The organism is Vicinamibacterales bacterium (assembly GCA_035699745.1).
GTDB lineage: Bacteria > Acidobacteriota > Vicinamibacteria > Vicinamibacterales > 2-12-FULL-66-21 > JAICSD01.
Map to the genome: position 1 here is coordinate 1 of DASSPH010000060.1, position 57,671 is coordinate 57,671.

A 57,671-nucleotide genomic window follows, 5' to 3' on the forward strand; every position below is an offset into this window, starting at 1 on the left:
TTGAGGCGTGCGTCACCGACAGTCGCGCCGCCTGAGCGGCCGTCCGCTCCGCATCGGCTGCGGGGCCGGCTACTCGAACGACCGCGTCGAGCCCGCCGTCGAACTGGTCGAACGCGGCGACCTCGACTACCTCGTCTTCGAGTGCCTCGCCGAGCGCACGATCGCCCTGGCGCAGCAGGCGAAGGCGCGCGATCCGCAGGCCGGCTTCGATCCCCTTCTGCGCCAGCGCATGGAGGCCGTGCTCGCGGGGTGCCACGGGCGCGGCGTGACGCTCGTCACCAACATGGGAGCGGCGAATCCGCAGGCCGCCGCCGGCTGCGTGCGTGACGTGGCCAGACGAGCCGGTCTGACGGATCTGACCATCGCCGTCGTGACCGGCGACGACGTCACGGCGATGGTGGCCAACGGGCCATATCGCTCCATCGAGTTGGACGAACCATTCGATCCCGGTTCCGTGGTGTCGGCGAATGCGTATCTTGGAGCCGATCCCATCGTCGAAGCACTCCATCGAGGCGCCGACGTCGTCATCACCGGGCGGGTGGCCGATCCGTCGTTGTTCGTGGCACCGATTCTCACGGCGTTGGGGTGGGCCGGCGACGATTGGCCGCGCGTCGGGCTCGCAACGCTTGCCGGCCACCTGCTCGAATGCGCAGGGCAGGTGACCGGCGGCTACTTCGCCGACCCCGGAGTGAAGGACGTCCCGCACCTCGAACGCCTCGGGTTCCCGCTGGCCGAGATCACCGCGGAGGGCGGCATCGTCGTGACCAAGGTGTCCGGATCCGGCGGGCTGGTGAACACCGCCACGTGCACCGAGCAGCTGCTCTACGAGGTCCACGACCCGGCCGCGTATGTGACGCCTGACGTCGTGGCCGACTTCAGTGGCGTGACCGTGGAGGCGGACGGCGTGGACCGGGTTCGCGTGTCCGGCGCGGATGGACGCCCGAGGCCCGAGATGCTGAAGGTCTCCGTCGGGCAGCACGACGGGTGGATCGGCGAGGGGCAGATATCGTACGGCGGGCCGGGTGCCGTCGCACGCGCACGCCTGGCAGCGGAGATCGTCGCCGGACGCCTCGCCCTGGTGGGCCCGGTACCGATCGACGTTCGCTACGATCTGATTGGAGTCGACGCGCTTCACGGTGGCGTGAGCCGGCCGGTGGGCGAGCCGTACGAGGTCAGGCTTCGCGTCGCGGCCCGTGTTTCGACCGAGGCGGAGGCGTGGCGCGTGGCGCGTGAAGTCGAGTCGCTCTATACCAACGGACCCTTCGGCGGTGGCGGCGCGTCGACAACCGTGAAGCCGGTGCTGGCGATGCGCTCCACGCTCCTGCCGAGATCCGCAGTGGCGTGGCGGGTCGACTACGAGACGGTTTGATGAAGCTGAGAGACATCGCACACGGACGCGCCGGCGACAAGGGGGACACCTGCAACATTTCGGTGATCGCGTACGACCGGCGCGACTACCCCCGCCTGCAGCGCGAGGTCACCGCGGCGCGGGTTCGAGAGTGCTTCGACGGCATCGTCCTTGGAGAGATCGTGCGCTACGAACTGCCGCAGCTCGGCGCCCTGAACTTCGTCATGACGCGGGCGCTCGGTGGCGGGGTCACCCGGTCACTGGCGCTGGACGCGCATGGCAAGTCGCTGAGTTCCGCGCTGATGAACCTGGAGATCCCGGATCCTCCTGCTGATCCGGCGCCGTGAACCAGCATCCGATTGTGATTGGGTGCCCTGTCCGCTTCTTCTCGTCATGGCCGCGGTTTCATGGACGTGATTGTCCATCGAGTGCGGCGCGCACGGGCTCGAACTCGAGCAGGGGCTCCTGCACGACTTGACGCCAGCGCGCGCGATGATCGGTTCGCCTCAAGCGGAAATACAGGACCTCCCGCCGTACCTCACTGATGTTGCCGCCGATGTTGTGTCCGAGAAGGTAATGCGCGAACAGCACGTCGCCGGGCCGTGCTGTCACCTGCCTCGGTTGCCCGAGCTCGACTGGCGGATATGGCACGCACGACAGGAGCGCATCCGGCCCCTGATGCCGCAGGTAATCTGCAGCCGCCAGATGCGATCCAGGCCAGACCCACAGATTTCCTGCGTTCTCGCGGCTCTGGTCCGTCAGGAAGATACCAGCCAACATGGTGAATGTTCCCGGACGTCCATCCGGCTCTGGTGGCGTGAGACCGTCGATGTGGGGGCCGCCCGGCTCATGCGGCCACGGAGGAATATTCAGTGAGACCTGGACGTGATCGGGCCTCTCGAACGACGCCGGTGCGATCAATGACTCGGCGAGTGCCAGTGTGGCGCAGTCGAACAGCGGCCCCGCCAGATCGCGGGGCAGCTCGCCGACGACAAAGTCGAACAGAGGTCCACGATGGCCTGCGCGCGGCGGATCGTGCGCGGCACGATCGGCGATGGCCCGCCGGGCCGCGTCAATCAGGCCGGATGATACGACCTGAGATACGACGATGTAACCGTCTCGTGCGAACGCGCGGAGCTGTTGGGGGCTGATGTCGGGGATGACAGGCTCGGGCATGACAGACACTCCTGCTGAGCGCGTTGGAATCGTTCTTCACCGATCCACAAACTCCGAGCGCTTGACATTGCCCACGTCGGAACAATGCGATTCGGATCTTCGCGCCACGACGGCGCGATAGAACGAATATCCCTTCATCGCGCGCGCGGCATCGCCGAAATAGCGCGCTCGATACTCGTCGGCCGACAAGTCCTCGACCAAGGTGAAGCCACGTGCCAGGAGATATGCCGGCATCTCGGAGGGGTCGAACCCGCACGTCCACGGCTCACCGGCTTGCCGCACGCGCTCCAGAATTTCGGCCGCGCCGTCGCACTGCAAAGACCCATCAAGGATCCCGTGATGAACGTAGGTGAAAAACAGTTCGCTCTCTGCTGGCACCAACGCGGCAATCGCGCGCAGCGTGGCATTGACAGCGGCTTCCGTCAGGTAGTTTGTGACACCCTCCCATAGTACGAACGACCGAACGTTGATATCGAAGTCCGATCCTCGAAGCACATCGTCGACCGTCTGGCTGGTGAAATCGATTGGCGCGTGAGTAACCGCTCCCGACTGAACGTTCGCGCGGCTGATCAGGCGAATCTTGAGCGCCTGAGTCAGTGGATGATCAACCTCGAAGACATGAGCCGTGGCGATTCCAGGTATACGGTAGGCGCGGGCATCAAATCCGGCGCCGAGGATGAGTACTTGATGCACCCCGTTATTCAGCGCGTCGCGCAGCAGATCGTCGACCAATCGGGTGCGCGCAACGGCTGACGTCCGTGCTCCGGGCCATTTGCGATCGATGACGCGAACGATGTGACGATGGATCGGCTTCAGTCGGGCCAGTAGCAGCAGGAGACGTCCGGCCGGCCGAAGAAAGCGTTCGGCGTACGGATCAGCGAACAGCGGATCGCGCGACGACTCGAGCGTTTCGAGCGCCCGAAACAACGCCATGACTTCAGCCGTCTGGCTGCCGCGTCCCGTCATCTCGTGGATGGTAGACGACGCCGTTGTCGTGGCGCCGGACCTTCAGCACGACGTGCAGGCAGCAGAGCGACATCCGAGGAGTGCCGGGCCATGCTGAGGATTGTCCTCTCCATCCGCGTCACCGGCCGCCCTCGTCGAGCGGCCGGTGCCGCAGCGCCTGCGCGGCAGGAATATTGCGCCTGTCGCTGTTCTCGTCCTAACGAACCGTGCAGATCGTGCCGTGAACAGCGGTCAGGATGTGGCCGCTGCGGTTGAAACCACTCACGAACAGGAACCCCGTCGCTCCTTCGAATTCGCCGGTGCCGCTCACGATCCGCTGATACGCGTTGACGGGGCCGCCGTCGGGAGTCGAGACCGCCGATGGTTCCGAGAGGCCCATCTCGCGCATCGTGAGTGTGCCGGTCGCGGTGGTGTACTCGAAGTTGCCCACGTAGCTCCTGAAGGTGGGCGCGCCGCTCGGGAACAGGGCGCTCGCCTCTCCTTTGAAATACGTCGTGCCGCGCAAACCGTGATTGCCGTCCACCTCGCCGAGGAAGCAGGGCGCAGTGTCGCCTGGCTTGCAGATCTCCGATCGATTCTCGACGAGATCTGCGTGGACTGTCTTGCACTTTTGATCCGTGGGTTCCTGCGCCCTGGCGGTGACCGCCAGTCCGACGGCCGCCGCCAGCGCCAGGCAAAAATTCGTGCGTCGCATGTGTATCCTCCCCAACAAAGCCGCGGACGGGCCGCGGCGGAAACAGGCAGGAAACAAGCAGAACACGACCGCGGGATGCGGGCGATGATCGCTGCCTGACTTCTTCCTGACTTTTCGTGCGTGATGTCTTTGCACGAGAGGAAATGCCCCGCGGTCAGTACAATCGGCCCGATGCAGGAGCCCGATCCGCCGCGGACGCTGGCGTTTCATCCCAACACACGATCGGTCGTCTATTTCGGGCCGTTCCGGCTCGACCTTTCTGACGGTCTGTTGACGCAGGAGGGCGCCGACGTTCGGCTGCCGCCGCGCGCGTTGGCGATCCTGCAGCATCTCGTCGAGCGGTCCGGCCGCATCGTCTCCAAACAGTCGCTGATGGACGTCGCGTGGAAGGACGCGCACGTCAGCGAGACGTCGCTCACCGAGGCGATCGGCCTCATCCGCCAGGCGCTCGGCGACGATCCGCAGAAGCCCACCTTCATCCAGACGGTTCACCGGCGCGGATACCGCTTCGTCGCCACCATCGCCACCGAGCCGCCGCCGCCATCATCACTGCAACCGGAAGTTCTGCGCCCGCGCACCCCGATCGACGCCGCACAGGAATCGGTCCCGGCGACGATGGCGAGCGGCGCACGATCGCGCTGGATGATCGTCTCGAGTATTGGGACAGTAGCCGTACTGGTGGCGTTCACAGGTGTGTGGTCCTGGACCGCACGCCGGCCCTCTCAGCCCGGCCAGGCGATCCGCGTCAATGTCGCATTCCCTCTCGACCAAGCTCCCATTCCCAGCCTCAACGCGCATCCCATCGTCGCGCTCTCGCCTGACGGGCAGCGCCTGGTCTATGTGGGCGGCGGGTCGGCGAAGACTCGATTGTTCCTGCGAGAGATGAACCGGTTCGACGCCGTCCCGCTCCCCGGCACCGAGGGCGCGCATGGTCCGTTCTTCTCACCGGATGGCGCGTGGGTCGCGTTTTTCGCCGATGGCCAGCTCAAGAAAGTGAGGACCAGCGCCAGCGAGCGTGCCGCTCCACAGGTCTTGTGCGCGACGGAGCCAGGCGTCGGAGGGGCGTGGGTGTCGGCCGACGAGATCGTGTTCGTGCCGAATTGGCGAGGGCCGCTGATGCGCGTTCCCGCATCGGGCGGGCAACCGCTTGCCGTGACGCGCCCGGGCGTCACGTATCGCTGGCCCGATCGACTCGACAACGAAACGATCCTCGCCACCCGGTGGCGGTCGTCGACCGACGATGCGGCGGTCGTGGCGGTCTCGCTGGCCTCCGGCGCCGAACGCGTCGTCGCCGAGCCGGCGACGTTCGGGCGCTACGCACCGGATGGACACGTTCTCTTCGTACGTGACGGCGACCTGTATGCCGTGAGCATCGATGCTTCCGCAGCGCGGGCGATGGCAACGCCCACGCGTCTGATCCCAGCGGTGATGACGGGTACGACCGGCGCCGCGCAATTCACGATGTCGCCCAGCGGATCGCTGCTGTACATCGACGACATCCCAGAGCGCGGGCAACGGACGCTCGCGCGTCTCGACAGCCGTGGCGTCGCGACAGATCTTCCCGTTCCAGCGCATGATTTCCGCTATGTCTCCGCGTGCGGCAATCGACTGGCCGCCACGCTCTTTGCTCGAGGCCAGACCGAATTGTGGTGGGGCTCTCTCGATCGCGCGGCGATGACCCAGATCACCCGCGAGGGGGCCGCGTCCGAACCCGTGTGGTCCCCCGACTGCCGCACGATTGCGTTCTCGTGGAACCGCACCGGCGTGGCAACTATCTACATGGTGGCGGTCGAGTCGGGCGACGCGGCACGCGTCCTTTTCGAGAGTCCGCTGTCGAGCGCGCCTGGCTCGTGGTCGGCCGACGGACGCTGGCTCGCGTACACCGAACAGCATCCGGCAACGTCTGCCGATATCTGGCTGTGGGATCGATCGACCGGGCACCGCCGCCCCATCATCGCGACAGCCGGGCCGGATCTGCTTCCGGCCTTGTCACCGGACGGCAACTACGTCGCGTATGAATCCCGCGCGACCGGAGCGTTCGAGATCGAGGTCGCCAACGTCCAGACAGGGGCACGCACGCAGGTGTCGGTCGCGGGCGGGACCTGGCCGTCCTGGTCTGCGGACGGCCGCGAGTTGTTCTTCCTGGGCGGCACCACAATCAAGCGGGTCGCGGTTCAGCGGCAGAACGCTCACCTGGTCGTTAGTGATGCCGCGTCGTTCTTCACGAATCCCGACATCGTCTCGTTCAGGGGGAACGCCGACCAGTTCGTGTGGCTGAGGCGCACGGCCGGGATCGTCCCCGTCACGCGCTCGAACCTCGTGCTCAACTGGACGTCAGAGCTCAGTCGGAGCGTCCGCTGAGAATTTGCGGAAACCTGAGGGTTTCCGCTGGAAGTCTTGAGGACTCCAGACCCGCCTTGAGGGCATCCTGAGCGCACGCCGTGGAATCGGCCGCTGGCGTGGGAGACGTAATGGGATGGCGCTCTATCGGTTCGGATATCGATCCGACTTGTTGGAGTTCGACGCTTCGACTGGCGAAGTGGTCAGGGATGGGTTTTGCGTGCGACTGCGTCCGCAGCCCGCCCGGGCACTCGAACACCTGATGCTGCGACGCGGCTGTCTGGTCAGCCGCGCGGAGCTTCAGCAGGCTATCTGGACCGAGGACACGTTCGTCCACTTCGAATACGGCCTGAACTCCTGCATGAAGCAGATCAGGGCCGCCATCGGCGATCAGCGAGCGGCGCCGCGCTATATCGAGACTCTTGTGAAGCGCGGGTTCCGCTTCATCGCGCCGGTGACGACGGTGTCGCCGGACTGAAGTGACTGACGCCGCGGGCCACTGAACGAGTTGTCGGGAGCCGGGAGGTCGCCGCTGACCGGAGTACGATTCCCCGCGGCGAGTGAGCATGGCTGTGCGCGAAGAGCAGGAGGATCAGTGGGACCGACGAAAAGCAACAACATGACGACCGTGATCGCGGCCTACCAACGTCTTCTCGACGCGTGGAACAGGCGGCGCGCCGACGAATTCGCGGCACTCTTCGCGGCGGATGGCAACGCCGTCGGCTTCGATGGCTCGCCCATGAATGGACGGGCGGAGATTTCCTCCACGCTCGCGTCGATCTTCGCGCACCATCAAACGGCCTCGTATGTGGCGAAGGTGCGCGAGGTTCGGCTGCTTCGGCCGGACGTCGCGCTGCTCCGGTCCGTTGTCGGGATGGTGCCGTCCGGGCAGTCAGCGCTCAATCCGGCGGTGAACGCGATCCAGAGCGTCCTCTTCGTCGACAAGGACGGCACATGGCAGGTCGTTCTGCTGCACAACACGCCAGCGGCGTATCACGGCCGTCCAGAGATGGTCGAACAGCTCACCGCAGAGTTGACGGAGGTGGTCCGAAGCGGTCGGGTGGTGTGGAATGACTGACGTCTCTGATCTTGGGTTTCAGGACCAGCTCGGTGTCACTTCGGGATGAGCTGGTGTGTGGTGACGTTGCGCGATCGTTGAAATGGACGGCGCTGACCTGTCGTCAGCGTTCACTGCGACGCCGCGCGCCGCGGGAGCCGTTCGGGCCGGTCCGCGTGCTCGACGGAGGCCCGTTCGCGGAGCGCGATATCGTCTCGAAACATTCGCACGAGAACCTCCGAAGCTTCTTGGAATTGCGAATCGTCAGCACGCCGCGTCGATAGTCGATCGTGCCGTTCTTCCGAAGGGTTGCCGCGGACTCACTCACGACCGGTCTCGGTGCCCCCACCATCTGTGCGACGAACTCGTGCGTCAGCTCGAATCGATTCGTGTCCGCTCGTTCAGCCGTCAAGAGAAGCCAGCGCGCCAAACGCTGGACGGACGTATGGAACCGATTGCACAGTGCGGACTGCGCCAGCTGGTGCATCATGCGTTGGGAGTAGTCCATCAGCAGGTCGTGCAGCGCACTGCACGAGAAGATGTGCTCGCGAATCAGGTCGTTCGAAGCGCGGTAGGCCAACCCCGGCAGCTGGACGACGAGACCGTACGGCAGCGGCTGGTTGCCAAGCGCATCGGCGATACCCGCGACACCCTCCTTGCCGATGAGTGCGACCTCGACGGAGTTCCCGTTGCGAGCGGCCGCGACCAGCGACACGATCCCGGATTCGACGAAGTACACCGACTCGGACGCGACGCGTGGACCGCCCAGCACCGCGCCACGCTGCAGCGCGAACGGTTCCATCTGCTCGAGAAGCTGGCCAAGAACGATACGGTCGGCCCTCGCCAGTTCCATCAGTACCCGGTTTGTCGCACGCGTGGTCGTCAACGCGCCTCCGTCTGGTGGCCTCTGCAAGATCGGTCGCATCGAGGCACAGCCGTAACGACCCAGTCTGTCCAGCTTCCACAGAACGTGTAGTTTTCATACAGATCGTCCGTATCTAACTGCCCCGCTGGGATTTGCGAGCCGCGTGCTACTCTCCGGTCGTCGTAGTGGCGCGAGGTCGCGCGCGGGTTTCGGAGGTTCTCGTGCTGGTGCGTCTCACACGGAAACTCGCAGAATGGATCAGCAGAATGGATCAACGGAATTGATCTGCGGAATCGCGCGGTCGGCGACGTCGTGGATCTCCCCGATCGCGACGCGCTCGGCCTCATCGCCGAAGGGTGGGCAGGGTCGGTCGAACATGCGACCGCAGCTGGCGATGTGGTGCCGGCAGACGTAGTCCCACCGTCCGACGGTCGTCGCCGCATTCCATCCCCCAGGGATACCCCTATGCCTCACGCGTTTGACATGTCAGGGTTGGCAGATCTGATCGCCGGGCTGGGAAAGCTTGCGGAGCACGCGCGGGAGCACGAGCAGCGATTGACGGAGTTGATCAGCGCCGCCGAAGCCGCGGTCCTGAGTCAGATTGCTGTTGCATCCCCGGATCCTGTTGCCGATGGAACAACTGCAGCGAATGCCGCGGCGGCGGCGGGGATCGCGCCCGCCGGCCCGGTCCTCACGGTCCATGCCCTGTGCGCGGCGGCGCGGGAGCATCGACGGATGCTGCACCAGTTGATCGCGAAATTCGACGGCAGTACCGAGGGTAACGGAACGCCAGATGCCACGCACCGCGTGCTTGTGGTCGACGACTCCGACGACAGTCGCGAACTCGCGGCGGCAATTCTCGATGCCTATGGCCTCCGCGTGAGGACAGCCAACAACGGACTCGAGGCCATCATCGCGGCACACTGCACCTCGCCTTCGGCGATTGTGATGGACATCAACATGCCGGTCCTGAACGGCATTGAGGCCGCCCGATTGCTCAAGGCGAGTCCGGTGACACGGACGATCGAAGTGTTCGCGTACACGGCGAATGCCGGGTTCTACGATGGGCCACTCAGCGAGCTCTTCACCGATGTGCTGACCAAGCCTGTGAGGCCCGACGAGATCGCACACCTGGTCCTTCAAGCGGTCAGCCGCCGGTCCGGCGATCCGCAGGGCCCAGCCTGACGCCCCCGGTCCCCGAAGACGACCTTTTCGTCACGGTCTGACCCTGGGCGGCGCTGCCCCGTCGCCGTCATCGTGCGTCGCGCCATTCCGTCAGATTTTCACTAACTGTGTGGCCGTCCTACAGATATAGCGGTTGACCGCGTTCGCGCATTTGATGGCCCTCCGTGTCGGCGAACCTCATGCGGGCATACGGTTTGCTCGCCGGCACTCAGAGACCACACTTTCCCGGGGGGCGTCCGCGATGTCAGATGAGGCGATGCACGGTAGCGAAGAGATGGTGGGACCGGCGTCCGTAGTGACCGAGACGTCGGGCGGCGCCCCCCGATTCGTCGTCGGGATCGGCGCGTCCGCTGGCGGCCTCGATCCGCTCGTCCGCTTCTTCGACAACCTGCCGAAAGCGACAGGGATGGCGTTCGTCATCGTTCAGCACCTGTCCCCTGACTTCAAAAGTCTGATGGACGAACTGCTGGCCCGGCACACGTTGCTGCCGATCCACCTCGTGGAGGACGGCATGCGTGTGGAGGCTGACCACGTCTATCTGATCCCCGCGAAGAAGGAGATGATCATCTCCGGTGGTCGCCTGCTCCTGAGCGAGCGGGATCGGCAGCAGGAGCTGACGCTGCCGATCGACATGTTCTTCCGATCGCTCGCGCAGGACCGCGGGTCGGAGGCCGTCGCGATCGTGTTCTCCGGTGGCGGCAGCGACGGCTCGCGCGGTGTGCGCCACGTCCGCGAAGCGGGCGGACTGGTCATCGCGCAGGATCTCGAGAGCGCGCAATTCGACGGCATGCCCCGATCGACCATTGACACGGGGGTGGTCCACCATACGCTGCCGCCGGAGGACATGCCGCGGGTGCTGCTCGATCATGCGCGGCAGCATTCCGCGGCCGTGCCGGAGGTTCCCGAGCAGGAGCCGCCGCCGCCGCGCGGCGTCGACGGATTGTATCGGGTCCTCGAAACCGAGTTCGGCATCGACTTCAATCACTACAAGCCGAGCACGGTCACCAGACGGATCGAGCGGCGGCTGGCGCTCGCGCACTCGCAGAACATCGACGAATACCTGGCGCGTCTGCGTTCGGAGCGCGACGAACTCGACGCGCTGTACCGGGATCTACTGATCGGTGTGACCCGGTTCTTTCGCGATCCGGACGCGTTCGATCTCCTGGAACAGCGGATCCTTCCGGATCTCTTGACGCGAGAGCCCCGCACGACGCCCGTGCGTCTGTGGGTCGCCGGGTGTGCCACCGGCGAAGAAGCCTATTCGCTCGCCATCGTGCTGCAGGACCTGATGGCCATCCACGGCGAACGGCCGGTCAAGATCTTCGCCACCGACGTGCACCGGGGCTCGCTCGAGCGGGCGGCGATCGCCGCGTACGAGGAGGACGCCGTCTCGAACGTCTCGCCGGAGCGGCTGTCCCGCTATTTCATTCAGAGCGGCAATACCTACCAGGTGGTGCCCGAGCTGCGCCAGATGATCGTCTTCGCGCAGCACAACGTCATCAGCGACGCGCCGTTTACGAGGCTCGATCTCGTCACCTGCCGGAACCTGCTCATCTACCTGCAGCCGTCCGTGCAGCAGCGCATCCTCTCGCTGTTCCACTTCGCACTGACTCAGGGCGGCGTGCTCGTGCTCGGTCCGTCGGAAACCCTCGGACCGGTGGCCGACGGGTTCGACATCGTCGACAAACACTGGCAGGTGTACCGGAAGGCCGGGGAAGTGCGAACGCCGGTCGATATACGGAAGCGACCGACCATGTCGATGGACAGTCGCTCGGTTGTGCCCGTTCTGCCGGCCGCCAGGCACTCGCTCGGACAGTTGCTCTCGGTGTACGACGCGCTGCTGGAAGAAACGATGCCGCCGAGCCTGATCGTCAGCGATCGCGGCGAGCTGGTGCACGTCCTGGGCGGCGCGGCACGGTTTCTTCGGGTGCGCGACGGGCGGCAGAGTCTCGACGTCCAGGATCTGGTCGAGGCCGACCTGAAGATGATCCTGGCCGGCGGGATCAAACGCGCCTTGGCAGAGCGCGCCCCCGTCATCTTCAACGGCGTCCGCGCCCATGCCGACGACGAGATCTATCGCGTCACCATCCGGCCGATTGCGGCGCGTTCGACGAGCATGCGCCACCTCGTCGTCTCGTTCGAATCGTACGAGCCGATGGCTCGGCCCGCCCCTGCGGCTCCGATTCAAATCGACGTCGAGCACGTCTCACAGCAGCAGCTCGCGGCACTCGAAGCCGAACTCGGGACGACGAAGGAAAGCCTGCAGGCGGCGATCGAACAGCACGAGGCGGCCAACGAGGAGCTGCAGGCGTCGAACGAAGAGCTGCAGTCCGCGAACGAAGAGCTTCAGAGCACGAACGAGGAGCTCCAAAGCGTGAACGAGGAGCTCTACACGGTCAACGCCGAGTACCAGAAGAAGATCGCCGAGCTGACCGAGGTGACCAACGACCTCGACAACCTCCTGGCCAGCACTGAGATCGGAACCATCTTTCTCGACGGCCAGCTGCGCATTCGGAAGTTCACGCCCCAGGTCGCGGAAACGTTCGGCCTGCTCCCGCATGACATCGGCCGTTCCATCGAGACGTTCGCGCACAAGATGCACTACCCCGACCTGGTGACGGATCTCAGGCGCGTGGTCACGACCGCACGGCCGATCGAGCGCGATCTCTTCGATCCCCACGGCAAGTCCTTCTTCCTGCGCCTGCTGCCGTACCGGGCGAAGGGCGTCGCCGACGGGGTGGTGCTCACGCTGATCGATGTGAGCGGGCTCAAGGCCGCCGAGGACGCGCTGTTCCACGAGCGCTACCTGCTGAACAGCCTGCTGCGCAGCGTCCCCGACGCGATCTACTTCAAGGACGTCCGCGGGCGCTTCATCCGGTTCAACCACGCCATGGCGACCCGTCTCGGCGTCGCCAATCCGGCAGATGCCATCGGCAAGACGGCCTTCGACCTCACCGATCAGCAGACGGCGATGGCACTGCACCGCGAGGACGAGGCCGTGCTCCGGTCCGGCGACCCCCTGCACTACCGGCTCGAAGCGCGGACGACCGCCGACGGCAGCGAAGCCTGGGACATGGTCTCACGGCTTCCGCTGGTCGATCGCGACAACGCAATTGTCGGCGTGATTGCCATCTTCCGTGACGTCACGGAACAAGTGCGGGCACGAGTCAAGATCGACGAGGAAGTGCGCCGCCGCGACCAGTTCCTGGCGATGCTGTCGCACGAGCTCCGCAACCCGCTCGGGGCAGTCGTCACCGCCACCTCGATGCTCAAGAGTGCCGCGCCCGAGAGCGGCGTCCAGCAGAAGACGGTCAGCGTGCTGGAGCGGCAGTCGCGTCAGATGGCACGTCTGCTCGACGATCTGCTGGAGGTGAGCCGCGTCACACAGAACAAGATCGAGCTGCGCCGGCGCGTCGTCGATCTGCGCCTGATCGCGGCGGAAGCGGCCGACGCCGTTCGGCCGCACATGGAGGACAAAGGCGTGCACTTCACCGTGGATCTCGATCCCGAGCCGGTGTGGGTCCATGGCGACGCCGCCCGTCTGCAACAGATTCAGATGAACTTGCTCAACAACTCCGCAAAATACACACCCCGCGGCGGCGACGTCTCGCTGAAGGTGCGACGTGAGATGAGCGGCGCCGTGATCCGGGTGAAGGACAACGGCGTCGGGATCTCGCGTCAGATGCTCGACTCCATATTCGACCTCTTTGTCCAGGCGCGACACACGCTGGATCGTTCGAACGGCGGACTGGGCGTGGGCCTCACGCTCGTGCGGGCGCTCGTCGAGATGCACGGTGGGACCGTCGCGGCTCACAGCGATGGCGACGGCACCGGCAGTGAGTTTACCGTGCGGCTGCCGTTGAGCACTCTGTCCGAGCCCGCACGGCCCCAGGACCCCGTGTCCTCATCGGCCGTCCCGGCAGGGATCACCGTGCTCGTCGTTGAGGACAGTGCCGACAGCCGCGAGATGCTCTGCGCCATGTTGACGCAGGAAGGCTTCGCCTGCCATGGTGCGGCGGATGGCTTGGGGGCTCTGCGGCTGATCGACCAGGTGTCCCCGGATGTCGTGCTCCTCGACGTGGGCCTTCCGGGCATCGACGGGCTCGAAGTCGCCCGGCGCATTCGAGCGAATTCGCGGCATGCCGGTGTCCCTCTCGTCGCGCTCACCGGATACGGCCAAACCGGCGATCGCGCCGCCACCAGCGAAGCGGGATTCGATCACCACCTGGTCAAACCCGTGCAACCCGAGGAGCTCGTCACGCTGCTGACGAGCCTCGTCGCGACAGGCGCCCGCAATCGGACACCCGGCGCGAGCGTCGAAGCAGTGGCGCCGGAGACTGCGGCGTCTCCTGATGCAGGCATCGCGTAGCACGTCGTCCTCGCGGATGCCCCATGCGCAGGATCGCGCAACCTGCGGCCCGCGGAGGCGTGCCGGACCTGGTTACTCTTGTCGTCCTGACGAAGCAGCCTTCAACGCGCGAGCGATGGCCGCGCCGATACGGGCCGTCTTGTAGTCGACGATCTGCTTGCCGACGTCAGCCGACGCCTTGTCGAATGGAAACCCGCCGCTACCGCTCGGGTTCCTGGCTCGGTCGCCGGAGGACAAGACCTCGAGAAAGCGCGACGACGGGGATTGGGGGAATCGCTCGTAGCCGGGTCGGACGACGTGGGGATAGAAGTACAAGGTCCAACTCGTCTCCGCGCCGTCGGCGTGCGTGGTTCGCGGCAGCTCGCTTCCCTGGCCGAGCAGCCGCGCCAGCATCTCGAAGTTGCGGCCCTTCTCAACCGACAGGATGTGTGCGCTCGGCGCCAGCTTCATGCGCTCCAGCATCTCGCTGTCGATCGTCGCGTACACGATCATCCCGTCGATCCGGCGGTTCCCCTCTTCGACAATCTGCACGACAGCTTCGACGTGTCGAGTGCCGAGGTGGCCGACATACAGAAAGGCGCGGCGCAGGCCATTGTCGCGGAGCGAACGCAGCACGTCCACGTACAGAGCGACGAACGTGCTCTTGCCGATGGTCAGGCTTCCGGGATAGGCGTACGTGCCGTCGCGCGCCCAGTCGCCGGCCTCGTTCGTGATCCCGATGTTCAACGGCGGGCCAATGATCGTTTCCACTCCGGCGGTACGTAAGTACTGCTGTACGTGGAAGACCTGCGCGGTGGCGTTCATCGCATCGGTGCCAAGAGGCAGGTGTGAGCTGTGTTCTTCGATGGCACCGATCGGCACGAGCACGATATCGGTGGTCTTGGCCGCCGCTTCGAACTCCGGAAAGGTCATGTCGAGCATCGTCCGATACCTGACGGTGCCGGGCGGCACGACGTCCTGGGTCAACTGGGCGCGCATCAGAGCTTGCGCGGCTGAATAGCCAACGAGCAAGGTCGTCGCCAGCACACTCACGGTGACGAGGGCAGGTTTCATATCAAGAGCCGCCTCTCAGGTGACGCAACATTATCATCGTCGAACCGGGGCCACGCTCCGTGTCAGTGTTCCCATCGAGGCGGCGCGGCGCGCCAGCGGGAGCATCAGCCGTCGAGACGCATGCTGCGCAACAGCGCCGCAAAACGAGGATCGGACCGAATCGGATCGAAGAACGAATACCCCTTGATCGGCATCATGAACTGATCGCGGCCCTCGACCGCGCGATCGAGCCATTCGAAGGCGCTGTCGATCTCACCCAGACCGAGATGGATCCACGCCAGGCTCGTCGGCGGCACGTACGACTGTGCCGCCCGTTCGGCCAGCTGGTCGAGCATCGTGCGCGCCTCGCTGGTGTGCCCCGCAAGGGCAAGACACAGGCCGAGCCATCCCATCATGGATGACGCGCCGCCGGACAGCTCGAGTGCCGTCCGGTAGGCGGCGATTGCTTCGTCGAACAGCCCCTGATCCCGCAGACAGCCTCCGAGCAAGGCATGCCCCCAATACGCCTGGGGCTCGATATCGAGGATGCCTCGCGCCTCGTCCACGGCGCGCTGATAGTGGCGTCCCAGCGCCAGCACCACCGTGAGCTGACTGCGGATCGCGACGGACTGCGGGTCCCAGGCGAGCGCCAGCTCGAGCTCCGCCGCCGCTTCTTCGTGGCGCGCGTGCGGCATGAGGAAGTTGAACGCGTAGCGCTCCCTGACCACCGGCGACGTGGGACTCAACTCCAGGGCGCGAGCCATTTCCCTCTCGACCTCGGGCCAGTCGTAGGACAGCTTGTGATACAGACCGAGCAGCGCGTGTGTTTCGCCGAGCGAGTTGTCGATTTCCAGGGTCCGGATCGCGTAGAGGACGCCTGTCGAGAAGGCCTCACGCGGTGGCATGAAACCGAAGTACGCGAGATACCAGTAGAGTTCCGCGAGTCCGTCGTAGGCGAGCGCAAAGCCGGGATCCAGGGAAACCGCTGCCTCGAGGTGCCGCCGCCCGCGAGCGAATGCGTCAGGAGTGACACGCGCCATCTGGGATCTGCCCCGCAGGTATTCATCGTACGCGGCCGGGTTGTGCGTGCGTGGCCGTCGGCCCATCGCCCCGGCGTTGTCAGTCGCCCGCATCGTTCCTGCGATGTGCTCGCTGCCGATATTCGCGGCGATGTCGCGGGCCGCGCAGCTCTGCATCCTGAAGATGTCCGTCAATGCCGCCGCCTGGTACCGCTTGGCGAACACGTGCATCCGGTCGCTCGCGCGCACGAGCTGAACGTTCAGCGCAATCCGATCTTCGGCCCGCCGCACGCCGCCTTCGACGACGTACTCGACGCCGAGTTCGCGGGCGATTCGAGTCACGTCCTTGCGGCTGCCCTTGTAGCGCATCGCGGTCGTCCGCGCGATCACGTTCAACGCGTCCGGCGCCAGGCCCGCGAGCTCGGTGATGATCTCGTCGGTCATCGCATCGCTGAAATACTCCTGCGCGGGATCGCCGCTCAGATTGAGGAACGGAAGCACGACGATCCTGGGCGCCGCCGCCGGGGCGCCGCTTGCGGGCAAGCGCTCGGTAACTGCGGCGATGAAGCGGTAGCCGTGCCTGGGCAGCGTCTCGACGAACCGCGGATGCTCCGCCTGGTCGCCGAGCGCTTCGCGCAGGCGCGCCACCGACGTATTCAGGTTGTTGTCGAAGTCCACGAAGACGTCTGACGGCCACAGACGGCGCCGCAGTTCCTCGCGCGTGACGACTTCACCGGGCCGCTCCAGAAGCAGCGCCAGGACTTGAAAGGACTTCTCGCGCAGCCCGATCCGCACTCCCCGCTTGTGAAGCTGCCCGCCGGCGAGGTCCACCTCGAAGTTGCCGAATCGAACGATCCTGGACACCGTCGATGGCTCCAACTGCTCGTCCGGAGGCTAAACGATTGCCATGAAACGATCAATCGCCCGGCAAACTCCATGTACTCAATGGGATGTGCGGTAGGCAGAATTCAAGGACGAGTCAAGGCGCCGTTCATTTCCTTTTGCGTGTCACACGAGCATCCTGGAGATGGCGCAGCGAGCCGCCCGGTCCCCGGCGTCGCCCGCCAGCGCTCCCAGTGAGGACTGCCATGACCCGTCATACATCCGTTGCCTTCGCGATGACCGTCGCCGTCCTGCTCGGTCCCTCGATCGCCGGTCGGGAGCCGGAAGTCGTCGCGCGATTCGGCCTGCATTCGCCGGCCGACGGTCCATTCCCCAGCGATCGGTTCACGGTAGCCGACCAGGCCCAGAATACGGGCCGACGCGTCTCGCTCCCGCCGCCGGATGACTGCGCGGACTCCATCTCCGAGTGTGAGGATCTCGACGTGATCAACCAGCTGGACGGCTTCAACCTCCAGCCGCGGCTGTCCATTCCGTTCAGCGGCCCGATCGATCCGAACACGGTCAACAGCGAAACCATGTTCCTGCTCAGCCTGGGCAGTACGTTGCCGGATGCCGAGGGCTCGGCGTGGGGGACTCGCGTCGGCATCAATCAGGTCGTGTGGGACGAGCTGACGGAGACGCTGCACGTCGAGTCCGACGAACTGCTCGATCAACACACGCGGTACGGGCTGGTGGTCACTAAAGGAGTGCGCGCCCCGGACGGCCGGACGATCAAAGCGGCCAGGGAGTTCCTCACCTTCGTGGACGACGAGATCACCGCATCGACCGGTGATCCGGATCTGGATGCCTACCGCGCGCTTCTTCGCAGCGTCCTGACCGGCCTCGACACCCGCCGGATCGTCCCGAAAGGACAGGTCGTGGCCGCCAGCGTGTTCACGACCCGGAGCGCGACGGCAGTCCTGGAGAAGATCCGGGACCAGATCCGCAGCTCGACGCCCAATCCGGCCGACTTCCTGCTGGGACCGAATGGTGAGCGGAGCGTGTTCAGCGCAAGTGGAATCGCGAGCGTCACATGGAACCGCCAGATGCGCACCACTGGCCCCCTCTCACCCCTGCCGATTGACCTCTCTCCCATCAAGACCGGCGCGGTCGGGACCATCGCCTTCGGCAAATACCTGTCACCCGATTATCGGGTCCCTGATGAGTACTACATCCCGCCAGTGGCGACGCGCGACGGCGAGCCACTCGTCAGGGCAACCAATGAGGTTTACTTCAACCTGTTTCTGCCGTCCGGCGCGATGCCGACAGACGGCTGGCCGGTCGCCATCGTCGGTCACGGTATCCGCGGCAGCAAGAACCTGCTGGCACCAAACGCGCCATGGTCGATGGCCCTCCTGAGCGCGCTGGCGGCGCAGGGCATCGCCAGCGTCACGACGAACGCCGTCGGCGCCGGTTTTGGCAGTCAGGGCACGCTGAGAGTCATCACGACAGCGGGCGCATCAGTCACGTTCAACGCCGGCGGTCGTGGCGTCGATCAGTCTGGCGACGGCATCATCGCGGTGAACGAGGGTGCCGTCCCCGGCCGGCCTCGCAGCATCGTGCTGTACTCCGATGCGTTTCGACAGACGGCTGTCGACCTGATGCAGCTGGTTCGCGTCATCGAGACGGGGCTGGACGTCGATGGCGACGGACACCCTGAACTGAACCCCTCGCGCATCTACTATGACGGAGGCTCGTGGAGCGGCGGCTACGGAACGGTGTTCCTGGGAATCGAGCCGAATATACGCGCGGCGGTGCTCAAGTCGCCAGCCGACCCGGTGTGGTTTCCGCAGCGAGGAAGTCAACGGGCGGCCGCCGGCGCGATCCTGGAGGCGCGGCTGCCGTCGCTGGTCAACTCGCCGGGTGTCACATCGATCGACGGCGTCGCGGTCCAGCCCCCGTTCTTCCACGAGAACTTCCCGCTCCGCAATCAGATCGAGATGAGCGTTGAGCTCGACGAGGCGATGCCCGCAGTACGCGTGGTTCAATCGCCGGTACGCAACAGCGTCACCGGAGCCATGGCGATTCAGGAGAGTCTCGAGCGCTACGAGTGGGTGTCGCAGGCGGGAAGCCCGGTCGCCTATGCGCCGCACCTTCGGAAAGCCCCGCTGGGGGACGCGGCTGCCAAGAACGTCCTCTACATAATATTCAAGGGCGACCAGACCGCCCCGAACCCGACGACCACGGCCATTGTCCGAGCCGCCGATCTGGCGGAGCGGACGATGTACTATCGCCATGACCTCGCGCGTCTCGGCGATGCGTCCGTGCCTCCAGACCCGCATGGCTTCAACATCGCGTCAATCGCGCCGCAGTATCTGCTTGTCGACGCGACATTTTTTGCCACGGACGGCGCGGTGGTGATCCGGCCGGCGCCTGCGCCCTACTTCGAGTTCCCGATCGCCGGTCCGTTGCCTGAAGGGCTCAATTTCATCCGCTGAGGCCAGGAAGAGGAGGCCTCGACGAACATCGAGATTGACGACGACTCAGCCGAGATCGGCATCCACGGCCGCGTGCAGCTCGTTCCACAGAGGCACGTTCGCCGGCCCCGGCATGCGCTGCGTCATGAACACCATCGTGCCGCGACGCACAGGATCCACCATCCACCGGCAGCCCGCCGCACCGCCGAAGCTCGGTCGGCGATGAACGCTCCCGCGGCCGTATCTTAGCCGTTGGCGGTCGCACGCCGCGCATGGAGTCGGCCGCCCAGCCACACAGACGGGAGCGCGGTCGCCACGAGGAGGACGGGGTACCAGTGCGGCCCGAACGCCGGGCCGGCGTTCCATGTCGCGATGGCCCCGGCCACCGCGGCGACGAATCCGGCCACCTTTACGGTCGCCCCCGCGATCGTCCCGGACGTGGTTCCCGGCGGCGACGACCAGACTGCCGGTACGCCGACGGCGTGCAACCGAACGCAGCCCGGAAAGCCGCCGTGAAGTGGCTGTGGCTGGAGAATCCAAGTGCCAGCGCGAGCGCTGCGAGATCCTGCGTGTGCGGAAGCTCCCCGAGAGCGCGGACCAGTCGCAGCTGTGTCAGGTACTTGTGAAGCGGCACCCCCTCGACGGCTCGGAAGGCCGAGGTGAGATACGGTGCCGACACGCCGACGGCCACCGCCACGTCCCTGAGTCGCAGCGGCGCAGACATGTGGGCCGCAAGGAACCCCTTTGCCCTGTCGATCACTCGGCGGGTCGACGGGGCCGCGATGGCTGGCGGCGCGTCCGTGCCGAGCGCCGCCGCGAGGAGCGAGACGACGAGGTCGTCCGCGGTCAGCGGATCGATGCCTTCAGCCAGGCGCCGGCGAAGGTCCTGGCACTGGCGCTGGAGCGCAGCGTCGGCTCGACGGCGACGGGCCCGGAACTGCGGCGCCGAGCCCACTGCAGACGGCGATCGCCCGGTGAGCGCCTCCAGTACGCCCGGCTTCGGCGTGAGGATCAGTTCGCGGTACACTCCGGGCCGAGGCTGGCTGAGGGCGAAGGGCTCTCCGCCGGTCACGTACAGCACCTGATTCGCATCGGCCACGACGGCGTCGCCGCCGACGTGCCACACGAACAGCCCCGTGTAGGGGAAGCAGACCTGGAACTCGGGAGAGTAACTCCCGGGGCCGGGACGCTGCGACGCGGGAGCGCCGCGCAGGTCCTCCACGCGGGCGATCGAGGCGTCCAGCAGGGTACGCCGCAAGGGCCCGACGTTCGCCTCCGGAGCGCGAATCCCAACCCCGATGGATGCGTGAGCGGGCTCGTGCACCAGCCGATTCTAGCGCCCCGACCACGCCGTGCGCGGGCACGCGCGGGCTGGCGAAAGATTCTGATAACGCCTCGACGCGGCACTCTTGCTAGTCTGTCGTGGATTCCAACAACCGGGAGTGACACGCCACGATGGCCGTTGCGAAGAAGAAATCGACGTCCTCACGCCGCCCCGTCGCGGACGCATCCGCGGACGACGCCGTCGCGCGATATCTCGATGCGCTTCACCATCCATTGAAGCCAGCCGTAGTCGCCCTCAGGCGTGTGATCCTCGATGCGAGTCCGGACATCGAAGAGGGCATCAAGTGGAATGCACCGAGCTTCAGAGTCCGTGATGATTTCGCCACGATGAACCTGCGATCGAAGGGCGGTGCGACGCGCCTCTGGGTCGTATTGCACGCGGGCGCGAAGGCACGCGGCGTCAAGCTGCGGGGACACGTGAGGGACCCGGAAGGGCTCGTCGAGTGGCTCGCCGACGACCGCGGCGTCGTGACCTTCGAGAACGAGGCCGAGGTCGCATCCCGTGCAGCGCCCTTCGCGGCGCTGATCCGGGATTGGATCCGCCGGCTGGCCTGACCGCCGGCAGCAAAGGCGCTCAGCCGTGGCGCTCGCGGCTGTCCTGCGGGGCTTCATCGCGCCGCGTGAGGCCGTAGTCCCGCACGACGGTGGCGACGCGAAGGCGATAGTCGCTGAACACGTGCTCTCGCCCTCGGCGCTGCGCCGCGCGATGGGACTCGAGCCCACGCCAGCGGCGGACCGCGTCCTCGTCCTGCCAGAACGACAGGGACAACAGCTTGCCGGGCCGAGTGATGCTCTCGAATCGCTCGATGGAAATGAAGCCCTCGACGCGCGCGAGGTCTGACGCCAGGTCCGCCGCGAGGGACAGATACTCAGGACGATGCCCGTCCGGCATTTCGACTTCGAAGATCACAGCGATCATGATTGCGCTCCCTGGTGGAGGCGCCGCTCAGCAGTCACCGAACGGGGCGAACAGAGGAATACGAGTATTGATGGATGCCTGGTACGCGAACGCCTGTGCGAGTCGATGGACGTCGACACCGGCGGACAGCAGCATTCCGACGGCGGACGCAGCGATCGTGACCGCCAGCAGCCGGCCTGGGCAGGCGTGCGCGCCGACGCCGAAGGTAAAGAGAGCAGACACTTGCCGCGTCCAGTCGAAGGTACTCGGCATGGGGTTGGCGGCCGGATCGCGGTTGGCTGCCGCGAGCAGCACGAGGATCACCGCGCCGCGTTCCATCCTGACGCCCCCGATGGACGCGGGCTCGGCCAGGTAGCGCCGGGTATTCTGCACCGGCGGATCGAAGCGCGCCACCTCGTTCACGATGTGCAGCAGCGATTGGGGTTCGCTGACGACGGCGCGTTGGGCGCTCGGATGGCGGCTCAGACAGAGAAGCGTGTTGCCGATCAGGCCAGCGGTCGCGTCGCACGTCTGCACCAGAATGCCGACGGCGGCGCCCTCGGCCGCCGCGTCGAGCTCTGTGGCCGACGTCGTCGTCAACGCGCTGCGCAGCCGCCGCACGGCCTCGTGCCCGGCGCTCCGCTGCGCGTCTGATGCGGACGGTCGCAGCGCACGCACGACGGCGTGCGTGGCGTCGGTGGCCGCGCGAAGCATGCCGACCGGGATGTCGAGCAGCGCCGCCATCGTGCGCACTGGAATCTCGAAGGCGGCCTGCGTGGCGCCGGCGCCGTCGGGGCGCCAGGTCGGTGCGCTCATCACCGCGTGCGCACAATCGGCGGCGACGATCTCGACCGTGGCAATCTCGAGCGGCTCGAGGACAGCGGCGACGGGGTTGCGATGCGCTGCATGTGCCGGCCCGTCGTTCATTCGGGCAAAACGTCCGTACACCTCACCCAGCGGACCGCCAATGAGGGCACGCGGCACGGGCTCCTCAGCGGGCCGCACGCGGCACAGGGGATGCGACAACACCTCGACGACAGTCGCGGCGCCGGCGACGATCCACAATCGATGGACCGGATCGAACGTGACCGGCGTCTCCCGGACGAGACGTGCGTAGTACGGGTACGGATCGGGATGAGTGACAGCGGCGAGGGCGTCCGCCGGCTCGCCGGTGGTTTGTGAAACCATTGGCACACTCTACCGACAGCCGTCAGTCGACACTTCGCTCATCGTCGAAACGTATGCACACACCCCAGACTTTCGCCGGCATCGCGTCAGCCGTAGCGGACCCTACCCGCGCCAGGATGCTCGTGGCCTTGATGGACGGCCGCGCATGGACCGCAACCGAACTCTCCGTCGAAGCGGGTGTCGCGCCTTCGACCGCGAGCGCACATCTCCGCACGTTGCGCGACGCCGGGCTGATTCGCTGCGCGGCACACGGCCGGCACCGGTATTTCGAGCTGTCGGACGGCGAGGTGGCTGATGTCCTTGAAGGGCTGACCGACCTGGCGGCCCGACGAGAGCGCTGTGTGATCCATGGCACGGCGGATCAGGCGCTGCGCGCGGCGCGGGTCTGCTACGACCACCTGGCGGGGGAAGCTGGGGTTCGGCTGCTGGCGAGTCTTCGGCGAGGCGGGGTAGTTGTCGGCGAACACGTGCTCCAGCTCTCGGAGCGCGGAGGGCGGTGCCTTCTGGGATACGGCATCGATCTGCAGAAAGTGGCGGCCACGCGACGTCCGGTCTGCCGTGCCTGCCTCGACTGGACCGAACGCCGTCCGCACCTCGGCGGCGCGCTGGGGGCGGCGCTCCTCCGCGTCGTGTTTCAGCGGCAGTGGGCTGAACGCGACACGGATGGCCGGGCAGTGCGCTTCTCGACGCGCGGGTCCGCGGCGTTCGACGCGTTCATCGACGCGCTGAGCGGGTAACTCATGTGGCTGGCGGCCCGCAAGGGTGTGGGCCGCGGCGAGGGCTCCGGCGGCCTTGCGTTCGATCGGATCGTCGACAAGCCTCCCGAGGCTTCACAGCCGTGACGCCGTCAGCCGTACTTCAACCCTGCCGCAATGCCTCGGTCGGCTGAATGCGCAACGCCCGGCGCGCCGGTGCGGCGCACGCCAGCACGCCCACGACCGCCATGATGACGGACGTGATCACCGACGAGACGAGGAGATTCGCGGTCAGGCTGTCGGCGCGCCAGGCGAGGAGCAGGATGAGGCTATTGCCGGCGACGATGCCGCCGCCGAGCTGACGACCGGCACGAGCGAACACGCTGCCGAGCACGTGCCGGGGGTTGGCGCCGAGTGCGATACGGATCCCAATCTCGCGGGTGCGACGCGCCACGGCGACGGCCATGAGCGCGTACAGACCGGCCGCGGAGAAGACCAGCGCCACGAGCAGAACGCCTCCAAAGACGATGCTGGTGCCCCACATCCGTGTTTGCTCCTGTGCGACGATGTCGTCGAGGGTGACGATATCCGCGAGGTGCAGACCCGCATCGACCTGCCGCGCAAGGGCGGCGACGCGGGGCGCAAGCGGCGCTGCGTTCCCCGCGACGCGCACAGCGACCACGACAGGATCGACCTCCGCCGCGGAGGCTGCCCGATAGATGTACGCTGCCCCACCCCAATCGGCGGCGAACAACATCTCCAGATCGGTGACCACGCCGACGATCTCATGCCAGGGTCCCGGCTCGCGCTCGCTGCCTTGCTGGAGCGTGCGGACGCGTGCGCCCACGGGATTCCTGCCCACTACGCGCATGAACGCCTCGTTGACCACGACGGGCCCGTTCGGCGTCCCGGCGTCAGCGGGATGCAAGCCGCGGCCGGCCACGATCCTGGCGCCGAACGCGTCGTGATAGCCGGCACCGACAGCGGCCATCGCGAATCCCCCCTCGAAATTGCCGTGCAGGCGAGCCGGAGCTGCGCCGTCCTGCTCGATTTCAAGCGCCACCAGGTCCGGCGACGTCCACGGCAGGCAATCGCCGTGCGCCACGTGCGTCACACCAGGCTCCTCACGCAACCGGCCCGCTAGTTCTTCGTAGGCACGCGCGCGACGCGCGCCGATCTGGCCATCGTCAGGCACACCGCGCTCGCCGGCCAGCGCCTCGTTGTCCATCCTGAGGCGGAAGGTGAGGTACCGCTCCGCCGGAAAGACTGCCGACCTCGACTGGTTCTGAAGGGACGTGGTGAAGATTCCTACCGCGGCGGGGACGAACAAAAGCGTGCAGGCCACCTGCGCGCCGACGATGAACGACCAGATGCCGCCAAACTTCATCGTTGCGCCGGTGCTGGTGATCCCCTGCAGTCCCCGCTGGATGGACGCGCCCGTGGCCTTCAGTGCGGGCAGCAGGCCGATCATTGCCGCGGCGACGAGCGCGAGCAGCAGCGCATACGCAATGGTGGCAGGCTCGAGCGTCGGATCCACCCAGAACGGCAGGCCGTCCCCGATGATCTGACTCGCCCGGTCCCAGGCATGGCGCACCGCCATCTGGGCCGCGACGAGCCCGAGCACGGCTGCGGCGAGGGTCAGCACCAGCCCTTCGATGACGATCTGCGCGATCACGCGGGCGCGGCTCGCTCCCAGCGCGTGGCGGACGACCATTTCCGGCTCGCGCATCGCCGTGCGCGCGAAGATCAGCGTCGCAACGTTCGCCGAGACCGCTCCCAGCAACAGCAGGACGACGGCGTGGACCGCCAGATCCTCGAACCGCAGCGGATCGCCGGGCGTGCGGCCGGCGAAGGCGCGCACCCGCGTGCGCAGCTGCGCGTGGGTTGCGGGGTGATCGGCGGCCAGGCGTGCCGAGACGACGTCGAGCTCCGCCGCGGCGTCCGGCCAGCTCGCTCCGTCAGCGAGGCGGCCGAACACCTGGACGGCCGGGCCTTGCCTCGGCGCCGCATCCTGGACGGGCAGTGGCACCCAGAGCTGTTGGTTGCGCGGGAAGCCGAAATGCGGCGGCATCACGCCGACCACGCTGCGCGCGGTGCGGCCCACCGTGACGACGCGGCCGATGATTGCCGGGTCGCGCAGGAACTGTCTCTGCCAGACGTCGTAACCCAGGACCACGACGGGCTGCGCCCCCGGCCGTTCGTCCGCCGGCTGCAGCGGCCGGCCGAGCAGCGGCGGCACGCGGGTGAGTGGAAACGCCGACGCGGTGATCTCCGCCACGCGCAGCGATTCGACGCGGCCTTCGCCGGTGAGGACGTTGCGCTCGCTGACGCGGGCCGCGCCGAGCTCCGCGACCGTCCTCAGCGACCGCCGCCAGATCGCGAAATCGTGCAGCAGTCTCGGCTCCACGCGCGACGCCACCGTGTCCCGCGTTTCGAGGCGCACGACCCGGCCGCCGTGATCGAAGGGCAGCCGCTTGTACAGCAGTTCGTCGGCAAGCTCGATCCCGACCGCGCCGATGGCGATGGCGCCCGCCAGCGAGACACCGCCGATGATGGTGAGGGCGGGATACTTCCGCAGCAGCCGCGCGCCCAGCTTCCAGTCGAGCCACGAAACGGCGGTCAGGCGTGCAGGGAGTGGCACGGCCGAACTTTACAACGCAAAGTTATTTGCGTCAATGCGGTCCTCGCGCATCGACCTTCCGCGGCCGCCGCGTGCGGAAGCGCCACCGCCCGAGTGCGCGGTTCGGTCACGCGGTCGATGCTTTGGCGTGGGCGCCGCGTGGCGGCGAGGTCCGCTGTTCGCGCCGATATCGTGCGGGCGGCGTGCCGAACCGGCGTTTGAAGGCGCGGTTGAACGCCGCCTCCGACTCGTACCCCACGTCCGCGGCAATCTCGGCGACGCCGCGCGGCGTCGTCGTCAACGCCCGCGCGGCGAGCTGCAGGCGCCATCGCGTCAAGTACGCCATCGGCGGCTCCGACAGGTACCTCGCGAATCGATCGACGAGGGCTGTTCGCGAGACGCCGACGGCCTCGGCCAGCTCGGCGATCGTCCACGGATGGCCGACGCGGCCGTGCAACAGCGCCAGGCTCTGGCTGACGATCGGATCGCGGGCGCCGGCGAGCCAGCCGGTCTCGTGCTCCGGCAGGCCAGCCACGTAGCGGCGCAGCATGTCGACGAACAGGGCCTCGGAGACCTTCGCCAGCATCGCATCGCTGCCGGCGCGATTCGACGATGCCTCGTCCACGAGGTTCATCAGCGAACTCTCGAGCCAGTGTCCGGCGCGGTCGGTGCGAACGTTGACTTTCAGCATCGCGGGCAAGCCGCCGAGGATCGGCTCGCACAGCAGCGGGTCGCAGGCCATGTACCCGCAGACGAAGCGCGTGCTGTCGCCGCCGCCGCCGCTGCGCATCGGCGTCAGGTCCCGGCTCACGATCTTCTTCATCAGCGTGGCGGCGTCCACCTGGTGTGCGCCTGACGCGCTGCTCAGTTCATGGGGATCGCCGTGGGGAAACACGACGATATCGCCGGGCTCGAGCGTCAGCGTCTGTCCGTCGGGCAGCGCCGCGCGCGCCGCCCCGTCGACCACGAGGTGGTAGACCACGAGATGCGGAGCGCCCAGGGCCAGCGCCGAATCGAGCGCCGTCGAAGCCGGCGTGGCAAACGCCCACGGGGCCGACAACTCCGCGGTGAAGAAGAGCGCGCCCTTCAGCTTCACGCCGCTCAGGACTTCGGAAAACGCATCCATCTCAGACGATTCGCTACCCGGCCTCCCGGCAAAGTTTTCCGGCCGCGGCGCGATGCATTCTACCGCCCCCCCGACACGGGCAAGAAATCCGGCCGTTCGAGCATGGCTCGCGGCCACGGGCCCCGGCAGACTGGCTCATCGCTCGAGGGACCGCACCCAACAGGGTTCACGAGGGGCAATCAGAGCATGGGCAGAATCATCACTCGCCATATCCTCGCCGTCGCCGCGACGCTGGCCGCGGCCGTGCCGGTGTCCGCGCAGGCGCGGCTGCCGCTGTCGGACGCGATCTCGCGCGCCATGGCGCAGAACCCGGACGCCGGGTCGGCAGCGGCGATCGAGCGGGAAGCGGCCGCACGCGTCACGCAGGCTCGCGGTTCTTACCTGCCGCGAGTGGACGTCGCTCAGTCGTGGCAGCGCGGCAACAATCCCGTCTTCGCGTTCAGCTCGCGCCTTGCGCAGCAGCACTTCACCCAGGCCGACTTCGCCCTCGAGGCGCTGAATCGCCCCGCTGCCGCCAACAACATCCGGACGTCGATCTCCGTCGAGCAGTCCCTGTTCGATCGCACTGCCGCGGCACACGTCCGCGCGGCGGCGATCGCGCGCCACATGGCGGCGACCGGCAGCCGCCTGGTTGCGCACGACCTGGCGTCCACGGTGACCGAGGCGTTTGGCCGTGTCCTCATCGCGGCCGCGACGGTCCGTTCGACGGCCGCCGCCGTCGAGACCGCTCGCGCCGATCGCGAGCTGGCCGGCAACCGGCGCGACGCCGGCTGCGTGACGGACGCCGACGTGCTCCAGCTCGACGTCTACGTCGCGCTGACACGCGAGCGCGAGGTGCAGGCCATGGCGGACGAGCGCATCGCGCGCGCCCGGCTGAATCAGCTGATGGGGGAGCCCCTGAGCATGGTCTTCGATCTCGATCCCGCGCCGGCGGCGGGCGCCATCGACATCGCCCGTCAGGGAGCCCTCGAAGACGAAGCCGTGACGAACCGTCCGGAAGTCGCCCTCGCCAGGCAGCAGGAGCAGTTGGCCCGCGCCGCGGCAGACACCGCCAGGGCGGCGTTTCTGCCGCACGTATCCGCGCAGGGCGGGCTCGAACTGAACGCCGGCGCCTGGCAGTCGCGGTCCTCGAGCTGGATGGCTGCCGCGGTCGTGCAGGTCAACGTGTTCCGGGGCTTCGCGGACAGAGCCAGGCTCACCGAGGCGCGCGAGCAGGTGAAGCGCCGGGCCATCGAAACAGGGAAGGCGGAGACGATGGCGAGGCTCGACGTGCAGGTCGCGATCGCCCGGCTCGAGGCCGCGCGGGCGAGCGAAGCGGTGGGCCGGGCGGCCGCTGATCGGGCGCGGGAGAGCCGCCGCATCGTCCGGGACCGCTACGAGAGCGGCCTCACGGATGCGGCGATGCTGCTGCGCGCCGCCGACGCCGTGCAGCAGGCAGAGGCGCAGCAGATCGCTGCGCGCGTGAACGTGCTCACCGCGACAGCGGCCCTGCTGCGCGCGACAGGAAGGCAATGAACACCATGAACGCACCTCATCACGTCACCATTGCGGCGATCGCGGCAGCGCTCTCGATGAGCGCGGCCCTCGCCGGCTGCTCGACTCCTCAGGCCGCCGCTGCGGCCGATGCTTCGGAGCCCGTCGCGGTCACGACCGCCAGGGTTGCGGTTGCCGATTTGTCCACATCCATCGATTCGGGTGGCGTGGTCCAGGCCGACATGACGGCAGCGATCGCGGCGCGCATCCTGGCGCCGATCCGCGAGGTCCGCGTGTCGCCTGGCGATCGGGTGCGCGCAGGGCAGACCCTGATCGTCCTCGACGGCGACGATCTCGGCGCCGGTGCCCGTGCGGCGCGGTCGGCGGCGCTTGCCGCCGAGCAGGGCGCGAAGGCAGCCGCGGCGGAACTCCAGGGGGCGGAAGCCGAACTGGCCCTGGCTCGCGCCTCCTACGATCGCATCACCGGGCTCGAGGCCAGGCGCTCCGCAACCGCACAGGAACTCGATGACGCCACGGCGGCGCTGCGGAGCGCCGAGGCGCGCGTGGCCGGCGTGTCGGCGCGCGCGTTACAGGCCGCCGCGGCAGTCGACAGCGCTCGTGCCGCACGCGATCAGGCGGCCGCCATCGACTCGTTCCGAACGATTGCCGCGCCGTTCGACGGTGTGATCACGCAGAAGCTGGTGGAGCCCGGAAACATGGCGTCGCCGGGTACGCCGCTTCTTCGTCTCGAGGACACGCGCGGGTTCCGCCTCGACGTGCGGGTGGACGAGTCACGCATCGGCCAGATTCGCAACGGCGACTGCATACCGGTCTTCCTCGGGAGCGGAGCCGCTTCCACCACAGGCACCGTGATCGAGGTGAGCCGCGCGCTGGATGCTGATGCGCGAGCGCTTCTCGTCAAGATCTCGCTGGCCGACCTGCCCGACGTCCGATCGGGCGAGTTCGGCAAGGCGCGCTTCAGCGGGCCGCCGCGCCGCGCGCTGACGGTTCCAGCCTCGGCGATCGTCCGCCGCGGACAGGTGACCTCCGTCTTCGTCGTCGACAACGGCGTCGCCCGCACGCGTCTGGTCAGCCTCAGCGGCTCCGAGGTGCTGGCGGGGCTGGCGGAATCCGAGGAAGTCGTGCTGTCGCCGCCCGCCGCTGTCCGCGACGGTCGCCGCGTCAGCGTGGGGAGGCGGTAAATGGCTGCCGCCTACGGCACCGCCGGACGGATCGCGGCCGCGTTCATCCACTCCAGGCTGACGCCGCTGTTCATTGCCGCGTCGATGGCGCTTGGCGTACTCGCCGTGGTGGCGCTGCCGCGGGAAGAGGAGCCTCAGATCATCGTGCCGATGGTCGACGTGTTCGCCGGGATGCCGGGAGCGACGCCCGCCGAAGTGGAACAGCGCGTGACGCGTCCGCTGGAGCAGCTCCTGTGGGAAGTGCCCGGCGTGGAATACGTCTACTCGACCTCGAGCTCCGGCCAGTCGATGGTCGTCGTCCGATTCACGGTGGACGAGCCGCAGGAGCCCGCGCTCGTTCGCCTCAACCAGAAACTGGCGGCGAACGCCGATCGCATTCCCCCGGGCGTCATCGGACCGCTCGTCAAGCCGCGGTCGATAGACGATGTGCCGATCCTGGCCGTGACGGTGTGGTCGGCGCGGTACGCGGACGATCAGCTGCGATCGCTCGCCGCCCAGCTTCGGGACGTCATCGCTGAAGTCAACGACGTGTCGGAGGTGGCGATCATCGGCGGCCGTCCGCGGCAGGTCCGCGTCGACATCGATCCCGCCAGGCTGTCGGCCTACGATGTCGACCCGCTGTCGGTTCAGCAGGCGATCGCTCGCACCAACGTGCGCGGCGCCGTGTCGGGTCCGGTCGCGGGCGGGCTGGTGACCGGTCTCGAAGTCGGAAGCCGCCTGCGTACGCCGGATGACCTGCGCAACACGGTCGTCGCGTCCCGAAGCGGCCGTCCGGTGCTGGTGCGCGACGTGGCGGAGGTGGTCGACGGCGACGCCGAGCCCGCCTCCTATGTGACCTTCCTGTCGAAGTCGTCCGGCGCGCACCCGGCCGTCACCATCTCGGTCGCCAAGCGGAAGGGCACCAATGCCACCGACGTCGCGCGCCGGGTGGCCGACAAGCTCGAGACCCTCGAGGGTTCGCTCGTGCCCTCGGACGTGCAGCTCACCATCACCCGCGATTACGGTGAGACGGCAGCCGACAAGAGCAACGAACTGCTCTGGCACATGCTGCTCTCGGTCCTCTCGGTCTCGGCGTTGATCTGGGCGGCGCTCGGCCGGCGCGAGGCGGCGGTCGTGCTGATCGCCATTCCGGTCACGCTCGCGCTCACGCTCTTCATGTTCTACCTCTACGGCTACACGCTGAACCGGATCACGCTCTTCGCGCTGATCTTCTCCGTCGGCATCCTGGTGGACGATGCCATCGTCGTCGTGGAGAACATCGTGCGCCACGCACGGATGCGCGGGGGTGAACAGGGGTTGACCGCAATTGCGCTGCGCGCCGTCGACGAAGTGGGCAACCCCACGGTGCTCGCAACCCTGACCGTGGTGGCGGCGATTCTGCCGATGGCGTTCGTTCGCGGCCTGTCGGGCCCCTACATGCGGCCGATCCCGGTGGGCGCGTCGGCGGCGATGATCTTCTCACTGGCGGTTGCCTTCGTGGTGACTCCCTGGGCCGCGGTCCGTCTGCTCCAGCCCTCCGCGCCGGCGCATGCCGCCGAAGACCTGATCACGCGTCTGTACCGCCGGGTGATGGGACCGCTGATCGCGAGCCGCAGGAGACGCGCGATCTTCCTGACGGCGGTCGCGGCCCTGCTGCTGGCGGCAGTGGCGTTCGTGCCGCTCGGGCTCGTGACGATGAAGATGATGCCGTTCGACAACAAGAGCGAGTTCCAGGTCATGATCGACATGCCTGAAGGAACCGCGCTCGAGGCGACGGCGCGCGTCGCGTCGGCGTTGGCGTCGGCCACCCTGCAGGACGAGACGGTGGTCAACGTCCAGCAGTACGTGGGCACGTCGGCGCCTTACAACTTCAACGGGCTCGTTCGACACTACTTCCTCAGGCGCGCCCCGCACCTCGCCGACCTGCAGGTGAACCTGGTGCCGAAGGCGGAGCGTCGGGTGCAGAGCCACGACATCGCCGGTCGCGTGCGCGAGCGGCTGCTGCCGATCGCCAGGCAGTTCGGCGCGACCATCCAGGTGGCGGAAGTGCCGCCCGGGCCGCCCTCGCTGCAGACCCTCGTCGCGGAAGTCTACGGGCCCGATCCGGCACGGCGGCTGGCCCTGGCGGCGCAGATCAAGTCGATCTTCGAGCAGACTCCGGGGGTGGTCGATACCGACTGGTACGTCGAAGACCCGCACGCGAAGATCACGCTCGCGGTTGACAACGAAAAGGCCGCCGCGGCAGGCCTCTCGCCGGCGGCGGTTGCGGCCGTCGTACGGATGGCCGGGTCGGGGGAGTCGGCGGGCCTGCTGCACGACGAGCGGGCGCGCGAGGACGTGCCGATCGTGCTTCGGCTGCCGCGCGGCGACCGCAGCCTCGAGGCCGTGCAGTCGATCCGTCTTCGCGGCACGAGGCCGGTCGCCGTCGGCGAACTCACCAGCGCCGTGACGTCGCAGGACGGGACGAGCCTCTACCACAAGAATCTGCAGCCGGTGACCTATGTGACCGGCGACCTGGCGGGAAAGAACGGCAGTCCCGCCTACGCGATCATGCGCATGAACGAGGCGATCGGACGGCTGACGCTGCCCGAGGGGTATGGCCTCGACGTGTTCAACGCCGTCCAGCCGTTCGACACGTCGCGATACGCGATGAAATGGGACGGCGAGTGGCACCTCACCATCGAAGTGTTCCGCGATCTCGGCCTCGCGTTCGCCGCCGTGCTGGTCCTGATCTATGTGCTGGTGGTCGGCTGGTTCCAGTCGTTCAAGACGCCGCTGCTGATCATGATCGCCATTCCGTTCTCGCTGGTCGGCGTCCTGCCGGCGCACGCCGCGGCGGGGGCGTTCTTCACCGCCACGTCGATGATCGGCTTCATCGCCGGCGCGGGAATCGTCGTGCGCAACTCGATCATCCTGGTCGACTTCATCGAGCTGCGGCTGCGCGAAGGGCTTCCGCTCGAGCAGGCGGTGATCGACGCCGGCGCGGTGCGGTTCCGGCCGATGGCGCTGACCGCCGCCGCCATGATCGTCGGCGCCGCCGTCATCCTGTTCGATCCGATCTTCCAGGGGCTGGCGATCTCGCTGATGGCCGGCGAAGTCGCGTCGCTCCTGTTGTCGCGGCTGGCCGTCCCGGTCCTCTATTACATGGCGAACCGCCACGCGCGCCGCGAACCGGCAGCCGGTGACGCGATGGAGGCGGTGGCGTGACTGGTCAGTCCGCCGATCGAACAGCCGTCAGATTGACGCCCACCACTCCATAGCGCCGGGCCGTGCGCTCCTTCGAGGTGCCGGCGAAACAGTCGAAGCGCCGGGTGATGGCGACCTCGCCGAAACCGCGGCCGGCGAACACGTCGATGAGCTCTGCTTCCAGCAGAGCGCCGGCGATTCAACCGGTCCACAGATCGACGTCTCGAAGCGCGCTCTCCGGCAGCGTCTCGCTGATGATGATGTCCGCGATCTGCACGCGACCGCCCGGCTTGAGCACGCGGGCAATTTCGGCGACGGCGCGTTCCTTGTCCGGCACGAGGTTCAGCACGCCGTTGGAGATCACCACGTCGGCGCTACGATCGTCGACCGGCAGGCTCATGGCGTCTCCCTCGCGCACCTCGACGTTCGCCAGTCCGGACGCGGCGGCCCCCTCGGATGCCCGGCGGCGCATGGCCGCCGTCATGTCGACGCCGATCGCGCGGCCGGCCGGTCCGGTACGCTTCGCAGCCAGCAGAAGATCCATGCCGGCGCCGCAGCCGATGTCGATGACCGTGGCGCCGTCAGGGATCCGGCCAATCGCATGCGGGTTGCCGACGCCCGCAAACGAGGACGTGACCTCCGCGGGAAGCTCCGCGATCTCGGCCGGCTCGTACCCCAGCACGCCCGCGGCGTATTGCGGGCCGCGGTGAAAATGGAAATCACCCCCCGGCGACGCCGCGACCCGACCGTAGATCGTCTGCACTTCCGAACGGAAGGTTGCCACGTCGAAACCGATTGGGCAGGTGAGAGCCACACACACCTCCTGGAATGCCGGCCATCGCCACGATACGAACATCGCACACGATTCGTCCAATGAAATGATCGAATCCGGCTGATAGACTGAATGAATGGAACTGCGCCAGCTGCGCACCTTCGTGGCGGTCGCCGAACTGCGTCACTTCGCCCGCGCGGCCAGTCTCTGCAGTCTGTCACAGCCCGCCGTGTCGCATCAGATCGCGCTGCTCGAGGAGGAGCTGGGCGCGCGGCTGCTGAACCGCGCCGCGCGCCGCGTGTCCCTGACGGTCGCCGGCGAGGTCTTTCTCGAAGAGGCGCGGCGGATCCTCGCCGCGGTCGACCGCGCCCGCGAGCGCATGGAAGAAGTGGCACGCGGGGCGGTCGGCCGCATCCGCCTCGGCGCCACGGCGACGCCCGGTCTCTATCTGCTGCCGCCGGTGCTGGCCAGGTATCGCGGCGACCATCGTCCCTACGACCTGCGATTGGAAATCGGCCCGATCCACACGATTGTCGAGCGTGTCGCCCGCAACGATCTCGACATGGCCATCGTCGCCGGCACGCTGCCCTCGGCCGAGTTGCGATCCCGGAGCCTCTCTGAAGACGCGTTGGTGGTGGTCGCGCTCCCCAACGACCCGCTGGCGCGCGCGCGGACGCTGAAGCCCGCACAACTGGAGGGCGAAACGTGGCTGCTGCGCGAGGAGGGCTCGGATACGCGACGGCAGACGACGGCGTGGTGGCACCGGCACCGCCTCGCGCCGGCGCGGACGATGACGTTCGACCACCCCGACGCGGTCAAGCGCGCCGTGATGGGCGGCCTCGGCATCGCCATGGTGTCCCGGCTCACCGTCGCCGAAGAACTGGCCGGGCGCCGCCTGGCGGCGTTGCCGGTCAAGGCGGCGCTGCCGGCCCGCAACATCCTGGTCATCGACCATCCGCAGAAACATCACGGCGCGGCATGCCGCGCGATGCTGCAGCTGCTCGAGCGAACGTTCCCCGTGCGCCCCGCCGCCGGCCGGACCGGCCGCACGCCTGCCTAGGGATTCATCACGTCTATCGGAACAATCGCATCGTTTCATTGGACGAATCGAGGCCGCGAATCGTAGGCTGGCGGTGTGGAACGCCGGCTCGGCATCCGGGAGAACCGGGCGCAATTCTCGCTGCTCGTCCTCGTCAACTTCTGCGTGGGCGGAATGGTCGGTCTGGAACGGACGGTGGTGCCGCTGGTGGCCACCGAGGAGTTCCACCTCACGTCCGACACGCTGATCTTCTCGTTCATCGTGGCCTTCGGCCTGGTGAAGGCGCTGTCGAACGTCGCCTCGGGCTTCCTCGCGGATCGATTCACGCGGAAGGCGATGCTGATCGCCGGCTGGGCGATCGGCCTGCCCGTTCCCTTCATGCTCGCGTGGGGCCCCTCGTGGACGTGGATTGTGGCGGCGAATGTCCTGCTCGGCGCCAACCAGGGATTCACCTGGTCGATGACGGTGGCGATGAAGAACGACCTCGTCGGGGCGCGGCAGCGCGGGACGGCGATGGGTCTCAACGAGTTCGCCGGCTATGGCGGCCTCGGAGTCACGGCGCTGCTCACGGGCTACATCGCCGCCCGGACCGGGCTCCGGCCGGAACCGTTCTACCTTGGCATCGTCTACGCGATCCTCGGACTGGGTCTGTCGGTGCTGGCGGTTCGCGACACCAGCGGATTCCTGCGGGACGCCGCACCGCCGGCAGCCCCGGAGGTCCGCCCGTCCGGAACGCTCGATGCGGCATCGGCGAGACGGACGATGTTCGGCGTGTGTCAGGCTGGATTGATCAACAACCTCAACGACGGGATGTCCTGGGGCGTGCTGCCGCTGCTGTTTGCCGCGCACGGCCTGGCGGTCGATGAGATCGGCATCATCAAAGCGATCTATCCGCTGACCTGGAGCGTCGGCCAGCTCGCGACCGGTGCGCTCGCCGACCGCGCCGGCCGGCGTCCGCTGATCCTGTGGGGCATGATCGTGCAGGCGTTCGCGCTCGGCGTGATTGGTGCGGGCATGCCGTCGACGTACGCGAGCGGCGCGCTCGGAGCCGTTCTGCTCGGAGCGGGGACCGCCATGGTGTATCCGGCCCTGCTGGCTGCGGCCGCGGAGATCTCGCCCGCGAGCCGGCGCGCCACCACCCTCGGCTGGTATCGGTTCTGGCGCGATCTGGGCTATCCCGCCGGAGCGCTGCTCGCCGGCGTGGTGAGCGCGCGGTTCGGCCTGGTCTGGGCCGTCTACCTCGCCGGCGTCCTCACGTTCGCGTCAGGAGCGATCGCGGCGCGCACCATGAGTGCGAAGCACGACGTGATACACTGCTGAGGATCGGATCTTCCCACGCGCTCTGCCGTCTGTAAGCGTTGCCGGCCTCTGGCACGGTCCTCCTTATATCCAGCCTGGCTCCGAGTCGAATCCGCCCGAGACACATCGTTTCGGTGAGGCGCGCGTCCGCCATGCCGGCGGCGAGGCGTCCACACATGCCCGCATCGCGCCGCTGGGAAACCGCTCCCGGGCACTCGAGGATCTTCATGTTTTCGCAACTCGGGCTCGGCCCCACGGCCTGCGCCTCTCTCGCACGACTGGGCTACGAGACCCCGACGCCGATTCAACGCCAGGCGATTCCGCTCGTGCTGAGCGGCGTCGATGTGCTCGCGCGCGCCCAGACCGGCACCGGCAAGACCGCCGCCTTCGGCCTGCCGACGATCGAGCGACTTCTCGCGCGCGAACGGGGCACCGCTCGCCGGCTTCCCGCGGCTCTCGTCCTCGTTCCCACCAGGGAACTCGCGGCGCAGGTGCACCAGGCGCTCTCGGGCTACGCGGCGTCGACGCCGCTTCGTGTGGTCGCGATCTTCGGCGGTGTCGCGATGCACGCTCAGGTGCAGGCGCTTCGGCGCGGCGTCGACATCGTCGTCGCGACGCCAGGGCGCCTCATCGATCATCTGCAGCGGCGGACGATCGACCTGGCCGGCATCGACGTGCTCACGCTGGACGAAGCGGATCGGATGCTGGATATGGGGTTCCTGCCGGCGCTGACCCGCATCGTGGCGGCGCTCCCTCGCCGCCGGCAGACGCTGCTCTTTTCCGCGACGCTGTCCGATGCCGTCGCCGGCCTCGCCGCCGGGTTCACCCGTGACGCCGTACGCGTCGACGTGTCGCCGCGGCAGGTGGTCGCCGCCACCGTGACCCATCAGGTGCACGACGTCACAGTCGATCGCAAGCGCGACGTGCTCACCCGCATCCTCCAGCAGCACGCCGGCGGTCAGGCGCTCGTCTTCTGCCGCACCAAGCGCGGCGCGAACCGCGTCGGCGAAGATCTGGACCGCCGCGGCGTCCGCGCCGGCGTGATCCATGGCAACAAGAGCCAGGGCGCGCGCAGCCGCGTGCTCGAGGATTTCAAGGCCGGCCGGGTGCGCGTGCTGGTGGCCACCGATATCGCGGCGCGTGGCCTCGACATCGCGCACCTGCCGCTGGTCGTGAACTTCGATCTGCCGCTCGTCGCCGAGGACTACGTGCACCGCATCGGCCGCACCGGCCGCGCGGGGCAGCAGGGGCGAGCGGTGTCGTTGATGACGGCGTCTGAAGCGGGACTGCTGCGGCAGATCCAGCGCGTGGTCGCGGCGCCGCTCGAGCGCGTCGCGGCTCCGGCGTCGCCGAAACCGAGACACGTCGGGTAATCGAGGCCGCCCGCGCGCCGCTTCATGCGACCGCTGTGCCGAACAACCGTCCGACCAGTGCGGTCGCCAGCATGGCCAGCACACCCCACACGGTGACCCTCGCCGCGCCGGCGAGCACGGGAGCGCCGCCGACGTAGGCAGCGGTGGCGCCGAGCGCGACCAGGCACACCAGCGACACCGCTGCGACGGCCACGGCCGCCGCGCCCGCAGGCGCCAGGAGCACTGCGAGTATCGGTACCAGCGCTCCCACCGCGAAGGTCGCCGCCGACGCCAGTGCGGCCTGCAGCGGACGGGCGGCGAGTTCCTCCGTGAGGCCGAGCTCGTCGCGCGCGTGCGCCGCGAGGGCGCCGGTCTTCATCAGCTGCCGGGCGACGGTCCGGGCGAGCTCCGGTTCCAATCCTCGAGCGACGTAGATAGCCGTGAGCTCGTCTTCCTCCGCTTGCGGCTGCGTGGCAAGCTCGTGCCGCTCGCGTTTGAGATCGGCCTGCTCGGTGTCGGATTGAGAGCTGACCGAGACGTATTCGCCGGCCGCCATCGACAGCGCGCCGGCCACCAGGCCGGCCACGCCGGCGACCAGAATCCCCTGCCGCGCGGAGTCCGCAGCGGCGACCCCGATCACCAGACTCGCGGTCGAGACGATGCCGTCGTTGGCGCCGAGCACCGACGCACGCAGCCATCCGATTCGCTCGCTTCGATGACGCTCACGATGTGCCATAGTCGCCGCTGCCGGATCCGTCAGTCGCGCAGTCTGGCGTATTCCGCCCGCGCCAGCCTGATGACCGGGATATCCGCGTCGGCATTCCTCCACAGCGTCAGGAGATCCTCGTACGCGCTCTTCGCCTTCGCCTTCTCGCCGGAGAGCGCCCGCGCTCTCGCCAATTGCAGCCGCGCCATCGCGTCCATCGGATCGACGAGGACGATGCTGCGATGGGCGAGGATGCGTTCGAATTCCGCCGCCGCTTCCGCGGGTCGACCGGCGGCGAGATACGACACTCCGCGAACGTAGACCGGGTACAGCCCGCCGAAGCGGCCGACGAAACCGATGGCACCGAGCGCCAGGTCGTGCTGCGCGGCGATCTGCAGCGCCTGGAGTGCGCCTGCCGCGTCCCGATCGTTCAAGGCGAACAGGGCGCGCAGCGTCGGCAGGTACATGAACTGAACCGACGTGTCTTCGGGAAACCCGCGGGCGAGATCATCGGCCAGCGCTCGTGATTGTGCCAGGTCGCCGGCGAGAAGAAGGGCGAACGCCGCCGCATACGACACGTCGCGGCCCTTGCCGAGCGCGAGCGCTGCGCCGGCGCTCCGCCGGGCGGCGGCGGCGTTTCCGTACCAGGCCTCCGACACGGCTCTCCCCGCTTCGAACAGGCCGGCGCGTTCTCGGCGGCCGGCGCGCTGCGCGATCTCGACCGGAACGGCTGACATGCGCCGCGCTTCCTGCAGCCGCCCGGCGCGAGCCAGCGCCAGCGCTTCCAGGTGGCCGATCATGTCCGCGGTGCCGGGGTTGGCCCGCGCCATTCCTGCCGTCCGTCCAATCTCCCCTTCGTTCCCCTTCAGGAACGCGACGAAATACTCCGTCAGCAGCGAGTCGGAAAACTCCAGTTTGCGCTCACGTGCGACGCGGAGCGTCAGCAGCGCCTCCTCCAGGCGATTCAGGCGGAGCTGATTGAACGCCTTGTTGTGGTACGCCGGCGTCAAATCAGGATCCAGCGCGATGGCCTTGTCCGCTTCGGCAATGGCCATCTCGTACTGCCCCGTGCTCGACAACGCGAGCCCCGAGATCAGTCCGTGGGGGCGCGCGTCGCGCGGGTAGGTCCCGGCCCACGATTCGAGCGTACGTTGTTCCCGCGCGAGATTGCCCGTGACATCGCGCTCGTACAGCGTCTCGATGAAGAAGCGCTCGACATTGCTGGCCCGGCCGCGCAGCTGGTAGGCCTTCATGATGCTCGGCCGCGCCAGCGCCGACTCGCCGATGACGCTGTACCCGAACCCGACCTGCGCGTGACCGATGGCGAAACCCGGATCGATCTCGACGGCGCGCTGATAGAGCGGGTGACCCTTCATCCACCCGCCCGAGATGACCGCCTTCCATCCGGCGCTGTAGGCCTGCAGCGCTTCCAGCGACGGGGTCGTCGCTTCCTCGAGCGGGGTCGAATGTTCTTCGATGGTGGCGAGCGATTCTCCAACCCGCGTCCGCACCACCGTCGCGATCCGGCTCAACGTGCTCAGGACGTCCTCTTTCCGCGCCGCCTGCGCCTGCTCGTCGGCGAGAATGTCGCCGGTCGTGCAGTTCGTCGCGCGCAGGCCGAGGACGTACTGACTGCCGAGCGTCGCGATCGATCCGGCAATCACGGCCGCGCTCGCCGTCCGCACGCACACCGCTTGCGCGAGCTCGGGAGTCAGGGGCGCGTCCTCGGGCAGGTTCATCAACGGCAGCGTCCGGCGGATGCGCTGATCCGACACCAGGCCGAGAAACGGGGACTGCTCCAGCTGGACGGCCAGGCCCTGCCGCAACGTTCCGTCGAACACCGGATCTCCCGTGCGGTTGGTGAAGTCCGCGATGACGAGCGTGTCCTTGTCGGTGAGTTTTGCGGGACCTCCCCCGTACATGGCGGCCGTGACCACGGCGGCAACGAGGACGACGGCGCCGATCGACAGCCAGCGCGCGCGGCGCCGCCCGAGCATCGGCCGCTGTTCCGCTGGTGCGCCGGTCTCGAACCGCGCCCCACGATCGCGCTGCAGCCGCTGGAGGTCGGTTCGGATCTCGCTGGCGTGCTGATAGCGGCGCTCGCGATCCTTCTCCAGGCACTTGCCGATGATGCGCTCCAGTTCCTGCGGCAGCCCCGGATTCACCTGGCTCGGCGGCGCGGGGGCGCGATTCAGGATGGCGTCGAAGATCAGCCCTGGGCTGCCGCCCTGAAACGGCGGCACACCGGTCGCCATTTCGTACAACACCATGCCGAACGAGAACAGGTCGGTGCGGGCATCCAGCTCCTGCGCCCGCACCTGCTCCGGCGACATGTACGCGATCGTTCCCAGCGGACTTCCCGGACTGGTCAAGCCGGAGATCGCCGTCACGGTCGCTGCGGCCTCGGCGCCGCCGACTGCACGGACCTTGGCGAGGCCGAAGTCGAGGACCTTTGCATGGCCTCGACCGGTGACGAACAGATTCGCCGGCTTGATGTCGCGGTGGACGATCCCGGCCTCGTGCGCAGCCTCGAGCGCATCGGCGATCTCGATGCCCATCGTCAAGAGCAGGTCGAGGTCGATCGCGCGTCCGGCGATGCGATGCTTCAGCGTTGTCCCTTCGAGGCATTCCATCACCAGGAACGGACGGCCGTCCTGTTCGCCGATGTCGTGAACCGTGCAGATGTTGGGATGATTCAATGCCGATGCGGCTCGCGCCTCGCGGCGGAATCGAGCCAGCGCGTCGGCCTCCTCCGCGAACACCGGCGCGAGAAACTTCAGCGCGACGAACCGGTGCAGCCGCGTGTCTTCGGCTCTGTAGACGACGCCCATGCCGCCGCCGCCCAGTTTCTCGATGATGCGGTAATGGGAGATCACCTGCCCGGGCTGTTCGCCGGCCACGACTCTCGCGGCAACCGCCAGCGCGGGCTCGGACAGGAAGCCGCCGGCCTCGCCCGCGGACTGCAGCAGCGCACGGACGTCCCGCTCGAGGGCAGCGTCGCCGGCGCACTGCCGCTTCAAATAGGCCTCGTGCTGATCAGGCGGCAGATCCAGTACGGCCTGGAACAGGCCTTCGACGCGTTTCCAGCGTTCGGCGTCCATGGGCCGGATCAACGGGTCAATTCCTGATGCAGCCACGCCTTTGCCGCACGCCACTCGCGTTTGATCGTGCCGGTCGACAGCTTCAGGACCTTGCCGATCTCCTCCTCCGTCAGCCCTCCGAAGAAACGCATCTCGACGATGCCGGCTTTTCGCGGATCCATCTGCGCGAGGGCGAGCAGCGCGTCGTCCAGCGCCGCGAGATCCATTTCGGCCTCCCGGCCGGCCGCGACGACGACGACGTCGTCGAGCGATACGTGGTGGAGACCGCGGCCGCGCTTGACGTTGCGCCGCCGGGCGTGGTCCACGAGGATGCGCCGCATGACCTGCGCCGACACGGCAAAGAAGTGGGCGCGATCCTGCCATTGCATGCGCGTGCAGTCGGCCAGGCGCATGTAGGCCTCGTTTACCAGCGCGGTGGCCTGCAGGCTGTGCCCTGAACACTCGCGACGCATGTAGCGGCGGGCGAGACGGTGCAGCTCCTCGTAGACGACGGGCGTGAGCGCCTGAAGGGCGCCCCGATCGCCGTCGCTCCAGGCGCGGAGCAGTCCGCTGACATCGGGCTTGTGCATCAGGTGAAAACCGGGGTGATCCCTTCGAGGCGGATCTTACGCCTTTATTCGAACGGGGACCGATTTCCCCGTTCCAATCCCGCCCGCGTCCCGTGTGCGGGTTCCACCAAGCACAAAAAGGAGGCTGCAATGGGTTCCTCGTTCACTGCCGTCGTGTTCATCGGTGCTGCGTTGCTGCTCGGCGGGTGCAGTCAGGGCGCAGCACCAGCCGGGCCGACATCCGTCGCGTCCGCCGGCGCATCTCTCACGTCCTCACCGCCGGCCGTCGCGGCTGCCGCAACGCCGCGGGTGCCTCTCACCGGCACGATGCGAGGCACCGATGTCGACTCGGATCCCACCCCCACGACCATCGTCGTCACGACCGAAGGCGGCGGGACCGCCACGCATCTTGGCCAGTTCTCGTTCACCGAGCGCGTGACGCTCACCTTCGCGACCTTGACGGCCGTGGGAACTTCCCACTGGGTGGCCGCCAACGGAGACAGCTTCGATACGACGATCGAGGCGTCGGGTCAGCCAACCGGGACGCCCGGTGAGTTCAGCATCACGGACATCCACACCATTACCGGAGGGACGGGCCGATTCGCAGGCGCGCATGGCCGCTTCATCGTCGAACGCGTGGCAAGTGCCATCACGCTCACCACTTCCGGGTCGTTCGCGGGGACGATCTCATTGCCGGCGGCAGCCGACTGACGGTGTTAAGGAAGCCATAAGGTTCCTCCCTCAGACTGACGTCGATGCGTCAGCCCAAGGAGTGTGGCCATGCAACTTCCACCGAGTCGATCCGTCGTCATCATCTCCGGTCTGCTCACGCTGCTCGTCCTGGGCGGCGTGACGCTGGCCGTGGGGTTCCGTAACGGTTGGCTGCGAACCGGAGCCGACGCGGCAAGCCGCGAGATGGCTGCCGCGAGCGCGCCGCTCCAACCCGCTCAACCATCGCCTGCCGCTCCGGTTCCGGACGAGACCGCGGTCTATCGGCAGCGACTCGAGGACGCGTACCGGGCGCTCGACGAGGCGTATGCACAGATCCGCACGCTGCAATCGCCGCCGCGCCAGCTCGCCTCCGTACGCGGCGGCGACGGCGGGTACACCGGCCACGACGAGGACGACGATCGCCGCGAACGCCGGCCTCGCCGCCGCGAGTCACACGACGAGTGAAGGAAGGGGATCGTGACTCCGGTTCAGAAACCCACCGGCGCCCAGACTGCGAGCGGCGAGTGGTGGAAAGCGTGCGTGCTCCTGATCGGCCTGGCGGCGACGGCGCTCGGATGGATGGCATCCGCGCGCGGCGAACCGCCCGCCGGCAGCGCGTTCGTCGTGCCCGAGACGGCGATGCCGGTTCGCGGCGCGCCGGTCGTGCGCGCCGACGGCTCCGAACGGCGCCGCGTTCCGAGCGCCCGCCCGGTGCCGGCCATGCCGCAGAAGCCGATGTTTCAGCGGCCCGTGACGCGCACGCGCCGCTCGTGACCGTCATGCTGCACGAACATCTTTTCCGTGCGATGAACACCGGCGTCGGCGTCTGGCTCTGCTGCGCGGATGCGAAGCATGGGGCCGCCGTGGCCCCGGCAATGCGCCGGGCGGAGGAGTTCTTTCACGCCGTGGACGCGGAGTTGAGCCGGTTCCGCCCCGCATCGGCGCTCAGCGAACTGAACCGCGCGTCAGGGCAAGGACCGCGAACCGTGTCACCCATCCTCTGGACCGTGCTCGTGTCTGCACTCCACGCGGCGCACGAGAGCGGCGGCATCTACGACCCCACCATCCTCCGCAGCCTGGAGCGGATTGGCTACGACCGCAGCTTCGAGGCGATCCGTGCGGCTGGCCCTGTGGAGGGGGATCCGGCGGCGGCGTTCGGCTCGTGGCGCCGTGTCCGGCTGGACAGTGCGGCGCGGTCGGTCTCGCTGCCCGGCGATCTCGCCCTGGACCTGGGGGGCATTGCGAAAGGCTGGACCGTCGACCAGGTGGCGCTCGCGCTCGCGCCGCTCGGTCCAACTCTCGTCGATGCCGGCGGAGACTTGCGTGTCGCCGGCAGGCCCGACCGCGACCCATGGCCGATCGGCGTGCAGGATGCGTTCAATCCGGAACGAGATCGCGCCGTCGTCCGGCTGCGTGACGGGGCGCTTGCCACCAGCAGTGTCGGCGGACGCCGCTGGCAGCGCGGCACGAGGATGCTGCATCACGTGATCGACCCGCGGACGGGAACGTCCGCCGGAAGCGACCTGCATTCCGTGACCGTGCGCGCACGGACCGCGATGATCGCGGATGTCGCCGCCAAGGTGACGCTCGTCCTCGGCAGCGTCCCTGGCGCGTCCTACCTTCGGCAGCGCAGCCTGGGCGCGTGGCTGACCACCATGGACGGCCGCGACATCATCGTCGGCGAATTCCCCTGGGAAGAGGTGGAGAGCCATGCCTCGCTCCATCGTGTCTGACGTGAATGAGATTTCGCCGGGAGCCCTGCTCGCGAGTGCCGCCGCCGGTGTGACCCTGGCGGCCGGCGGCTTCGCTGTCGGCGCCGGTGCGACCGGGCTTGGCGAAGGGACGACGTCCTTCTGGTATCTGAGCCGCGCTTCCGGGTTTGTCGCTTATCTGCTGCTGTGGGGATCGGTGGCATGGGGCCTGCTGCTGAGCACCGGAATGGGGCGCAGGTGGATGCGTCCGCCCCAGTTGCTCGACGCCCACCAGTTCCTCGGTGTCGTCGGCCTCGGCTTCGGCTGTTTTCACGGCTTCGTGCTGATGGGCGATCGATACATGAGTTTTCCGCTCCAGGCGATCATCCTGCCCCTCGCCGGCAACTACGAACCCGTGCTGGTGGCGTTCGGACAGATCGCGGCGTGGCTCTCTCTCCTGCTCATCGCCAGTTTCCACGTCCGGCGTCATATCGGAGGGCGCGCGTGGCGCCGGCTGCACTATGCGAGCTTCGCCGCGTTCTGGCTGGCGTTCGCGCACGGCCTCCTCCTCGGCACGGAACGGACGACGGCCTGGGCCAACGTCCTTTACATGACGACCGCATCCGTCGTGATATTTCTGACGTTCTACAGGGTCCTTGCCACGGAGCGCCTCCGGGCGATGCTCGCCTGACCAGGAGACGACATGCGTGTGCTGATCGTCGAGGACGACCCGCTGCTCGGTGACGCTCTCGCGGCCGGATTGAAGCAGCGCGGCTTCGAGCCGGACTGGGTGCAGGATGGGCGTGACGCGCAGACCGCTCTTCGCACGCAGGCGTTCGCGGCCATCGTCCTCGACCTCGGACTTCCCGGGCTGAGCGGACCCGAGCTCCTGCAGGCCGAGCGCGCCCGCGGCAATCGTGTTCCCGTGCTGATCCTGACGGCGCGTGATGCCGTTCAGGATCGGATCAAGGGCCTGGACAGCGGCGCCGACGATTACGTGGTCAAACCGACGGACCTGGACGAGCTCGCGGCCAGGCTGCGCGCGCTGGTCAGACGCTCGAAAGGGGAGTCCGCGCCGCGCCTGCAGATCGGGGACGTGGTGCTCGACCCGGCCGCGAGGACTGTCACGCGCGGCGGGCATGTCATCGATCTGCAGCCCAGGGAATTCGCGCTCCTCCAGGAGCTGATGCTCAACGCCGGCCGCGTGCTGTCGCGCGAACAGCTCGAGGAGCGGATGTACCGCTGGGGCGAGGAGATCGAGAGCAACGCCGTCGAGGTCCACGTGCACCACCTCCGGCGCAAGCTCGGCGCGGACGTCGTGAAGACGATCCGCGGGGTGGGTTATGTGGTGCCGCGAGGCGGCCATGCGTAGACCGCGTCGACGCTCGGTTCGGCGTCAGCTCCTGGTCCTGCTCCTGGCCGCCGTGTCGCTGGCGTGGATTGCCGCCGCGGCGGTCAGTTTCCGGGACGCCCGGCATGAAGTGGCGGAGGTGCTCGACGCGCATCTCGCGCAGACCGCATCGCTCATCAGCGTGCAGCGGGACGGGCACGAGGAGGACGACGAAGTCGACACCGAACACGCGCCGGTGCTGCACCGCTACGGACGCCGTGTCATGTTCCAGGTCTGGAAGGACGGCACGAGCCTCGGCCTGCACTCGCAGCACGCGCCGGACCGGCCGCTCTCCTCTGTGACTGACGGATTCAGCGACGCGACAATCGGCGGCTCGAGCTGGCGCGTCTTCAGTACATGGGACGCACGCCGCCGCGTGCTCGTGCAGGTGGCCGAGCAGGACCGCGAGCGCGGCGAGCTGGCGACGGCAGTCGCGCGCAACTTCATCGTGCCGCTCGCCGTCACTCTGCCCGTTCTGGGCGTCGTGATCTGGGCGGCGATCGGCCGGGCCACACAGTCGCTGACCCACGTCAACCGGCAAGTCGCCGCGAGAGAGGCCGATAACCTGACGCCGCTCGACGTGGCCGACGCGCCGTCGGAGATCGGTGCGCTGGTGACGAACCTCAATCACCTGTTCGCGCGCGTTCAAGGAATGATCGAGCAGGAGCGCCGCTTCACGGCTGACGCGGCGCACGAGCTCCGGACGCCGCTCGCCGGCATTCGGGCGCAGGCGCAGGTTGCTCGCGGCGCCACCAGCGATGTCGAACGGACGCACGCACTGGACGGGGTGATGGCCGGGTGCGATCGCGCGGCGCACGTTGTCGAGCAGATGCTGACGCTCGCCCGGTTGGCCCCGGACGCGGTCTCGTTTCAGCCGGCCGCAGTTCAACTGACAGGCGTGCTGACAGCGGCCGTCGCCGACCTGGCGCCGGCCGCCCTCCTCAAACGGATCGACGTCGCGTTCCGCGCGCCGCGTCCCGCGGTCGTGCTCGGCGATGACGGCCTTCTGGGAGTCCTGTTCCGAAATCTCGTCGACAACGCGATTCGCTACAGCGCGCCGGGCACGAAGGTCGACATCGACCTCGACGTCCCGCCCGGCGGCACGGAGGCGCGCGTCCGGGTGAGGGATGGCGGGCCGGGGATGTCGGCAGAGGAGCGCGAGCGCGCCGGTCGTCGTTTCCATCGGCCTGCCGGGACCAAGCCGCCCGGCAGCGGGCTGGGGCTGTCGATCGTGCAGCGGATCGTCGATCTGCATCGGGGGACGCTCCGGCTCGCACCGCCGGCGGCGGGCGCCGGGCTCGAAGTGACCGTGTCGCTGCCGCGTGTCCTGGATGAGCCACCAGTGATGACGGAACGAACGGAACCGGCGCCGGCCCGCCGGAAGATCCCGCGGTGACCGTGGAATTCTCCCCATGCGCAGCCGCGTGCGTCCCCTGAATCGCGCCTGACCGGCGCCTGCGTGACCTCGGCCGGCGGCCGTCACGGGGCCAGCGTCTTGCAGCCCCGGTGACAGGTGTCGCGGTGATGTCGACGTCGCACGTGGTGCGGCCCTTCGGCCGATTCCTGGTGGCGCTGATCTCGGTTGCAGGCGTGCAGATCGCAAGCGCCGTCGACGTCACCCTGCCGAACAGGACGGGCTCGGTGAGATTCGCCGTACTTGGCGATTTCGGCTCCGGCGACGAGCTCGAGTACCAGGTCGCCTCTCAGATGGCGGCGTTCCGGGCGCGCTTTCCCTTCGAGTTCGTGATCACGACCGGCGACAACATCATCGGCAGCCAGGATGACCCCGCCGACTTTGCCGAGAAGTTCGAGCGCCCGTTCGAGGCCCTGCTCGCCGCCGGCGTGCGGTTCTTCGCGACGCTCGGCAACCACGACAAGCCGGCGAACCGGTCCTATCCCCGCTGGAACATGAATGGCCGGCGGTACTACACGTTCGCGTTCAAGAACGTCCGGTTCTTCGCGCTCGACTCGAACCGTCCCGATCGGGCGGAGCTCGCCTGGCTCGATGAGGCGCTGCGCAACTCGAGCGAGGACTGGAAGATCTGCTACTTCCACCATCCTCTGTACTCCAACGGCGTGAAGCACGGTCCGGCGCTCGAACTCCGAGTGCTGTTCGAACCGCTGCTGGTTCGCCATGGCGTGGACGTGGTGTTCTCGGGCCACGACCATGTCTACGAGCGCCTCACGCCGCAAGCGGGGATCGCGTACTTCGTGACCGGCTCTGGCGGACAGGATGTCCACTCGCTGCGGCTGAGCCCGACCACGGCGGCGTCGTTCGATCGCGAGCACACGTTCACTGCCGTCGAAGTGAACGGCGCCGACCTGTTCTTCCAGACCGTATCGCGCTCCGGCATCACGGTTGACGCCGGCGTCATCCGGAAGCGCGCGCGCGAGGCCACCGGGGGCGGGCGATGAAGGCCCGTGGGCTGTTCACCATCCTGATCGACAGCTTCCTGCTGCTGCCGATCGGCCTGCTCGTGGCGCTGGTGTGGGCCAACGCCGCCGGGGTGAGCTACTTCCGCTTCGCTCATGCGCTGCGATTCATCGTCAACGACATCGGCATGGTGTTCTTCGTCGGCCTCGTGACCGAGGAAGCGCTGGAAGCGGTGATGCCGGGAGGCGCGCTGCATCGCTGGCGACGGACGCTCCTGCCGATCGTCGCCGCGGTCGGGAGCGTGCTCGGAGCCACGGCCGTGTACGTGCTCTATCTGCGCGAGCGTTCGGAGTTCATGCTCCTGGAAGGGTGGCCGGTCGCAGCGGCGCAGGATGTCGCGCTCGCGTATTTCGTCGCGAAGGCGATCTTCGGCCAGCGGCGCGGGCCGGTCGGCTTCCTCGTCATCATGGCGATCGTCAGCGACGCCATCGCCATCGTCAGCATCGCCGTCTGGTATCCGTCCAATCCCGAGCGGCTGCCGCTTGCCGTCCTGCTGATGGTCGCCGCGATCGGCGTCGCGGCAGCACTCCGCGCGGCACGCGTCGAGAGGCTGTGGGTGTATCTGGCGACGAGCGGGACGATGTCGTGGATCGCGTGCTACGCGGGCGGGATTCAACCGGCGCTGGCACTGGTGCCCGTCGTGCCGTTCCTGCCGCACCGCTCACGGTACGTCGGACTGTCCGCGGAGGCCCAGCGCGCCGCGCCGCGGCGCTTCGAGCACATCTTCAAGTACACCGTCCAGGTCGTCCTGGTGATGTACGGCCTGGTGAATGGCGGCGTGGTCATCGCCGGGCAGATGCCGGGCGCCTGGGCGGTCCTGCTGGCGGCGCTGATCGGCCGGCCGACCGGCATCCTGATCGCCGTCGCATCGGGGATGGCCGCCGGCCTGCGCCTGCCCGTCCGCCTGCATTGGCGGGAACTGATCGTCGTCTCGCTCGCCGCTTCGGGCGGCTTCACGTTCGCGCTGTTCTTTGCCGCGTCCGTGATTCCTGCCGGTCCCCTGCTGAACGAGCTGAAGCTGGGCGCGTTGTCCACCGTCGTGAGCGCGATGCTGGCCTTCGCGGCCGCCCGCATGCTGCATGTCGGCCGCTTCTCACCCGCTGTTCATTGAACGACCACCGTCCCTTTCAGCATGTTCATGCCGCACACGAATGCGACCTCTCCGGATGTCGACGGTGTGAAATCGATGACGACCGGCTCGTTCAGCGGGAGCCCGCGCCTGATGCCAAGTGAGGGGAACGCGACTTCGGTCGCGCAGGTCTTGTCGGTCGTCCGCACGAAGGTGAGTCGAGCGGGAGCGCCGGCGCGCAGCGTCACCCTGGCGGGTTCGAACCCTTTCTCCGTCACCGCTACCTTCGCGACCTGCACTGCCGGAGATGCCGCTTGCGGGGTCCGCGCCGCGGGAGACGACGGCCGGGCCGCGCGGATGCCGAGGCGCTCCGCCTCCGCACGCAGGAAGAAGCTGCCCTTCGACGCGACCGCGTCGCCGGCCGTCAGCCCGCCGAGGATCTCGACCCGATCCCCGAGCACCCGTCCGAGCCGGACTTCGCGCTCGACAAACCTCGGAGGATCGGTTCCCAGGGACACATAGACCACCTGTCGATCGCCGACGGTTTGAACCGCTTCCTTTGGCACGGTGAGCACGGAGGCGGCGCTCGCCGACTCGATCGCCACGTCGGCATACATCCCGAGCCGGAGATCGCCTCGCGGATTCGCCGCCTCGACGCGAAGCCTTGCAGTCCGTGTTGCCGGGTTCAGCTGGGGATCGATGAAGCTGACGCGCCCCTCCAGCGGGCGCTCGGGGAAGGCGGTTGAGGTAACCGTCGCCCGCGCCCCTTCGCGGATCCGCTGCAGATCGCGCTCGTACACGTCGGCCACGATCCAGACCTGCGACAGATCGACGATCGTGAACAGCTTCGTCGCCGGATCGACGTTGAGGCCGGCGTTCGCCGCGCGTTCCGTGACCACGCCGTCGATGGGCGCGGGAACGCTGGCGGTCGCGGCATCCTGCGCGTTCGGCGCAGGCGCTCTCTCGGCGTCTGCGCCGAGCAGGCGGAGCCGCGACCGTGCGCTCTCCACCTCTGCGAGCTGGGCGGCGTGCTCGGCATGGAGCCGTTCCAGTTCCTGGCGGCTGGCGGCGCCGATCTCCACCAGCTTCCCGGTCCGCTGCAGCTCGCGATCGTGCGCTTCGAGCATCGATCTGGCTGCGACGTACTTCGAACGCGCCTCGGCCAGCTCCGGACTGTAGACCCTCGCGAGCGGCTGCCCCTTTCGCACGCGTTCGCCCAGCTGCGCCGCGACGCTCACGACCCGTCCGCCGACCAGCGGCGTGACCGTCACCTGGCGATACGCATTGGGCTCGACCACGCCCGGCAGCCGGAGGCTGTCTGCCGCCGGTCCTGCGGATACCTGCGTAACCACGATACCTGCTCGATCGGCGGCGTCCCTGGTCAGCGTGACGACGGCATCCGCGGCCGGCGGACGCGCCGCCGGGGACGCCGCTGCAGCGCTGGGACGCGGGTCCGCGGCCGGCGCGTTTGCGCCAGCGCCCGCGGGAGCCTCGCGGGATCGCGTCCACAGGTACATCCCGCCCGCGCCGGCGAGCAGAGTCGACAGCAGCGCGGCCGCTGCCATGCCGCGGGTGACGTGGAGCCGCCGCTCTTCAGTCATTGCATCGCTCCAAGGGCCCGGTTGAGAGCCGTCCGGGCTTCGAACGCCTCGCGCAGCGTCCCGGTGTAGGCGCGCTCGAGATCGAGATAGCGTTTCTGCTCGCTCAGCACTTCGAAGATCGTCGCGCGGCCGAGCCCGTAACTCTGTTGAACGACCGAGAGGTTCTGGCGCGCCAGCGTCCGCGCCTCTGCTCCGTACATCCGCACCGCGTCCCGCGCGCGCTCGTCCAGCGCGCGCGCCGCCGCAATTTCGCTGCCGGCGGTCAGCGCTGCCGCCGCGTGGAGTGCGGCCGCGCCGGCGCGTTCGGCCCGTGCGGCGGCGACCTCTCCCTGGTTGCGGTTGAAGAGGGGCAGGGTGACCATCACGCCGCCGGTGACGTACTGAAACTGGCCGCGGATTCGCTCGACGCCGCCGGCCGGTGAGAGACCGATCTGCGAGAAGCCGCTGTCCATGCGCGTGTATCCGGCGAACACGCTGACGTCCACGCGACCCTCTCGCCGCGCGCGGTCGATTCGCGCATCCGCCACTGCGACGCGGGCCTGTGCTTCACGCACGTCAGCGCGACCCTCTGCCGCGCCGGTCCCGGCGGTTGCCGCAGGCGCCTGCCGGTTCACCACGTCATCCAGCACATCGCGCAGCCGAATCTGTTCGTCCGGCGGCGCGCCGATTGCCCGCTTGAGCTCGAACATGGCGCGCTCGGCGCGGCCGAGCTGCAGCAGCCGATCGGCCTCAAGCCGGCGGAGCTCGACCTCCATCAGGTCGCGCTCCAGCGCAGGGGACGCACCCTGATCGACACGTGCGCGCAGCAGATCCGCCTGACGGCGCGTGGCCGCGACCAGATCGTCGAGAACCGCGGCCTCCCGGACTGCGACCAGCGCATCGCCGTAGCGGGCCCGCACGTCGGCGGCCAGCAGCCGCTCGCGATCCGAGACCAACAGCTCGGCGGCCGCGACCTCCCGGTCGGCGACGTTCACGCGCCCCGTCCGGCGGAACAGGTCGAGCGGCCACTCGACGCTCACCATCGTTTGATGGTCGGTCCCTGCCGGCTCGTCACGCAGCTCGGTCGATATCGACAGGTTCTTGCGCAGCCCGGCCTGAAGCCGCATCCCACGCGCGGCGTCGACGGACGTCCGGGCGGCGCGGATGGACGGCTCCTGCGTCAGCGCGCGCTGGATTGCCTGATCGAGGGAGAGGCCGCTGGCCGGATCGACGAACGCGGCCGGCGCCGTTTGTGCGGCGCTCGCAGACGCCGCGAGCCAGCACGTCGCCGCGAATGCGGCGGTCGCTCGACGTTTCATTGCACGCTCCCTTGAAAAGACGCGGAACCCTGACCGGCCGGGCCGTTCCACTCGAGGGCCATGTTCCACGTGCCGGCCATTCCGAATTCAGCCGTCGCGATATAGCGGCCCGGCACGCCGCTCGGGGTGACGCGCAGCCCGCTCGACATCACCATCCCCGGCATCGACATGTTGCCGCTCGCGCGGACCGTTCCGACGTCGACGAGCGCGCCGTCGCCGGGCCGGCGGAACTCGATGGTGAACCGGTTCCTGCCCTGGCGAAGTGCCGCTCCTGCCGACCGGACGACGATCTCGAGATCGCCGGCGCGGACGGTCTGAACGACACCGGCGAGGTCGGACGTGGTGGCGGCTCGATCTCCGGTGCGGTCGGCCGCCTTCCACACGACGAACGATCCGGCCGCCACCATGACGGCAATGAGTGCGGCGACCAGCGTCCGGCGCCGTACCCGCGGCCGAGCAGGCTCGGGCAGCGCCTGCTGCCGCAGCCCGAGCCGCCGCTCGTGCAGCCAGAAGAAGATCACCGGCGTCACGATCAGCACGTGAACGAGGGACGACACCATTCCCCCGAGCACCGGCGCAGCCAGCGGCTTCATGACCTCGGCGCCGGCGCGCGTGCTCCACATGATCGGCAGCAGGCCGGCGATCACCGTGGACACGGTCATCACCTTCGGACGCAGCCGCAGCAACGCACCTTCCACCACCGCGTCCCGAAGCGCGGCGCGGGTCAACGCGCCCTCCAGCTCCTGTCGCTTCCGTTCGACCGCCTCCTCCAGGTAGATCACCATCACCACGCCGGTCTGCACGGCGGTGCCGAACAGCGCGATGAAGCCGACCCAGACCGCGACGGAGAAGTTGTAGCCGAGCAGCCAGAGTAAATAGACGCCGCCGCTCAACGCGAACGGCACTGCGAGGAGGACGTGCGCGGCTTCGGCGAGAGAACGATAGGTGAAGTACAGCAGCGTGAAGATGATCAGCAGCACGATCGGCAGAACGATCTGCAGCCGCTGGCGGGCGCGTTCCTGGTTCTCCCACCGGCCGCTCCAGCCGACGTAATAGCCCGACGGCAGGGGAACGTCACGCGCCACCGCGGCGCGGGCCGCCCGGACGAATCCGCCGACGTCCCGGCCTTGCACGTTCAGGAGAACCGTTGCCAGGAGCAGCCCGTTCTCGGACGAGATCATGGCGGGGCCGCGGGCGTGCCGGATCCGTGCGACCTGGCCGAGCGGCACCGGCGGCCCGCCGGCGCTGGCGACCAGCACGCTCCCGAGCGCCTGCGGATCCGCGCGGTACTGCGGCGCGTACCTCACCCGCACGGGAAAACGCTCGCGCCCCTGGATGGTCATCGTCAGCGTCGTCTCGCCGACGGCATTCTCGATGACCTGCTGAATGTCGCCGACACCGATGCCATACCGCGCGGCGGCGCTGCGATCGACCTCGATGTTGAGATACTGGCCGCTGGTGAGCTGCTCCGGGTAGACGTTGGCCGCGCCCGGCACCTGCCGGACTGACTCCGCCACCTTGCGCGCCAGATCCTCGAGCACGCGCAGATCGGTGCCGAAGATCTTGACGCCGACCTCGGAGCGGATGCCGGTCGTCAGCATGTCGATGCGATTGATGATCGGCATCGTCCAGATGTTCGAGACGCCCGGGAGCTGCACCGCCTGGCTCATCTCGCCGCGCAGCCGATCCAGCGTCATGCCATCCCGCCACCGGGCGCGCGGCTTCAGATGGACGATGGTCTCCGTCATGTTGAGCGGCGCCGGGTCGGTGGAGGTGTCGGCGCGCGCCACTTTGGCGACGACGTAGTCCACTTCCGGGAACTTCATGAGCGCGGCGTTCTGCCGCGCGGCGATCTCGGTGTTCTGCGCCAGCGAGATGCTCGGGTCGGCAATCGGCATGAACATCAGGTCCCCTTCGTTCAGCGCCGGCATGAACTCGCTGCCGATCCGTGTGGACAGCGCGAGAGCCCCCGCGAAGAGCAGCCCCGCGACGCCGATCGTCGCCGCACGGTTCCTCAGCGCGGCGTCGAGCGCCGGCCGGTACGCCCGCCGCAAGCCTCGCATGACCGGGTTGGCCTCTTCCGGGTGGAACCTGCCGCCGAGCAGGAGGCTGCAGAGGACCGGCACGAGCGTGACCGCGATCACCGTCGCGGCGAGCACCGCAAACGTCTTGGTGAAGGCGAGCGGATGAAACAGCTTCCCTTCCTGGCCGGTGAGCGCGAAGACCGGCACGAAGGCGAGCAGGATGATCGCCATGGAGAAGAAGACCGGCCGCCCCACGAGCCGCGTCGATTCGCGAACGACTGCACGGACTTTCAGCCGGTCGCGAGGATCGACGCCGCGCTGTTCGACGAACCGGAAGGCGTTCTCCGTCACCACGATCCCGGCGTCGACCAGGACGCCGATCGCGATGGCGATTCCCGCCAGGCTCATGATGTTGGACGAGATGCCGGCGTAGTACATGCCGAGAAACGACATCAACACCGCGAGCGGCAGCGGCAGCGTGACGATGAGAATCGACCGGAAGTGCAGAAGAAACACCACGTGGGCGAGCGTCACGAGCAGGATCTCTTCGATCAGCGCCGTCCGGAGCGTGTCGACGGATCGTTCGATGAGATCCGAGCGGTCGTAGAACGGGACCACCCGCACGCCAGGCGGAAGGCCGGGTGCGATCTGCGCGAGCCGTGCCTTCACCGCATCGATCACCGCTTTCGTGTTGACGCCGGTTCGCGCCACGACGACTCCGCCGACCGCTTCGTCGGTGCCCTTCACCAGCGAGGCGATTCGGAACGCGTTTCCCACCTGCACATCGGCGACCTGCTCGACGTAGACCGGCACTCCCTTCGAGGCCCCGACGACAATCCGCTTCACGTCGTCGACGCTCTGAATGAGCCCGACGCCGCGGACGATCAGCCAGGCGCCGTTCGACTCGAGCACGTTGCCGCCGACGTTGACGTTGCTCCCGCGAACGGCGCTGACCACCGCGCTCAGCGGAATGTCGTAGGCGCGCAGCCGGTTGGGATCGACGTCGATCTGGTACTGCTGCACCTGGCCGCCCACCGAGGCGACTTCCGCGACGCCGGGCACCGAGTTGAGCTGATAGCGGATGAACCAGTCCTGGATGGTGCGAAGTTCTCGGAGCGAGTGCGCGGGACTCTCCACCGTGTACCAGAACACATGGCCGACACCCGTCGCGTCGGGCCCGAGTGTCGGCACGACTCCGGGCGGCAGCGCCTTGGCGACCAGGCTCATGCGCTCCAGCACCCGGCTCCGCGCAAAATAGAGATCGACGTCGTCCTCGAAGATCGCGTAGACCATCGAGAAGCCGAACGCGGACTGCGAGCGGACGACGCGAATCCCTGCAAGTCCCTGAAGGTTGGTCGTGAGCGGGTAGGTGACCTGATCCTCGACCTCTTGCGGGCTGTGCCCGGGCCAGTCGGTGAACACGATCACCTGGTTGTCCGAGAGGTCCGGGATCGCGTCGATGGGCGTCGCGCGGAGAGCCCACCAGCCCCATCCGGCCAGGGCCAGGTACAGCGCGACGACGATGAAGCGGTTCTTCAGGGCAAGGTCTATCAGTCGGTTGATCATGGCCACTCACTCGTCAGCCGCGCGTTCACACGCGCGCGCCCGCGCGCCCGGACTCCGAGCCCGGGCAGAGACACGACGGCAGTGAAGTGGCTAAACCAGGAAGACCGAGAGGAGCAGGTGCCTGGGTACCGGTGTGGCCGGGAGGGGGGACGTCGTTCGCCACCCGTCGCTGAGCACGAGCGCCGGAACGCTCGGCGGGAGCGGCGTGCCGTCTCCCAGAACGGCCGGCGCAGCCGGACGGACGAGCGACGGTGTCGATGAGCTGGACGGCTGGCCTTCCGAGGCGGCGCAGCAGGCGTCCGCTTCAGCCTGGGTCAACGAGTGATGCGAACCCGAGGCCTGGGAGCGTCCCTCGTGCATCGGACAGCCGGCGCCTTCCGTGCAGCACGCCATGCGCGCTTCCGGCGTCGGCAGCCATCCGCCGCAGACAGCCGGATTTCCAACGCCGAGCGCCAGCGTGACTGCCACCGACGCCAGCACCCTGCAGATCCTCGGCACCTGTCTAGGATGCTGAACCCGGTCGATGGTGTCAAACCGGGACGGAGGAGCGGAGGGGGAGAGCGGTGGAGCGTCATATGCATCGATCCGGGCGAGGTTCCTGCGCTATCGAGTGAGCAGGCCTCTGTTTCGGAGGTCTTTCAATGGCCAGCAGAGATTTGTTGATCGGCTTCGGTCTTGGAGCTGCCGTGGCGTTCATTGCCGACCCGCGCGCCGGACGGCGCCGGCGAAAGCTCGTCAGGGATCAGGTAATCCGCGCCGGACGGAAGACGCGGGACGCCGTCGACGCGACCGCGCGCGATCTCGCCAACCGAACGGCGGGCGTGGTCGCCGCAACTCGCGGGCGCCTGACGGACGAGGAGGACGTGGACGACATCCGCCTGGTGGAGCGGGTCCGCGCCCGGCTGGGACACGTCTGTTCGCATCCGCGCGCCATCGACGTCGAGGTCGCGCAGGGGAACGTCACGCTTCGCGGACCGATCCTGGCGCGCGAGATGGACGACCTGCTGACGGCGGTCAGCGGGGTGCGGGGTGTGCGGAGCGTGACGAGCGCACTCGAGCCACACGATTCGGCCGAAGGGATTCCCGCGCTGCAGGGGGACGACATCGCGCAGCGGAACCGGGCGCCGGCCACGCAAGTGCTGGTCGCTGCCGCCGGTGTGGCCGCGACGGGGATCTGCATCGCCGCGTACGCGCGGCGCTAGGCGTCCGGGTTCCCGCCACCTGAGTGGCTCCCTTCGTGCGATCGGTTGGACGCCGCGCGATCGACGAGGCGGCGTTCACCGCCGGCGGCACATGGCAGGCGCAGCGACGCGTGGCGCTCAGGGAACCGCGGCGTCCCGCCACCCTTCACGATCCAGCAGCGTCTCGACGCGGCGCCGGATCTCGTCGCGGATCTCACGCACGCGCGCGAGCGGCTGCCCCTTGGGGTCGTCGAGCGGCCAGTCATCGCGTCTGGCGCCCGGGACCACGGGGCACCGATCGCCGCAGCCCATCGTGATCAGCATCTGCGCCTGCCGCGCCAGATCGGCGGTCAGCATCGAGGTGGCCGCGCCGGAGAGATCGACGCCGACTTCGCGCATCGCGGCCACCACTTCCGGGTGCACCCGAGGGCCGGGCTCGGTGCCCGCCGAGATCGCCCGCGCCTTGCCCGGGTCGGCCAGCCGGTTGAACCAGGCGGCGGCCATCTGCGACCGGCCGGCATTGTGGACGCACGCGAAGAGTACGGTGGTCACGCGGCGATTATCGCGCGGTTCCGCCGCCACGGTTGACACGGGGGAGCCCAGTCCGTACAGTTGTCACTGACAACCATGCCTGCAGCCACCGAACGTTCCGCCCCCCGGTCCCCGGACCTGCGCCGCGATGCCGCCGCCCTGCAGGCGGCGGTGGCGGAGCTGGTCCGCGTCTATCAGTTTCGCGACCGCGATCGCATCTGCTGCCACGACATCTCGGTCACGCAGTGCTACGCGCTCGAGATGCTGATCGAGCACGCGCCGCTGCGCCTGAACGCG

General features: G+C 68.1%; 47 protein-coding genes (1 of these 47 running past the window's edge). 27 read left to right on the forward strand and 20 right to left on the reverse strand.

The features are described 5' to 3' along the window. The first annotated feature begins 7 nt into the window (after nt 1-7). Entirely contained in the window at nt 8-1,369 is a 1,362-nt protein-coding gene (locus VFK57_12890) for an acyclic terpene utilization AtuA family protein (GenBank protein ID HET7696602.1), read from the forward strand. Further along, the gene (locus VFK57_12895; protein HET7696603.1) at nt 1,369-1,695 is read left to right on the forward strand and encodes a hypothetical protein; all 327 of its coding nucleotides are present in this window, start codon (nt 1,369-1,371) and stop codon (nt 1,693-1,695) included. Before VFK57_12890 ends, VFK57_12895 begins: the two co-directional genes overlap by 1 nt. 58 nt (nt 1,696-1,753) lie before the next feature. Here the strand turns inward: VFK57_12895 and VFK57_12900 are convergent, their stop codons facing one another. The 3 genes from VFK57_12900 to VFK57_12910 all read right to left on the reverse strand — a co-directional run bounded on the left by VFK57_12900 (nt 1,754) and on the right by VFK57_12910 (nt 4,250). After that, nucleotides 1,754-2,524, reverse strand: coding sequence for a phytanoyl-CoA dioxygenase family protein (locus VFK57_12900; GenBank protein ID HET7696604.1), 771 nt, complete (start codon nt 2,522-2,524; stop codon nt 1,754-1,756). Nucleotides 2,525-2,560: 36 nt separating this feature from the next. Next, nucleotides 2,561-3,490 carry an SAM-dependent methyltransferase gene (locus tag VFK57_12905; GenBank protein ID HET7696605.1) on the reverse strand — a complete coding sequence of 310 codons (930 nt, stop codon included), beginning with the start codon at nt 3,488-3,490 and terminating at the stop codon, nt 2,561-2,563. A gap of 196 nt (nt 3,491-3,686) precedes the next feature. Continuing rightward, a complete protein-coding gene (locus VFK57_12910) occupies nt 3,687-4,250 on the reverse strand; it encodes a hypothetical protein (protein ID HET7696606.1) in 564 nt (187 codons plus the stop codon). A gap of 105 nt (nt 4,251-4,355) precedes the next feature. Between VFK57_12910 and VFK57_12915 the strand changes: the two genes are divergently transcribed. The 3 genes from VFK57_12915 to VFK57_12925 all read left to right on the forward strand — a co-directional run bounded on the left by VFK57_12915 (nt 4,356) and on the right by VFK57_12925 (nt 7,602). Further along, on the forward strand, nt 4,356-6,545 hold the full coding sequence (locus VFK57_12915; protein HET7696607.1) for a winged helix-turn-helix domain-containing protein: 2,190 nt from the start codon (nt 4,356-4,358) through the stop codon (nt 6,543-6,545). 115 nt (nt 6,546-6,660) lie between these two features. Further along, entirely contained in the window at nt 6,661-7,002 is a 342-nt protein-coding gene (locus tag VFK57_12920) for a winged helix-turn-helix domain-containing protein (GenBank protein HET7696608.1), read from the forward strand. A 141-nt stretch (nt 7,003-7,143) separates the two neighbouring features. Next, entirely contained in the window at nt 7,144-7,602 is a 459-nt protein-coding gene (locus VFK57_12925; GenBank protein ID HET7696609.1) for an SgcJ/EcaC family oxidoreductase, read from the forward strand. A gap of 103 nt (nt 7,603-7,705) precedes the next feature. Here the strand turns inward: VFK57_12925 and VFK57_12930 are convergent, their stop codons facing one another. Further along, nucleotides 7,706-8,467, reverse strand: coding sequence for a Crp/Fnr family transcriptional regulator (locus tag VFK57_12930; protein HET7696610.1), 762 nt, complete (start codon nt 8,465-8,467; stop codon nt 7,706-7,708). A gap of 471 nt (nt 8,468-8,938) precedes the next feature. Between VFK57_12930 and VFK57_12935 the strand changes: the two genes are divergently transcribed. Then, complete coding sequence (locus VFK57_12935) at nt 8,939-9,631, forward strand: response regulator (GenBank protein HET7696611.1); 693 nt, start codon at nt 8,939-8,941, stop codon at nt 9,629-9,631. A 256-nt stretch (nt 9,632-9,887) separates the two neighbouring features. Then, nucleotides 9,888-14,000 carry a chemotaxis protein CheB gene (locus VFK57_12940; protein ID HET7696612.1) on the forward strand — a complete coding sequence of 1,371 codons (4,113 nt, stop codon included), beginning with the start codon at nt 9,888-9,890 and terminating at the stop codon, nt 13,998-14,000. A gap of 72 nt (nt 14,001-14,072) precedes the next feature. On the opposite strand, the gene VFK57_12945 is transcribed toward VFK57_12940, so the two are convergent. Beyond that, nucleotides 14,073-15,053 carry a creatininase family protein gene (locus VFK57_12945; GenBank protein ID HET7696613.1) on the reverse strand — a complete coding sequence of 327 codons (981 nt, stop codon included), beginning with the start codon at nt 15,051-15,053 and terminating at the stop codon, nt 14,073-14,075. A gap of 104 nt (nt 15,054-15,157) precedes the next feature. After that, nucleotides 15,158-16,915, reverse strand: a complete 1,758-nt coding sequence (locus VFK57_12950) for a winged helix-turn-helix domain-containing protein (GenBank protein ID HET7696614.1) — start codon at nt 16,913-16,915, stop codon at nt 15,158-15,160. A 224-nt stretch (nt 16,916-17,139) separates the two neighbouring features. On the opposite strand from VFK57_12950, the gene VFK57_12955 reads away from it, so the two are divergent. Next, entirely contained in the window at nt 17,140-19,371 is a 2,232-nt protein-coding gene (locus VFK57_12955) for a hypothetical protein (protein ID HET7696615.1), read from the forward strand. A gap of 388 nt (nt 19,372-19,759) precedes the next feature. Here the strand turns inward: VFK57_12955 and VFK57_12960 are convergent, their stop codons facing one another. Continuing rightward, complete coding sequence (locus tag VFK57_12960) at nt 19,760-20,674, reverse strand: AraC family transcriptional regulator (protein HET7696616.1); 915 nt, start codon at nt 20,672-20,674, stop codon at nt 19,760-19,762. Nucleotides 20,675-20,805: 131 nt separating this feature from the next. On the opposite strand from VFK57_12960, the gene VFK57_12965 reads away from it, so the two are divergent. After that, nucleotides 20,806-21,249 carry a DUF1801 domain-containing protein gene (locus VFK57_12965; protein ID HET7696617.1) on the forward strand — a complete coding sequence of 148 codons (444 nt, stop codon included), beginning with the start codon at nt 20,806-20,808 and terminating at the stop codon, nt 21,247-21,249. A 19-nt stretch (nt 21,250-21,268) separates the two neighbouring features. Here the strand turns inward: VFK57_12965 and VFK57_12970 are convergent, their stop codons facing one another. Together VFK57_12970 and VFK57_12975 are read right to left on the reverse strand one after the other, a co-directional pair. Next, on the reverse strand, nt 21,269-21,613 hold the full coding sequence (locus VFK57_12970; protein HET7696618.1) for an antibiotic biosynthesis monooxygenase: 345 nt from the start codon (nt 21,611-21,613) through the stop codon (nt 21,269-21,271). A 27-nt stretch (nt 21,614-21,640) separates the two neighbouring features. Further along, a complete protein-coding gene (locus VFK57_12975) occupies nt 21,641-22,657 on the reverse strand; it encodes a cytochrome P450 (GenBank protein HET7696619.1) in 1,017 nt (338 codons plus the stop codon). Nucleotides 22,658-22,833: 176 nt separating this feature from the next. Here VFK57_12975 and VFK57_12980 point away from each other — a divergent pair, with 176 nt between their 5' ends. After that, entirely contained in the window at nt 22,834-23,517 is a 684-nt protein-coding gene (locus VFK57_12980) for a winged helix-turn-helix domain-containing protein (protein HET7696620.1), read from the forward strand. Between the two features lie 121 nt (nt 23,518-23,638). On the opposite strand, the gene VFK57_12985 is transcribed toward VFK57_12980, so the two are convergent. Then, entirely contained in the window at nt 23,639-26,116 is a 2,478-nt protein-coding gene (locus VFK57_12985; GenBank protein ID HET7696621.1) for an FtsX-like permease family protein, read from the reverse strand. Between the two features lie 106 nt (nt 26,117-26,222). Then, on the reverse strand, nt 26,223-27,221 hold the full coding sequence (locus tag VFK57_12990; GenBank protein ID HET7696622.1) for an AraC family transcriptional regulator: 999 nt from the start codon (nt 27,219-27,221) through the stop codon (nt 26,223-26,225). Between the two features lie 186 nt (nt 27,222-27,407). On the opposite strand from VFK57_12990, the gene VFK57_12995 reads away from it, so the two are divergent. The 3 genes from VFK57_12995 to VFK57_13005 are packed head-to-tail and all read left to right on the forward strand — an operon-like array spanning nt 27,408 to nt 33,082. Then, a complete protein-coding gene (locus VFK57_12995) occupies nt 27,408-28,736 on the forward strand; it encodes a TolC family protein (GenBank protein ID HET7696623.1) in 1,329 nt (442 codons plus the stop codon). A 5-nt stretch (nt 28,737-28,741) separates the two neighbouring features. Continuing rightward, nucleotides 28,742-29,896: an efflux RND transporter periplasmic adaptor subunit gene (locus VFK57_13000; GenBank protein HET7696624.1), complete on the forward strand. Its 1,155-nt coding sequence runs from the start codon at nt 28,742-28,744 to the stop codon at nt 29,894-29,896. Continuing rightward, on the forward strand, nt 29,897-33,082 hold the full coding sequence (locus VFK57_13005; protein ID HET7696625.1) for an efflux RND transporter permease subunit: 3,186 nt from the start codon (nt 29,897-29,899) through the stop codon (nt 33,080-33,082). A 4-nt stretch (nt 33,083-33,086) separates the two neighbouring features. Here the strand turns inward: VFK57_13005 and VFK57_13010 are convergent, their stop codons facing one another. Beyond that, nucleotides 33,087-33,224: a hypothetical protein gene (locus VFK57_13010; protein HET7696626.1), complete on the reverse strand. Its 138-nt coding sequence runs from the start codon at nt 33,222-33,224 to the stop codon at nt 33,087-33,089. Between the two features lie 36 nt (nt 33,225-33,260). After that, complete coding sequence (locus tag VFK57_13015) at nt 33,261-33,992, reverse strand: methyltransferase domain-containing protein (protein ID HET7696627.1); 732 nt, start codon at nt 33,990-33,992, stop codon at nt 33,261-33,263. Between VFK57_13015 and VFK57_13020 the strand changes: the two genes are divergently transcribed. The 3 genes from VFK57_13020 (at nt 33,970) to VFK57_13030 (ending at nt 37,544) form a co-directional block, all read left to right on the forward strand. Then, a complete protein-coding gene (locus VFK57_13020) occupies nt 33,970-34,893 on the forward strand; it encodes a LysR family transcriptional regulator (protein HET7696628.1) in 924 nt (307 codons plus the stop codon). The two genes, VFK57_13015 and VFK57_13020, sit on opposite strands and share 23 nt — an antisense overlap. A gap of 75 nt (nt 34,894-34,968) precedes the next feature. Beyond that, on the forward strand, nt 34,969-36,192 hold the full coding sequence (locus VFK57_13025; protein ID HET7696629.1) for an MFS transporter: 1,224 nt from the start codon (nt 34,969-34,971) through the stop codon (nt 36,190-36,192). 206 nt (nt 36,193-36,398) lie between these two features. After that, entirely contained in the window at nt 36,399-37,544 is a 1,146-nt protein-coding gene (locus VFK57_13030; protein ID HET7696630.1) for a DEAD/DEAH box helicase, read from the forward strand. 22 nt (nt 37,545-37,566) lie between these two features. Here VFK57_13030 and VFK57_13035 read toward each other — a convergent pair whose 3' ends face one another. From VFK57_13035 to VFK57_13045, 3 genes are read right to left on the reverse strand one after another with little or no spacing between them, the layout of a single operon-like run. Next, nucleotides 37,567-38,259 carry a VIT family protein gene (locus tag VFK57_13035; GenBank protein ID HET7696631.1) on the reverse strand — a complete coding sequence of 231 codons (693 nt, stop codon included), beginning with the start codon at nt 38,257-38,259 and terminating at the stop codon, nt 37,567-37,569. Between the two features lie 20 nt (nt 38,260-38,279). Next, nucleotides 38,280-41,342, reverse strand: coding sequence for a protein kinase (locus VFK57_13040; GenBank protein HET7696632.1), 3,063 nt, complete (start codon nt 41,340-41,342; stop codon nt 38,280-38,282). Beyond that, nucleotides 41,339-41,899: an ECF-type sigma factor gene (locus tag VFK57_13045; GenBank protein HET7696633.1), complete on the reverse strand. Its 561-nt coding sequence runs from the start codon at nt 41,897-41,899 to the stop codon at nt 41,339-41,341. The genes VFK57_13040 and VFK57_13045 overlap by 4 nt, the downstream gene beginning before the upstream one ends. A gap of 129 nt (nt 41,900-42,028) precedes the next feature. On the opposite strand from VFK57_13045, the gene VFK57_13050 reads away from it, so the two are divergent. The 9 genes from VFK57_13050 (at nt 42,029) to VFK57_13090 (ending at nt 49,215) form a co-directional block, all read left to right on the forward strand. Then, nucleotides 42,029-42,589: a hypothetical protein gene (locus VFK57_13050; GenBank protein HET7696634.1), complete on the forward strand. Its 561-nt coding sequence runs from the start codon at nt 42,029-42,031 to the stop codon at nt 42,587-42,589. A gap of 69 nt (nt 42,590-42,658) precedes the next feature. Next, nucleotides 42,659-43,054 (forward strand): hypothetical protein, encoded by a 396-nt coding sequence (locus VFK57_13055; GenBank protein ID HET7696635.1) that lies wholly within the window; start codon nt 42,659-42,661, stop codon nt 43,052-43,054. A 12-nt stretch (nt 43,055-43,066) separates the two neighbouring features. Next, entirely contained in the window at nt 43,067-43,363 is a 297-nt protein-coding gene (locus VFK57_13060) for a hypothetical protein (protein ID HET7696636.1), read from the forward strand. A gap of 32 nt (nt 43,364-43,395) precedes the next feature. After that, entirely contained in the window at nt 43,396-44,322 is a 927-nt protein-coding gene (locus VFK57_13065) for an FAD:protein FMN transferase (protein ID HET7696637.1), read from the forward strand. Beyond that, a complete protein-coding gene (locus VFK57_13070) occupies nt 44,315-44,971 on the forward strand; it encodes a hypothetical protein (protein ID HET7696638.1) in 657 nt (218 codons plus the stop codon). The genes VFK57_13065 and VFK57_13070 overlap by 8 nt, the downstream gene beginning before the upstream one ends. A 12-nt stretch (nt 44,972-44,983) precedes the next feature. Continuing rightward, the gene (locus VFK57_13075) at nt 44,984-45,652 is read left to right on the forward strand and encodes a response regulator (GenBank protein ID HET7696639.1); all 669 of its coding nucleotides are present in this window, start codon (nt 44,984-44,986) and stop codon (nt 45,650-45,652) included. Then, nucleotides 45,645-47,066: an ATP-binding protein gene (locus VFK57_13080; GenBank protein HET7696640.1), complete on the forward strand. Its 1,422-nt coding sequence runs from the start codon at nt 45,645-45,647 to the stop codon at nt 47,064-47,066. Before VFK57_13075 ends, VFK57_13080 begins: the two co-directional genes overlap by 8 nt. A 128-nt stretch (nt 47,067-47,194) precedes the next feature. Further along, on the forward strand, nt 47,195-48,085 hold the full coding sequence (locus tag VFK57_13085) for a metallophosphoesterase (protein HET7696641.1): 891 nt from the start codon (nt 47,195-47,197) through the stop codon (nt 48,083-48,085). Further along, nucleotides 48,082-49,215, forward strand: a complete 1,134-nt coding sequence (locus tag VFK57_13090; GenBank protein ID HET7696642.1) for a Na+/H+ antiporter NhaA — start codon at nt 48,082-48,084, stop codon at nt 49,213-49,215. Before VFK57_13085 ends, VFK57_13090 begins: the two co-directional genes overlap by 4 nt. Here VFK57_13090 and VFK57_13095 read toward each other — a convergent pair. The 3 genes from VFK57_13095 to VFK57_13105 are packed head-to-tail and all read right to left on the reverse strand — an operon-like array spanning nt 49,209 to nt 55,662. Beyond that, entirely contained in the window at nt 49,209-50,774 is a 1,566-nt protein-coding gene (locus VFK57_13095; protein HET7696643.1) for an efflux RND transporter periplasmic adaptor subunit, read from the reverse strand. The genes VFK57_13090 and VFK57_13095 overlap by 7 nt on opposite strands. Beyond that, nucleotides 50,771-52,072 carry a TolC family protein gene (locus VFK57_13100; GenBank protein ID HET7696644.1) on the reverse strand — a complete coding sequence of 434 codons (1,302 nt, stop codon included), beginning with the start codon at nt 52,070-52,072 and terminating at the stop codon, nt 50,771-50,773. The genes VFK57_13095 and VFK57_13100 overlap by 4 nt, the downstream gene beginning before the upstream one ends. Further along, on the reverse strand, nt 52,069-55,662 hold the full coding sequence (locus tag VFK57_13105; GenBank protein ID HET7696645.1) for a CusA/CzcA family heavy metal efflux RND transporter: 3,594 nt from the start codon (nt 55,660-55,662) through the stop codon (nt 52,069-52,071). Before VFK57_13105 ends, VFK57_13100 begins: the two co-directional genes overlap by 4 nt. Before the next feature lie 641 nt (nt 55,663-56,303). On the opposite strand from VFK57_13105, the gene VFK57_13110 reads away from it, so the two are divergent. Further along, nucleotides 56,304-56,864, forward strand: coding sequence for a hypothetical protein (locus tag VFK57_13110; protein HET7696646.1), 561 nt, complete (start codon nt 56,304-56,306; stop codon nt 56,862-56,864). 117 nt (nt 56,865-56,981) lie between these two features. On the opposite strand, the gene VFK57_13115 is transcribed toward VFK57_13110, so the two are convergent. Further along, entirely contained in the window at nt 56,982-57,395 is a 414-nt protein-coding gene (locus VFK57_13115) for a hypothetical protein (GenBank protein HET7696647.1), read from the reverse strand. 75 nt (nt 57,396-57,470) lie between these two features. On the opposite strand from VFK57_13115, the gene VFK57_13120 reads away from it, so the two are divergent. After that, nucleotides 57,471-57,671, forward strand: partial view of a MarR family transcriptional regulator gene (locus VFK57_13120; GenBank protein HET7696648.1) — the 5' portion only. The gene runs 333 nt beyond the window's last position; the window shows 201 of its 534 coding nt (coding positions 1-201); the start codon lies at nt 57,471-57,473; its stop codon lies beyond the right edge, outside the window.

Coding starts and splice junctions, on each gene's coding strand:
- VFK57_13095 (HET7696643.1), bottom strand. CDS start 50,774: ATGACTGAAGAGCGGCGGCTCCACGTCACCCGCGGCATGGCAGCGGCC.
- VFK57_13035 (HET7696631.1), bottom strand. CDS start 38,259: ATGGCACATCGTGAGCGTCATCGAAGCGAGCGAATCGGATGGCTGCGT.
- VFK57_12920 (HET7696608.1), top strand. CDS start 6,661: ATGGCGCTCTATCGGTTCGGATATCGATCCGACTTGTTGGAGTTCGAC.
- VFK57_13080 (HET7696640.1), top strand. CDS start 45,645: ATGCGTAGACCGCGTCGACGCTCGGTTCGGCGTCAGCTCCTGGTCCTG.
- VFK57_12915 (HET7696607.1), top strand. CDS start 4,356: ATGCAGGAGCCCGATCCGCCGCGGACGCTGGCGTTTCATCCCAACACA.
- VFK57_13075 (HET7696639.1), top strand. CDS start 44,984: ATGCGTGTGCTGATCGTCGAGGACGACCCGCTGCTCGGTGACGCTCTC.
- VFK57_12980 (HET7696620.1), top strand. CDS start 22,834: ATGCACACACCCCAGACTTTCGCCGGCATCGCGTCAGCCGTAGCGGAC.
- VFK57_13020 (HET7696628.1), top strand. CDS start 33,970: ATGGAACTGCGCCAGCTGCGCACCTTCGTGGCGGTCGCCGAACTGCGT.
- VFK57_13085 (HET7696641.1), top strand. CDS start 47,195: ATGTCGACGTCGCACGTGGTGCGGCCCTTCGGCCGATTCCTGGTGGCG.
- VFK57_13090 (HET7696642.1), top strand. CDS start 48,082: ATGAAGGCCCGTGGGCTGTTCACCATCCTGATCGACAGCTTCCTGCTG.
- VFK57_13050 (HET7696634.1), top strand. CDS start 42,029: ATGGGTTCCTCGTTCACTGCCGTCGTGTTCATCGGTGCTGCGTTGCTG.
- VFK57_12895 (HET7696603.1), top strand. CDS start 1,369: ATGAAGCTGAGAGACATCGCACACGGACGCGCCGGCGACAAGGGGGAC.
- VFK57_12900 (HET7696604.1), bottom strand. CDS start 2,524: ATGCCCGAGCCTGTCATCCCCGACATCAGCCCCCAACAGCTCCGCGCG.
- VFK57_13005 (HET7696625.1), top strand. CDS start 29,897: ATGGCTGCCGCCTACGGCACCGCCGGACGGATCGCGGCCGCGTTCATC.
- VFK57_12970 (HET7696618.1), bottom strand. CDS start 21,613: ATGATCGCTGTGATCTTCGAAGTCGAAATGCCGGACGGGCATCGTCCT.
- VFK57_13000 (HET7696624.1), top strand. CDS start 28,742: ATGAACGCACCTCATCACGTCACCATTGCGGCGATCGCGGCAGCGCTC.
- VFK57_12940 (HET7696612.1), top strand. CDS start 9,888: ATGCACGGTAGCGAAGAGATGGTGGGACCGGCGTCCGTAGTGACCGAG.
- VFK57_13055 (HET7696635.1), top strand. CDS start 42,659: ATGCAACTTCCACCGAGTCGATCCGTCGTCATCATCTCCGGTCTGCTC.
- VFK57_12995 (HET7696623.1), top strand. CDS start 27,408: ATGGGCAGAATCATCACTCGCCATATCCTCGCCGTCGCCGCGACGCTG.
- VFK57_12955 (HET7696615.1), top strand. CDS start 17,140: ATGACCCGTCATACATCCGTTGCCTTCGCGATGACCGTCGCCGTCCTG.
- VFK57_13030 (HET7696630.1), top strand. CDS start 36,399: ATGTTTTCGCAACTCGGGCTCGGCCCCACGGCCTGCGCCTCTCTCGCA.
- VFK57_12905 (HET7696605.1), bottom strand. CDS start 3,490: ATGACGGGACGCGGCAGCCAGACGGCTGAAGTCATGGCGTTGTTTCGG.
- VFK57_12990 (HET7696622.1), bottom strand. CDS start 27,221: ATGGATGCGTTTTCCGAAGTCCTGAGCGGCGTGAAGCTGAAGGGCGCG.
- VFK57_12945 (HET7696613.1), bottom strand. CDS start 15,053: ATGAAACCTGCCCTCGTCACCGTGAGTGTGCTGGCGACGACCTTGCTC.
- VFK57_13100 (HET7696644.1), bottom strand. CDS start 52,072: ATGAAACGTCGAGCGACCGCCGCATTCGCGGCGACGTGCTGGCTCGCG.
- VFK57_12925 (HET7696609.1), top strand. CDS start 7,144: ATGACGACCGTGATCGCGGCCTACCAACGTCTTCTCGACGCGTGGAAC.
- VFK57_13065 (HET7696637.1), top strand. CDS start 43,396: ATGAACACCGGCGTCGGCGTCTGGCTCTGCTGCGCGGATGCGAAGCAT.
- VFK57_13110 (HET7696646.1), top strand. CDS start 56,304: ATGGCCAGCAGAGATTTGTTGATCGGCTTCGGTCTTGGAGCTGCCGTG.
- VFK57_13045 (HET7696633.1), bottom strand. CDS start 41,899: ATGCACAAGCCCGATGTCAGCGGACTGCTCCGCGCCTGGAGCGACGGC.
- VFK57_13105 (HET7696645.1), bottom strand. CDS start 55,662: ATGATCAACCGACTGATAGACCTTGCCCTGAAGAACCGCTTCATCGTC.
- VFK57_12965 (HET7696617.1), top strand. CDS start 20,806: ATGGCCGTTGCGAAGAAGAAATCGACGTCCTCACGCCGCCCCGTCGCG.